The organism is Adhaeretor mobilis, assembly GCF_007741515.1.
GTDB classification, from domain to species: Bacteria; Planctomycetota; Planctomycetia; order Pirellulales; family Lacipirellulaceae; genus Adhaeretor; species Adhaeretor mobilis.
Map to the genome: position 1 here is coordinate 2,047,501 of NZ_CP036263.1, position 57,671 is coordinate 2,105,171.

The window sequence follows — 57,671 nt, forward strand, 5'->3', positions numbered from 1 at the left end:
AGATGTCATCGAGAAATCTTGCAGGAATTTCCCGTGTGACGGTTCACCTCTACGGGTCACTTGCCAAAACGGGTAAAGGCCACGCCACGGATGTTGCCGTGCAGCTAGGCCTTGCAGGCGTCGACCCAGAAGCGATCGACCCGGATGATATCCCAGCAAGAATCCAGGAGATTGCCTTCCAGGGATACATCAAGCTATTAGGACAGCAAGTAGTACCGTTCGAGCCCTCTAGGGACGTTATTTTTCACAAAGGGGAGTCGCTACCGATACACCCTAACGGAATGCGTTTTGTGGCTGCCCTGCCCAAAGAGGAAATCATCCAGGCAGAGTTCTACTCAGTGGGGGGTGGTTTTGTCATTTCCGAAAAGGACGAAATAGGCCAGCAGAACGGAGTGGAACTGCCGTATGAGATCGATTCGGCAGGCGATCTTCTAGCAAGCTGTCTGGCAATTGACGGAAAAATTTCCGAAGTGGTCCGACGCAATGAACAGACATGGCGCACGGATGAAGAGATAGATGATCGCTTGCAGCAGATTTACGACACCATGTTGCACTGCGTCTTCCGTGGCTGCCATACCGAGGGAGTCCTGCCCGGCGGACTGGGGGTAAAACGACGTGCGGCTGCGTATGCTCGTACTCTGCATTCGCAAACCCAGGCAGAGCATACATTCGGTTGGTTTCAAGAAATCGAGAAAACGGCGCAGCAGAGTAGTGGCTTCTCCGAAGTGATCGACTGGGTTACCTGCTTTGCCTTGGCAGTTAATGAAGAAAATGCAGCCCTAGGACGTGTGGTCACCGCGCCGACCAACGGATCGGCCGGCGTGATTCCAGCGGTGCTGCTTTACTTCAGAATTTTTTGCGGGGCTGACAAGCAAGCCATCTACAATTTTCTACTTAGCGCTGGCGAGATCGGCTGCTTGTTCAAGAAAGGAGCAACAATCTCGGCCGCGATGGGCGGATGCCAGGCCGAGATCGGTGTTTCGTCAGCGATGGCTGCCGCAGCACTGGCTGAAGGGCTGGGCGCGACACCATCTCAAGCAGCGATCGCGGCAGAAATAGCCATGGAGCATCACCTCGGCATGACCTGCGACCCCATCGGTGGATTGGTACAAGTGCCGTGCATCGAACGTAACGCCTTCGGAGCGATGAAAGCAATCACGGCCGCCCGCATGGCATTGAAACGAGATCCTGTTGACGCTTGCGTCTCCCTGGATGGCGTCATTCAAACGATGTGGGAGACGGCCCAGGGTATGCATGAAAACTACAAAGAGACTTCCGATGGCGGACTCGCCGTGCTCATCCCAGTGAGCATGAGTGAATGCTGAGCCAGTCCGCCATCCCAACGTGACTGGCAAGTTTGCCCGTCGTGGGGTTCTAAGAGTGGTATGAATCTGGGCGCCGGTCCAAGGGCTAGCCACCTTAGGTTGTTTTTATGCGCTGAGGGATTACAGCAATCGTCCCACGCAGAGGCGCTCAGTACCCAGTTTATTGCTGGAATGTGCTCTGGGAGCTCCACGCTCGTGTGTCGGGCCAAGGGTCGTAGTCCAATGAACAATGCTACCGGACGAATTTTTCAATGAAATCACGATCCACGGGTGTCAACTTTCAATTCCTCGCGCGATTGCTTGTTCGATGTCGCACAACTCTTACCACATTGGGCAAATCGTGCAGACCGCCCGGATCCTTGCATGTGAAGATCGGCAGACGCTCTCAATTCCTCGTGGTAAATCGGAGTAGTACAATCGCGAGCGGTGGGGGAGGGGGTGAAGGAATCCAGGGCAAATGGAATCAGAATAGAGACTGATCTGAGGGTTAGCCTCCTCAGTTCGGTTTTCTTATCCGCTGAGATTGAAAGGCCCCAGAGAGATAGACGCTGAAATCGTGGAAATTCGCTGGCGTGAGTAGTAGCCGGCGAGCCACGCCTCGCCCGGTAGCCACCAGTGAAGGGCAAGGTGTTACAAAACACCTCCGCGCCCTCAGAAGCTCGCGTGTTATTATGGGAACAGCGATTTCTGTAAGCACTGCCGAATTGTTAGGGAAGTCTGATGGCGAAAATAGCGGAAAAGAGTCCGAGGTATCGCAGCAAGAAGGTGATTTGTAAGGATGTAGCAGAAATCATGGCGTCGCAATCGCTTCACTACGGGACAAAGCATGTTGTTCTTGCGCAAACAGTTTGGGCTTGGTCCGAATTTCACGGGAAGTATGAGGGCTGCCCATTTTGGTCTGAGAAGGCTCTTGCTAGCGATCGAATAGCGACAGAATTCATACACGAGCATGCTGTTCCCAAATCCGTAATAATCAAAATGCTTTTTGATCTTAAGAATCCAACGCCCGAGAAGGTTGAAGATATCTTGAGCAGTTTCTGCGTGGGCGTAGTAGTTACACGTGAAGAGGACCGGACCCTAAACCAGAATGGACTTCGTTTAAAGATGCCAGAGGACTGGGACGGTGATGATCGTTGGGCCAGGTACCAAAAAGTAGGGATTGTTCCCAAAAAAATGTAGCCCCATCTAGTGAGTGCACTTGATCTGCCATCTTGGCACAAGTTCAACGAGGCGATCCTAAAATCCCCTCATCAATTGTGTGAGCCCGGACCTCGAAGCTTGGAAACCGATCTCGGCGCGGGCCATCCGCTCGGAGCTTGTAATCTAGCAAGCCTAATGTCCACGCGCTCCGCTAGCGAGAAATTCGAGCTCAACTTGTTGCCCACCTCGCGCCGAAGTATACTGGACAAGCGTTTAGTATTTACTGGGTCCGTTTCAGCAGCACGATGCCTCAACTCCGCTCACTCTTCCTCGACATGAATTCCTACTTCGCCTCAGCGGAGCAGCAGCTTAATCCTGCGCTGCGGGGGAAGCCGGTGGCGGTAGTGCCTTCGCTGACCGATGCCACCTGCTGCATCGCGGTGAGCTACGAGGCTCGCCCCTTTGGCGTTCGCACAGGCACGAATGTGGGCCAAGCTCGACGCATGTGCCCAGGTTTGCAGCTCGTAGAGGGGCGGCATGAAAATTACATCACGCTGCATCACCAGATCATCAAAGCCGTGGAAACCGTGCTGCCAGTGGACGAGGTTTGCTCGATCGACGAAATGCACTGCCGCCTCTCACCACAACATCGCGAAGTGGAAGCTGCTCGCGGCTTAGCGGCGGAGGTGAAACGAGTCATTGCCGAGCAGGTCGGCCCCTACCTTCGCTGTTCAATCGGCCTCGCTCCGAATCATTTTCTGGGAAAAGTGGCTAGCAACATGCAGAAGCCAAACGGCTTGGTGGTCATCACACGCGACGATTTGCCGAACCGGCTCTACCAACTCGAACTTGATGATCTACCTGGCATTGGTCGCAACATGCTGCGCAGACTACAAAAGTGCGGTATTCGCACGATGCAGCAACTTTGTTCACTCTCGCGAAAAGAAATGCGTGAAGCCTGGAAGAGCGTGGTGGGCGAGCAGTACTGGCTCATGCTGCGCGGGGATCAGTACTCGAGTCGAGAAACCACCCGGCGAACCGTGGGACACTCACATGTGCTGCCACCGAAGCTTCGCACCGATGGAGGGGCTTACGCCGTACTCGTGCGTTTGCTGCATAAGGCCGCTGCACGGCTCAGGACCATGGGTTTTCTAACCAGCCGCATGGCAATCACTATTAAATACGTGGGCGAAATGCCGAATTGGACCGTCAAGCCGTATGTCGGGCAGGTCCAGGACACTCCGACATTGCTGAATCATCTGAATCGCCAGTGGAGCCAGCGTCCTCCCGGGGGTCGGCCTCTCCAGGCGGCTATTACGCTGTTGGATCTAAAACCGGCCGGTCAGATCTCGTTGCCATTATTCGAGGAAGACCGCCGCCCTTGTCGCGCTACCGAGGCGATGGACTTGGTCAATGAGAAGCTGGGCCTCAATGCGCTCTATTTCGCTTCCATGCACGATACCCGCGAGGCAGCCCCCATGCGGATCGCTTTTACGAACATCCCCGATGTGCAGGCGGAGATGTCTCGACCCGTCGACAGCTAAGGCACTTTTGAGTTTGCGATTGCATTGATCTACGAAGACCTTTAGCCCGTGAGCTACGCCTCGCGCGGCATTCAAAGCTGGTCTATCTGGCTTTTCCGAGGCTTATGGTCTACTTTTATGGCCTGAGCCCGAGCAAGGAGTCACTCGATCCAATGGTGCAGCCATGGCGATTTTGAAGCGAGATCCGAACAAGAAAAAACGCCGCTGGCGATTACGGCATCGTGTGAAGCCGAATACTCGGCCCGGTACGATTATTGTTCCAGAGAAGGCCGCTCCGACGCGTCTTCATGCCACTGCCTACGGCCCCGATGAGATTGTCGAAAAGCTCGATTGCACGGTCGCACAAATCAAGAAACTCATCGGCAAGTACCCGGTGTTGTGGATCGATGCGGTCGGCCTGAAGGAGGAAAGCGTTATTCGGGAGTTGGGCGAGCTACTTAAGTTACATCCGCTGTCCTTGGAGGACATGAGCAACATACCTCAGCGGCCCAAAATCGAGGGCTACCCAAACCACCTGTTTGCTGTCGCACATACGACCACATACAAAAAATCACTGGCAATTTCGCAGGTCAGCTTTTTCGCGGGCGAGGGGTTCGTCGTTAGTTGGCGGGAACGCACGAATGATTGTTTTGACTTTCTGCGCAAACGCTTGGAGGTCAAGGGTGGCACGACTCGTTCTTCAGGCGAGGACTATCTGCTCTATGCCCTCATGGACGCGGTGATCGACACCTACTTCCCCGCACTCGAATCGTTTGGCGACAAACTCGATGACTTGGATGATCGTGTCGAAGCGGGGCACAGTGGCGACATTGTTAAGGACATCCACGCCACGCGGCACGAAATCCGCCTGCTGAGACGCATCGTATGGCCGCTGCGTGATGCGGTCGACGGGCTTATGCGAAAGCACGATTGGTTGATTGGCGAAGAAGCGATCATTCACTTCCGCGACTGCCACGACCACGTTGTGCAAGTCTTAGATGCACTAGAAAGCTATCGGGATGCCTGCAGTGATGTGCGAGATCACTATGCGACTGCGGTAAGCAATCGCATGAACGAAACGATGCGGTTTCTCACGATCATCTCGACCATTTTCATTCCCTTGGGATTTCTCGCAGGACTGTACGGCATGAACTTCAACCCCGAGGCGTCGAAGCTCAACATGCCGGAGTTGAATTGGCCCTGGGGGTACCCGATTGCCTTGGGGCTCATGGGAACAATTGCCCTAGGGCAAGTATATTACTTCTGGCGGCGAGGCTGGCTTGGTGGAAACGGAGAGAAACCGAAGAACGCTTCTCCCCAACAGATGAAGCCCCCTAACAAATAACCGATTAGCCATGAAAACACTTATACGCGGTGCCCAAGTCGTACTGCCCAGCGGCATCGAGCAAGTGGATGTATTGCTCACTGCCTGTAAGATCGCCTCGATTGATGCTGCCGTTCACACCGATGCGGACGAGACGGTCGATGCTCAAGGTTTGCACCTCCTGCCCGGTGTGATAGACGATCAAGTCCATTTTCGCGATCCGGGTCTGACGCACAAAGAGGACCTGCGCACCGCCACTCGCGCTTGCGCGAAGGGCGGAGTCACGACGTTCCTGGAGATGCCCAACACGATCCCCAATGCGACCACGCAGGAACTACTCGACAAAAAGCGCAAGCTCGCGTCGACCAAGTCGCTTGTGAACTACGGCTTCTACATTGGTGCAACTCCCGACAATGTGGCGGATCTGGCCAAGGCTACGAATACGCCGGGCATCAAAATTTTCATTGGTTCCAGCACGGGGGATCTGCTCGTTGACGGGCAGGAGGCGCTCGAGCGCATCTTTGCCGAAACGACTCTGCCTCTCACAGCCCATTGCGAGGACGAATCGACCGTGCGTGCCAATGCCGAACGCTATGCCGGGACGACGGACGTTGCCGATCATTCGCGAATTCGCGATGTGCCTGCTGCGGTTATCGCCACCAAGCGGGCCATCGATCTTGCAAAACGTCACAAACATCGATTTCATGTGCTGCACGTTTCGACTGGCGACGAAACGGACCTGCTTGCCGATCATGAGAACCTGATAACGGCTGAAGCTTGCCCGCATCATCTCTTACTTAATACGGGAGATTACGAGCGTCTCGGTACGCTTGCCCAGATGAATCCTTCGCTCAAGAGTGCCAAGGATAATCAGCGAATTTGGCAGGCACTTCTCGATGGTCGAATTCAAGTGATTGCGACCGATCACGCGCCGCATACCTGGGAAGAAAAGCAGCAGCCCTATCCGCAGTCGCCCTCGGGGATGCCGATCGTCGAGAATAGCTTAGCGTTGATGCTCAACCAAGTGAATGCAGGACGCTGCTCCCTCGAGCAGGTCGTCCACTGGATGTGCGACGCACCGGCCCGGGTCTGGGATATTGTTGACAAAGGAAGGATCGTCGAGGGCTACGATGCGGACTTGGTGTTAGTCGATCTCAACAAGAAGCATGAGATTCGCAACGAGCAGCAGATCACCAAGTGCGGCTGGAGTGCTTGGCATGGCCAAAAATTGATCGGTTGCCCCGTAAGGACTTGGGTCGGGGGGCGTCAAGTATTCGATCGAGGGCAAGTCCTCGCTGAGGAAAGGGTCGACGAGTCGACGCCTGGCCAAGAGGCTCTCTTCGACCATGCTCGGGGCGGATATTGGGCCACCGAGGGTTAGACAGCTAACACTTGAGTAGCCGAGAGTATGGAGCTCACCAGCTTTGTCATTCACTCGGAAAGTTATCAAGGATAAGATAAGGCATTACCAAGTAGCCTCGCGTGCGAGGATCAACACCACAGCAGCAAAGCAAGCATGTCTGAACGACTTTGGTTCTTGAAACGTTGCGACCTCTTCCAGCGATTGCGACCCGAGCAGCTTCACGAGGTCGAGTTGCGTAGCCGCTCACGCGAATTTCCCAGAAATACTCCTGTCTACTTGCCGGCTGATCAAGCCGACGGAGTCATGCTATTGGTGCGTGGACGGGTGAAAATTGGGAGCTTCACCGAAGAGGGCAAGCAAACGATTCTCGCTTTCATCGAGCCGGGTGAACTCTTCGGCGAGCTCTCGCTGATAGGTGCCGTGGAACGTGAGGAGTATGCGGAAACGGTCGAGAAGTCGACCATCGTCATGATTCCCCGCGAAATAATACAGGAGCTCATCCGCCAGAACCCTGAAGTTTCCCTCGGCGTTACCAAGCTCTTTGGCTTGCGAAGGCAACGCGTCGAACGACGACTCAAATACCTGCTCTTCCATTCCAATCGTGAACGACTCGTGCATTTGATGCTGGAACTTGCAGAAACCTACGGACGGCGCACGCCAGATGGCGTCGAGCTGAAGATCAAACTCTCGCATCAGGACTTGGCGAGCGTCATTGGCAGCACGCGCGAAACCGTGACCGTGGTGCTGGGCGAACTCCAAAGCGAAGGAAAACTCAAATTAGGGCGCAGGAAGATCATTCTTACCGAGCTTGCAAAAATGGCCGAGAGTGTTCATCAGCCCGCCCCGGCCATCGCGTCAGCCTAGATAGACAGCAAACAAATACGGATGAATCACGACAATATTGGTTCCGTAAGCATCGCTTTTGCTGGCATTGTGCGTTGTTTTACAGAATTTATCCTCAGAGAAGACGATAATACGACTGTTGGGGTGAAGTTTGGCAGACTTTTCTTGCAGACTTTTCTCTCAGACGAAAGAGACCAACCATGAGTAGCCATTCGAAAAACAATTCGCAGCGAGATGAGACGGTGTGGGACAATTGCCCTGCAGGCGTGCTCGTTTCGATGGCTGACCGATTGAATGCCGCCAAGCGTCGCAAACAAACGCTGCGCGGCATTGCTGCCACAAGTGCCGTCCTGCTCGTAGGCGCCGCAATGTTTGCGGGAACTCGATCTGGTGACAACATGCACGGCGGCATCTCTTGCTCGCAGTGTCGTCCGCACTTGGCCGCTTATCAAGCTCAGCTTAAGGGTGTGGCAGTACCAGAGGGCGAGGTTCTTTCCCCCGATTTGTTGGAGAAAGTTCGTCTCCACCTAACGAAATGCGCCAAGTGCGGAGAGAAGTTCGAAGGGATGTATCCCGGGCTGCTCACCTTGCAGAGTTCTCCGGGAGAGCTGCGTTTTTCGGCACAATGGCTTGCCAAAGTGAATCAGAGCGATTCCGTAATGCGTTTGCGTTTGCAGTTGTAGTGCTGGGAAGTTTCGATTCGTTTTGGACGCCGACGGATAATTTGTCAGCTTTCTTGTCCCGCTTTGTATTCCGGACATATCGTTCTGGCGAGGCGAGGAACTTTTCCTTCTCATCTGCTCCAGCCATTAGATAAAGCTGGCCTTGGGATTCTGCCGCGTGATACACACTTCCTAAGACTCGCCGGCCCATTTCGTGTTGTGTGACCAAGCAGTTGCCCTGCGCTGCCGGGGCAAATCGCTCGGGATTTTCCTCGAAGGTTCGTTTCGCTTCGGAACTTGCAAAGTGGAAGTTGTGGCCTTGGAAGGATGCCTTCTGAGAAGGCAAGCCTCGCTTCCAAGCCCCTTCGGACAGCAGGCTCACAGGGCAGAAGCCATTCATTGACACCGGGCTCTGCGTAGAGAGTCGAGTGGGCGAGTCTGGTTGATCGGTGGATTCGGGTTTGGATCCGAACTCTTCAGTCGCTGGCTCAATTCCCAAAGCTCGTTGAAACGGCATGGGATCCGCGAGAAACCTGGCGCGAAGTTGCAGATCGGCGAAGCGATAACGTAGGCCGTTGTGTGATACTTCTGAAGCAGGCAAACCGGCGATTTCTCGCTGCTCGGTAAGGAGTGTTAGCGGGCACTTTCCAGTGAGAACGAGATCTGCGTCGAGATAGCTCTCCGGCGATTTCTTGAATTGTTCCAAACGCTGCACATCAGCGAAGAACAAGAGTCGTTCGCCATGTACAATGCCGTAGCGCAACTCCCCTGGGGTGCGCTTCCCCCCCTCGGCATAGGTGACTACGCAATCGCCGCTGAGGGCTGGGGCGTATCGACCAGGATCGGCAGCAAAGATGGCCTGCTTGCGAGCGTCGGCGAACTTGTAGAGGTGCCCATCGTACACGGCATGGAGTTTCGCCTCGCCAGGTAGCCAGTTGCCTTCGTTGACGAGCGAGACAGCGCAGTAGCCCGCGCAAGCCAAGTTCTTTGGCTGGGCTTTTGAAGTCTGAGGCAAGAAGGGATTGGGCCGCGAGACATCAGCCGCCCCTGGCCTGGGCATGCCTCGGCTACTACTCTGCGCGTATGCGTACGGGCCTGTGGCTAGGCTTAACAAGAAAGGCAAGAGTAGGAGTCTGCGAACCATTGCTCGACGGTTTGGTTGCGGAGGCTTATCAAGGAGAACTGCAGAGAATACCACCTGACGCCTCACTAGACGACGTCATTGAGAGGAGTGCTAGCTACCTTGAAGAAAGCATCTAATCCGCTATCAAGTTTGCTGTAACAAACCTGCAACTGCGATCCGGTAGCAACTCTAGGCAGGAAATCGCTCCGTCGAAGAGCCCTAGATGCTGAAGGAAAACGGTGCGTGGCCGGCGATTCAATCGATGGGGCTATGCGGTCCCTCATCAACAGGTTGGGGTTGGGAATCACCGCCGGCCACAGCACCTCAGGGGGCAGGAGGGCAGCTTGCCCCCCTCTATGATAAGAGTAGCCGCTGGCGTGGTAGCTTTCTGTACGCAGCTTCACACTGATTTGAGCGTTGCCAACTTTGACCTTTTATTCGCTGACTGGGCGAAGAACCAACTGACCGCCAGTACCGAGAGTAGGATGCCGAATTCGATCCAGGGAATGATGAAGTAAAAAAAGTATTTGCCATCGTAGGCGGTGCCGGCGACTCCCGGATTGGGGAAGTGCGTTTCTAGCCAAAACCTTAAGTAGTACAGCAATAGAAGGGCTGCCATGGCGTGCCAAGCTCGATAGCGCACAAAGGGCAGGAAAGGGAGCGTCCAGCACCAGTACCAAGGGTTCTGAGCAGGAAACAAAAGCCAGAACCATGTCAGCGTGAGAAACGCGGCTCGGACGACCTCGTCCGCCGATCGCTCCGGATGAGTCGCCCGCCAAGCCAGCGTGCAGGCAATCACCAGCGTCGCCAGTCCCATGATGACGCGAGTCAGTTCGAACGAGATGTGAGAATATCTAGGCTTCCCATTTTCTAGTAGCGGAATCTCCGACTTGAGGAGCTTGGACTTTGCTGCTGAGTAGCTGTCGAGCACTGAGCGCGACCAGCTACTTGGGATCACGTCAAACCAAGGTTTCTTTCTGGCAGGAGTATTGTCCTGCGGCAGCAGGTTCTCGCGCACGCACATGAACAGCAGATCGTTCATTTCCCAGCGCGCGAGGAACGATTCGATGCCGCCATCCTCCTGAACCTCTTGCTTGTGTGGTCCAAACCATGGTGCAATTTGTGGGCCCAGCGAAGCCAAAGCGATCGTACCGCAAATCATGCTGCCCAGCGCGACCTTCAAAGTGCTGCCGCGCCGTAGCCAATAGGTAGCAAAGAGCGGAAAGAGAACAATGGGATAGATCTTTGCTCCGATCGCAAGACCTAATAGCAGGCCTGCAATGAGCGGACGACCTCGTGAGTACGCTGTGAGTTCTTCTGTGCGATAACTCATTCGAGAAACCAAAGCCCACACCGCAGCAGTTGAAAAACAGATCGCAATCGAATCAAGATGCCCGCCGTTGGCGATTTCCTTGAGCAATAGGGGGCACCAACCGTAGCATAGGCTCCAGCCGAGGTGCTGCCCGCAGCTTCGTAGCAGACCTATGACCAATAGGAGCGTTACCAGGTCGAAGCAAGTGAGCACCGCCTTCATGGTTGTGACACGCTGGTAGCTACTCGCCTCATCGGGCGTGATCTTCGCGGCCAAGGCAAAGACAAGCTGGCTGATCATCGGGTACGGCGAAGTCAGCTCGTTGTAGTGAATCGTCTCCAAGCTTTCCTTGAGTGATTCGCTCCGTCCGCTAAGTTCGACGAGTTCAGCAAGCCATATTTCCTCAGGCGGCATTCCAGCATCGGCTTGCTCTATGGCCTCCAGTACCTCACCGGGAGCGTAGCTATGGGGGCTAATTCCTTCGGCCAGCACGGCACCGTCCCAGATGTAACGCTGGTAGTCGATCTCTAAGATGGGTGTGGACGGTACCACGACGAAACGAAACATCGCTGAGGTGCAAACAATCGCTACAGCAAGCATTCGCGTTGAACGCATTTGCAGCACGAGCCACAGTGCATGCCAATAAACGACAAACAACCCGAGCAAAAGCACCAGGAGTCTGATGGTCGGTTGTTCAATGCCGTTTGATTCATCAACGTAGAGTGCGCTCAATGAGAGCAGATGCCAGTATCCGACAAGGCTGAGCAAGGTCGCTAGGCCCAGCAGGTGCCAGCCCCAACTGCCAATGAAGCCCTTCGAAGGGGTAGGCCGTTCAGGCATCTGAGTTTTGTCTCGCGACATCACAACGCCCGATCCGCTACATCCATTGCAGGTGAGACGACTTCTCGCGGCACTTCAGCAGAGCGACCAGACGCAGGAGAGTCGCGACGCACAGCGTACTTGGCAATGGTGTAAAGGATTTTCGCCCCTGCAGATACGCAGCCCCGCAAGGTTCCTGTGATCTTGCTCTGTCCGATGCGGCAACGATAAGAAACGGGTACCTCCAAGTATGCCAGCGTTGCTTGAGCGGCTTTGATTTGCATTTCGATCGTCCAGCCGAAGCCGACGTCGCACATGTTCAAATCTCTTAGGGCTTGGTACTGAATCGCGCGGAACGGGCCGAGGTCTGTGTAGCGAATGCCGAAGAGTACGCGCATGAGAAAACAGGCAAGCGTATTGCCGTAGCGACTTTGCGGCGGCAGAGCGCCCTGCTCGCGTTTGCCTAGGATGCGTGAACCGATGACGATTTCCGCCTCACCGTCGAGAATGGGCTCGACCAGCCGTGGCATTTCTTCCGGGTGATCGCTGTAGTCGGCATCAATGAACGCCACGACTTTGGGTGTCGGCAGCTGGCCTGAAACAATCAACTCTTCGAGCTTCGCCAAGCCGGCCAAGCAAGCGGAGCCGTAGCCGCGGCGAGGCTCGCGGACGACGATCGCACCTGCAGCCCGTGCCTTGCTGGCGGTTGCGTCCGTCGATCCGTTGTCCGCCACGATGACGCAACCAACCGGCGGCAAATCAGCGAGCACCTTCGGGAGCGATTGATCCTCGTTGAGCGCTGGGATCACCACGATTGTGTCGCTGTAGTCGGGCGTAGCCATCCGGAATCGTGGAGTTTGGGGAAAGTTCGTTTCATCATGTTGCACACTGCGGCACACCCCTGGCAGCCTAACTCTTCGTTGAGGTTATGGCAAACGACTTGACCGAACGAATTTTCCTGTGCAAATCTGCCTCTTAGCGAGTACCGCTTCCCGATTGCATCCCCCCGCCAGCAGGTGCGGGCGCACTCGGCTGGTAAGAGTGTCCTGAGTAGGGGGCCACGGATTCACCCGGGTAATTCGAGGTGTCAGAATAGCTTTGCGGGCTCCCAGTATAAGCTGCTTGAGGCGAAATTCCACAAGATCCGCCGCTGCAGGTGCCGCAGGAACCGCTAGCGCAAGATCCGCTACTGCATCGTCCACCTGGGCAGCCGCGCGGCGACTGGCAGCCGTAGAGTAAGAAGCTCGCGAGAATCAATGCCAGTGAACAGGTTTTCGTAGAGGCCATAGGAATCCTTCCAATGGAGAGTGAAGATAGTTGCCGATTTCCTATCACTAGTTTCGGCAGGCGGTTACGTTTGGCAGTGTGAAACAGTTCACTCACGACTGGGGAGACTCATTTTCTGTTCGTTCAGATCCCAGCTGTAGGGAAGATAGTTGACCGTTATCTCATCTAGATTAGCCAGGCTTTTCTGGGTTGTTCCTGGGAAATAGGGTTCAATCAATCTAATGCGTTGCTGCTGGGACTCTCCAAAATCCTCCGAAAACCATTTAATTATTGGGGAGAGCGAGAGGCGGTTTTCCTTCGCGTCGTACTTCAACTTGGATGGGTCCGCGAAAAATCGACGGGTGTTGGCTGAGAGCTTTTCATCGAGGCTCTCCGGCTGGTAAGCCTCATTCAAGAGGGGAGGGCAGCCAATCGATGCGCAGACGATAGCAAAGTGAATGCGTGGCTCGCCCATTTTACGAAGCACTTTATGCTCCATTTCATTGAGCGAGTAGGCCTTATTGCCGACCAGCAATAGTAGATCATCCCAAATATTGTAGCCAAGGAGTTTTGCTGTGTGATCGCGGATCGATTTGGTGGGGTACTCGCGCAGAATGCCCTTGATGGTGGCTGCGTTGTACGCGTTGATCCAAAAGGCGAGTTGCGCAGGTCGTGTGGATTTCGCTTCTGGGTTGTAACGCGACAAGTTGCTAAGGTATTTGTCGAGCCTCGCGGTGTCCTCCGAGTTGGCCTTCCAGCCACGGTAGTCGACCATGCCGTTATTGTCGACGTACTTCTTGAGCAAGCGATCCCAATCGTCGTGGTCAATCTTCTCAGCAGAAACAAGGGAATTCTGCGCGTGCTGGACGCCCACTGTCCAACGGTCGCCAGCAATTGCTTCGTAGGCGAGGAAACCAGCTAGTAGGAAGGCCGCTCCAGCGAACAAGAGCAGAGATCTTTGGGTGGACTTCATGTCGTAGCCATCATGCTGAGGATTTCGCAGTGTGCTCGATGCCGTCTGTCTGGCATTGTTCAGTGGATTGAACCGAAGCAAGAGACAAGCTACGGATAACACCGTGGTGAGTCTGTGAGATCTCTCACCCCCCAGCCGGAACCAGAAAAAAAGATTGCTTGCAAACTATTTGCGAACCATCAGAATCAGGTCTTCGGAAGTCGCGACTGCAAGAGATAGCTAGTTCAGTAACTTCTGCACTTCAGCCTGATCAAGTTGCTCAATCGCCTCGGGGAGTTTCGGATCGATAGCTTCAAAAGCGCCGCGACCTTCTTCCAGGCGTGCCTCGACAGCAGCTTTCAGTTCTTCGGCATCGATTTCCCAAGCTCTCTTTTGCAGCTCTTTGGTGAGCGGCTCAAGTGGGCGGATCACGCGGAAGCCGACGCCGCCGGCAGGATAGATCTCCGTGTACCACCAAGGGCTCAGGGGCAAGTTCGGATCGCTTACTTTCCATTCTAAATCGTCAGTCTGGAAACGGGCTGCCGAGCGCAACGCTGGGGCTTCGTCCAACCAGCTGCCACCTCGCACGACGCGTGGAAATTGTTTCTCCGGCCAACGGATCGCCTTCTCGGCGCTGGCTTCGGGTAGCTCTTTTAGGGCAGCGTAAGCGTCTTGAGCGTACTCGTCGAGGACGATCTCCGCCACGTTACCGTGCATGTCGTACAAGCCCCACGGGTTAGGCTTCTTTTTGGCAACCGCATGGCTGCGATCATCGCTATTAGAATCTAGCCAGGCGTAATCCTCAAGGTTGTCCGTCTTATCGCCGTGCGAGTAGGCGGTGCTCGAACCTGCGCGGGCAGCATATTCCCATTCGACTTCCGACGGGAGCCGATAGCTTTGCTCGGTGATCACGCTGAGCCACTTCGTATATTGTCGAGCCGCGTAGGGGGTCATCGTCACCGCGGGCTGATCGGGTTCATTGCCCGACTCGTAGGTGACATCTGGAGAGTAGAGCGGAGTCGGGCTGGTTACGGCATCCACTTCGCTAGGGGTCGAGGCAACTTGATCTCGCAATGCGGGCAAGCGCTCCAGCACGTTCATGGTAGCATTCTTCTCGCCAGGATCGATTTGAGTCTGCGAGCGGAGTGTTTCAATTTGTTTGAACTGATTGTAGAGCCTTAGGAACTCACCATACTCCGCCCAGGTGGTTTCCGTTTTTGCCATCCAGTAGGGTGGTACTTCCACTTCGACTTGCGGTCCCTCATCGGCGTTCCGATTCGCTTCCGTTTCAGGACTGCCGAGTGTGAACTTGCCGCCTGGAATTGGGATCATCTCGAACTCGACTTCCGTGCCGGGCAGCATTTGCGAGTAAGGCACCATGTAGCCGTGATCAGTCTCGACATACACACCCTCGGGCGGTTTCTTTTTTTGCAAGCCTGGGGGAAGCACGTGCTCTTCGGATTCGGTCTGCGATTTGACTTTGGCGGGGCTAGCTTCTGGCGTAGGCTCTTCGTCAGCTTGCTTACCTTGCTCTACCGCAGGCTGAGAATCTTCTTGTGCAGCTTCCGTCTCTTCCGTCGTGGCTGATTCACCCGTCTCAGTTTTGGTCGCGACTTCCGCGCCTACCGTTGCGGTCGGCGCAAGCGGAAACCCGGCGACAACGAGTATAGTGATGCCGATCAACATCCAGCCAATCGGGACCAAGCCAAAATCGCTAAGCAAGCGTAGATTCATACGTGAACAATCACCAGAGAACAAGGTTGAGCCTTCAGGAGCGAGCCACTTGCTACACAACTGCAGTCTTGCCAGGGACTGGCAAGGGATAGCGGCCATTGCTGTCAGGCACGACCGGCGGCGTATCGTCGAAGGAATGGAATTCATCGACCGGCGAAACAACCAGTTCTGAGGCGAGCGCGTCCTTCATTTGGATCATCTTGCCAGAGTACGTGGCCATTCTTCCGAGTATGGAGGTCATGGTGCTCATAGCGCCGTATTCTGCCTCGTTAGGGATTTTGCCTGCCCGTAGAGAGGCGAACAAGTCGTGATGTTCCTGCTGATGTCCGCCGCGACCTCCTCGACCATACTTCCACGCACTCTTGCCTGAAGCGTCGTAAATCTCTCCTGCACCCACATCGGCACGGCCATTGGTGCCTTGCACGGTTTCGCCAACTTTTGACCAGCAGTTGGGAATGTGGCGGCATTGGCTAAAGAGCTTCGAGTCGTCCGCATAGGTGAACTCCACAAAGTGATGATCAAAAATCTGACCGTGATCAATGCCCGTACGAACCTCGCGACCGCCCATGCCTTGGGCACTCACTGGGTAGCTGTCTTTAATCCAATTGATCACGTCGAGATTGTGGATATGCTGCTCAGTGATGTGATCGCCGCATAGCCAGTTGAAGTAGTACCAATTCTCCATCTGGTAGGCCATTTCAGACTGCTCCGGCTTGCGTGGCCGCACCCACACACCGCCGCCATTCCAATAGGCTCGTGCGGAGACGATGTCGCCAATCTGGTTGTCTTCTCGAATTCTCTTCACGGTATCGATGTAAGCTTGCTCGTGCCGACGCTGCAGCCCGACAGCTACGGCCAAGTTCTTCTCTACGGCGCTCTTGTTGGCTTCCAGCACACGACGGACGCCAGTGGCATCGACGGCAACCGGCTTTTCCATGAAGATGTGCTTGCCCGCCGCGACCGCAGCTTCGAAGTGCAGCGGACGAAAGCCGGGAGGCGTTGCCAAAATCACTAAATCGCAATCTGATTCCAACACCTTCTTGTAGGCATCAAAACCAACATGTTGACGTTCCTTGGGAACATCGACTTTATCGCCATAACTGCTCAGCTGCTTCATGCAAGCTTTCAGCCGATGTTCAAACGCATCGCACACAGCGACAAGCTTCGTGGGGCCTTCGGTGTTCATGGCTTGAGCAGCTGCGCTGGTGCCACGTCCGCCGGCTCCGACAAGGCCAATCTTTATTTCATCGCTTCCTCCTGGGTGCGCTGCCCGCGCGATTCCCATCGCTCCGGTTAATGCACCGCTTGCCGCTAAAGCGGAAGTCGTATGGAGGAAGTTACGCCGCGAAGTGCTTTGTGACGGAGAAGGTGAATCTTGATTGTTGCTGCCCATGAATCTCTCCTGGTAATATTGTGCTTCGGTCAGTGTCGCCTGAAGATTTTCCTGCTAGCGATCAGCGGTCTGGCATCCCAAAACGGTAGTGCTTGCTCGCAGTTGAATTGTGACCGTCCATTATAGTCACATGAGACGTCCCGGTCACGCGGTCCCAGGGAGGGTTGGCCTGAGCGGGAGGAATGGCGGAAATTGCCAGGTTTTCATGCGGTCACGGGAAGTATGGGCTTTGCGTTGACAATTACCAGGGGCGGCACAGAGGATTCCCCGCGTAATCCCTCCAAATCAATTGTCTTGCCAACGACCTCTCTGGCAGGAAACGTCGAGATCGCCCTTATCTTCGGTAGCCCACTCTGCGCTAGCTCACGACTTCCCCGCTTCCCAGCAGCGGGAACTATCGCAGATCGCATTTCTGGCATGGTCTTCGGCACCTTTTGTCGATAATGCTCATCGTTTCGCGCGGCGATGCGTTCGACTTGCGTCTCCGGCTTGAAGCTCGAGCCCTCTGCGGGAAGGGCACCAATAACTGAACTACCACCGACTTCAGCCGGCGGTAGTTCAGTTCCGAGTTGAGATGCTTGCAAGAAACCGCTATTTTTGGCGACATTTATTAGCGAAGTAGTAGTTCAAGCTGGCAAATCCAGTCGCATGATTCAAGAAGTTCTTCCGCGACAAAGTATTTGAGACTCCAGGGCAAAGCCCCCGCTTCCAGAGGATCTAGAACCCGTTGTTGCCGATGACTTCGGCATACCACCTAGCGGAGTCTTTCGGAGTACGTTGCTGGGTCTCGAAGTCGACGTGAATTAGTCCGAAGCGTTTGTCATAGCCGAAGGCCCACTCGAAATTGTCCAATAGCGACCAATGGAAGTAGCCCCGCACGTCGAATCCTTCGTCGATCGCTTTGGCTAAAAACTTTAGATGTCGTCGCGTGTAGTCGATTCGCTGTGGATCGTGGACGTGGCCGTCGGTGTGAACCCAATCGACATTGGCCATGCCGTTTTCGGTAATCACGATGGGCACTTGATAACGTTGGGCATGGAAGCGCACGCCCCAGTAGAGCGAGTCTTCTACAACCGGCCAATCAAACGCGGTGCGCGGCGTACCGGGGGGAGTTGGCTGATCGCCAGGATCGCCCGCCTTCACGTGTTGTGCGGTATAGATATTGAGCCCAAGGAAATCCACAGGCTGTGCGATGATTTCCATGTCGGCGGCAGTAAACTCTGGGACATCTTTGCCGAAACGCCGCAAGCCGGGTTTGGGATAGTGGCCGAGGAAGACCGGATCGTTGAACCACGTGTTGTTCCATAACGATTTAGTGGGCACATCCATCGTTGCTTTCTGAGCTGCTTCGATATCTGGCTGCGCTGGCGACGCTGGCGCTTTGACGACTCCCACAGGTGCCCAGCCAATCGTTGGTGGAGTCTTTGCCCGCTCGCGAATGACCTGCACCGCGCGGCCATGTGCAAGAAGCGCATGATGGGCCGCGGTCAACTGCTCTGCCAGAGGTAGCTTCAAGCCGGGCGCATTTGTGCCGTCGCCGTGACCATAACTCAAGAAGCATTGCGGCTCGTTGAGTGTGATCCAGTGGGACACGCGATCCGAAAGCCGCTCGATGATCACACGCGTGTAAACTGCGAACCAGTCGACCGTTTTTGGATTAAGCCAACCTCCCTTTTCGCCACTTTGTTCAAATAGCGCCTGCGGGTAATCCCAATGAAACAGGGTCACCCAAGGCGTGATGCCTGCGAGGAGTAGTTCATCGACAAGTTGTTCGTAGAACGCCAACCCCGGCTCGTTGACTAGGCCTTCACCGGTTGGCATAACACGCGACCAAGAGATCGAGAAGCGATAGGCACCGACGCCGATCTGTTTCAGCAGTGCTACATCTTCGCGAAAGCGATTGACGTGATCGCAGGCCGTGCCCCCGTGGTCACCATTGGACACCGTGCCTTCCTGTTGGCAAAAGGTATCCCACACACTCGGCCCGCGGCCCCCAGTGCTTGCGCTACCTTCAATTTGATACGCGCTGGTGCCTACTCCCCAGTTAAAATCATCTGGGAACCTTGTTGTTGGAGACATGATTGCTGAGCTGGGGTATGCCTGTTTCGAGTCGGTCATTGGCTAGATTGGTTCAGTCTAGGAGCGGCAGGAGGGTTGCCGTCACAGGGAAGTGATCCGAGGGATAACGGTCTCCCACGTGAGTTCGGACAATGCCTACGTGCTGAGTTTGAAACTTGCCGTTGTGCAGGATGTAATCTATCCGGTGGCCGTTACTCCGTCCTTTGAAGCCGTTGAAGCCGTTGAAGGTTCCTTCCTCGACGCGATGCCCAACCTTACTGCTTGGCGTACGATCCGAAGTTTTGGGTTGTGGGCAGATTTCGCGAAAACTATCGATGAGTTGCCAGTAGGGCGATTCAAAGTTTCATGATACCCAGCTTGGCGAATAGCTTATCGACTCGGTAAGCGTTTTCTCTGATAGCACCGATGAGGCTGGGGACTTTGGCTAAACGGAGCAGATTGATAGCCGCATTGCGGAAGCAGGCTAAGTTTTGGCTTCCACGGTGATGACGGACCCCACAACGGTCTTCTTGCCAGAGGACATCACGAACCCAGTGCAAACGGTTTTCAATGCCCCAATGGCTACGCCAGATCTCAAGCAGCTTCTCCGCATCGGCACGCTGCGGAGAGAGACTGGTGATGGCATACTGGAACTCGGTGATCGTCTCGTTGTTGCGACGACTCGTACGCTCTAAGCGAATCACCTGCCGAAGTCCGGGCCAGCGAGAGAGGTGCGGAACGATCCGCGTGCTGGCCTGAAGATGCCGCGTGATAACGCGACCATGCTCTTTGGTGTGCGTCCGGACCTCGGTTTGGAACGCCTCTTTTTTACGCTGACTGGCGGGGGGAAAAGGCCGGTAAGAAATCACCGGCGATGTCTTCTTCTAAGTTTCCCTGATTGCCTTTTACGACAATCAGGAAGTCACCGCCCGAATCGGTAATGGTCCTACAAATCTCGGTCTGTGCGAACATCGCGTCTCCGGTCACCACACGTCCTTCCAAGACAAGCGTCTGGAGAATTTCGGGGTGCGGTCTTAATCTCGTTCGTCTTTCCCGGGACAGGCATTTGGCTGAGTACGCAGCCGGTCTGCTGATCAAACAGGCTCAAGAGATGGACCGACTTGCCGTACCGATCCAGGGTCTTACAAAGCGTCTTTCCATCAATGGCTAGGCAGGCCATTGCTTGGGGGTCGACTTCTGCGTGAGGAGTGATCCAAGCACGCAAGGCTTGTTCGAGTTGCTCCGGGTCCATCATGTTCAGTAAGTAACGAAACGCGCCTTCTTTGGGCAGCGTGCGAAAGTACCCCAGCAGATACCAAACGCTCTTCTCTTGAGCGTGAATCCACTGGGCAATGGCTTCATAGCCTCGCGCACCGCACAATACGGCACAGGCAACGGTGGCCAGCATGGCCTGCAATGAGTGGCGCCTTCCTTTAGCCCCACGCGGGTCGGGAATCTGCTGCAAGTGAGCTAGCAGACTCTCCGCGTGAGCGGCATTCACAGTAAAACCTCCTGAAATTAAGGACGAAACGTTAGTTGCTCTAAAACACGTGCGCAACCTGATCTACACAGGTTCATTCTTTGCGTAGTCCTGTTCGCACAAAAGTCACTTCATAACTCCCCACCCGCTCTTGGCCACCCAAACGGCTACAATGGTATCCACTGAACCAATTGCCGCAGTCGGCACGCCCTGAGTAACGCAAACACTCGCCAGCCTCAACTCGGGGTAAGAGCAAAGCGCTACCGCGTTTTCCACTACTCAGGCCGATTTTTTCTCTTCAAGTGAGTGGCCGGCTCAACAACCAGCCTGAGTAGGTCGTTACGCGGCATACGTTGTTAAAACGCAATCAAGAAATCTGGCTGGGGTTTTTGCTCCAAGAAACACGTTTGGAGCAGAAAAGGCAGACGAGCAACAGGGAACGCCACTTGAGGCGTAGCGCGACGGCTAGAGGAGAAGATTGATCGACGCCAAGCAAGTGCATCCATCAAACAAGCTGAGAGCTGACAGCCCATGGCTGAAAGCTAAATAAGTGGGCGATGAGGGACTCGAACTACCCCCACGAAACCCGGGAAAAACGACACTTCCCGATTCAAGCGGCGCAGAATGCGGCGCGCCTGGCGCACAATCGGGTGTGGTGGATGCCGAGCTGGCCGAGCTGATTCGACGCTGGGCAGACCTCCCCAAGGCCGTGAAAGCGGGCATCCTGGCGATGGTGCGGGCGGGGGAGTGAGGCCCCCCCTGCTTAGGTTCTCCGCTGGGGTGCACCGCGGGGGCTACGCCAGTAGCGATCGAGCGGATTTCCTTCCCGCGACACTTTTCAGCGATCCTAGTAAGAAAGATACGATCGCCTCCATCACGGGTCCTCCGCTAGCCGAGCATTTCCTACGACGCTTCGAGTTTCCCTCCGAGGTCACGAACCAAAATGCCGAAAGTGCATCGGCCATTTTGACCGACGCGACTTAAGGAAGTCACGCTAAGTGGCCAAGTGACAGATTTTGCGCCCATCTTAGAAGTTGAGATGTCATCGGATTGAGGCATTTTCTGGACCAGCCAAAGCGATCTTGGCGTCCTGTCAAAACTGCGTGCGGTGGGCGTCACCGACGCGCTATAGCAAATCGTTGGGTCGACACGGGTGAAAACCACCTCGCGCAGTTCGTGTGGATTTCAAGACGCGGCGTCTTGTCCAACGAATGGCACTGCACTAACTGCAGTAAGTCGATTTTCCCAATTGTGAAGAGCGTTCGAAAATCGCTGCATTTCGACCGCCAAGCGCCGCACTTTTTAAACGCTATTCACAGGTGATCACCTCATTCGCTTAGCTGCACCAGTCTCGATTCAACGATTTGGTGGATGGACTGGCATGTAGAGCGACAGAGTCACCGAATTGACACAAGCATAGAGCAGGCTGGCAATTCAAGAGTGTCAGAATATCAAGGTCGTCGATTCAACGTATCTACTTGCTTCACTCACCGATTGCTGCCAGAAACTCTTGTCGATCCTTGCCTTTCCCCCGCGCGAAACGGTGATAGAGTTTTGCGTCACTCGGGGCTGGTGTCGCATAGCCTAAGTTGCCGAGTTGATTCTCGGCCAACAACTCGAATTTTGCAGGTGTCGCCCTGAATACAAATGTGGTCCCTGCCTGATTGGTCACATAAATGCGATCACCGACCAAAAGTGGTGAGGAACTGTATTTTCCTCCGAGTCGGCGCTTCCACATTCTCTTTCCATCAGAGCCACGCCAGCAGAAGCCGACCCCACTATCAGCCACCGCATAGACGAATCCATCGACGACTAGCATCGACTGTTCGTAGCATTTGGTACTGTTTTTCCAAACGATTTCAGGATCGCCATCGAGTCGCACTGCAACTGTCTGTGAGGTGGGATAGCCGCCACTGGCGAATGCTAATCCTAATGTTTCGTCCCAAACTACCGTGCCGCACGTTAGCGCTGTCGTAGCGGGCGTGACCCAAAGTTCGTCGCCACTTGATGGCTCGTACCTCGCTACATGACCAGCTCCGCTCAGCAACAGAGTATTTCCGGCTTTAAGCCTCGCAATGGCCGGGGTCGAAAATGAGATGTTTTGTTGGCGGGGGGTTCTCCATTTTTCTTCTCCGGTCTGGGTATCAAAAGCAGCAAGACAGCTTCCCTCGCCGTCATATTCATTGGCAATAATGACCAGTCCATCCACCACGATTGGTGAACTACCGTGTCCGAAAGAAAACTTAACAGGAGCAAAACTTGCGACACGCTCTTGCCAAAGTTGCTCACCTTCGAGATCAAAACAAGTTAGCCAAACAGCTTGGTCGTTGTTAAAGAGCGTAAATAGCCGACTGCCATCGCAAGCAACGGTCGAGTTGGCATGGGTATTCGCGTGATAGATCTTCTCAGCCAAATTGCCTTGATGCACAACTTTCTGCTTCATCAAGTTGCCATCGCGTTTGTCAAAGATCAGCAACGACTGCGTTTGCTCTGTCGCATCCGCCGTAGTGAGGTAAATTCGATTGCCCACGATAGTTGGAGATGAGTGGCCTCGGCCTGGCACCGGGGCGACCCAAGCCAAGCCTTAGTCGTCACTCCACGTCAATGGTGCGATTTCATCGCTCGGAGCGTGATTGTCGCCAAACGGACCACGCCATTGCAACCAGTCCTCGGCACGAAGATCTGCAGTTGAGGATATGAATAGCGTGAGACCAAGTAGCCATTGAATAGAATTAGGCATGTAAGAGGGTGATTCCTGTTGCACTCAATAAAAGAGAAGAGATGAGTACCTGTGGCACTCACCTCTTCTCGGTTAGGTGCGATCTGTGTCGAAAAGCCGTCGATCTAACGACGCCTGAACCCACAAATCGCAGCTGCCCACATAGCAAGTAATAGACTGCTTGGCTCCGGCACAGCATTAATTGACGCAATGCCAGAGACGCCGTTGCCGTAGTTATTTTGCCAATCGGTCAGACTACCGACGTTGTTGTCGCGTTGCCACTCCAGAAAATCGGCACCATCGACCTTCGTGTCATTATTAAAGTCACCAGGAAGACCTCCGGTGGATTCGATATCGATGATTGCTTGCAGTGCGGTTGCGTCGCCACCGAAGTTGCCGTTATTGTTTACCGTAAAGTCAATCGTGTCGCCTAGTGCAAGCGTAATCCCAGTCAGATTGAACGTACCTGTAGCTTGCAACAAATGGCCAGTGGTTCCCGCCGCTGTTGCCCCACCGGTGGCATTGAAAAGCGAGCTTCCGTTATGCAGTACTTCGACCATTACCGATTCTGAAGAACCATGGGATGGAGCTGCATTCGCCCTTCCAGCGAGATCGCGAAAACTACCGGCAATGGTAGCGGAAGTGCCGGCCGATAAGTCACCTGCCTGAATCGTGTATCGGGCGATGACCACGGGGTCGATGGGGACTGGGGGCTCGTCTTCGGTTTCGGCGCGGCCAGGATGAAGTAGCAGGTCGGTGCCAACGACGGCTTCGTTGCCTTCATTAACATTCGCATTCGTCGGGTTGCCATCAAACCCGTCGCTAAAAATTTCAAACTGATAATCTAAATTGTCCACAGGGTCTTCGGTAAGCGTACCGAGGACAGCCGCTGTGCCAAACTGGGTATCAATGCCTGCAAAGCCCGTGTTACCTGCATTGCCGAGCGCCGTCTCAGCCGTCAGGGCAACTTCGGTTCCGCCGCTGGCAGCAGTGGAATATAAGTAGCTCCATCCAGAGGGGAACGCAGTGGGGGCAGTGGTAGCACTGGCAGCAGCAACGTAATCACCAGCCGCGTCAGCAATCACGATGGCAGATGCCGTTGGCAGCATGCTAGCCGTAAAGAAGCATGCTATAAATGACGACAGTAATACATTTTTTCTCATGATAAGCTCCTCTGGGTTTCAAATTACAGTGTCTCTAAACAAGTAGAACACACGATCAAAAAGTTCAATTCCATAAAAATACCGAGAGATCCTTTTCGTCTCTGAGTGGTAACTAACCAAGGGTCCTAGCGTTGTTTCGATTCATAAATAGACCTCTTTCTTTTCACGGGTTAAAACGCAATTGGTTGCATGCAAATTACCGGGCAGGACGGGATTGACGCCTAAAAAATCCTTGCCCGGCGAGTAAGCTGAATATCACCAACACGATGGAAGCAGGCTCTGGTACGGCGACAGCAAGCGATGGTGAGGTTCCGCCTGCTCCGTAATGGTCTTGCCAGTCTTCGAGATCGCTAGCGTCGAACATCGTCCCGAAGCCACGTTGCCAGGCTAGAAAATCTACTCCATCGATGTCGAGATCCGCGTCAAAATCACCAGATGTCACGTACTCAACTAGGCCCGGCACGACGGAACCATCAGCTAGTCGATACTGGAAAGTCAGATCTCCATCGTTGCCCGCTCCAAATTCTGTTGGGTCGAATGCACTGCCTATTGAAATGCTTGAGTCAGCAGCGATGACGGAACTTCCTGTTAAATAAGCTTCCGTCAGCACCGTGTCACCACTGCCCCCGGATTGCTCCCAGCCATTACCAGTGCCTGGAGCACCGTTGCCCTCAAAGTCTTGGTCTTCAAGGCTGTTCCAGCCATCGAAGTTCAGCGCCACCCCTAGACTCGCAATTGAGTAAAAGTCGATGTCCTGTGGTTGTGAGCCATTGATGAGACTCACATCCCCCGAAAGCGTATGGACCTGTAGTGTCAGCAATTCTGTTGGCTGAGTTTGCTCAACTTCAATAATTGCCTGCAGCGCGGTCTCGTCTGCGCCAAAATGGCCGTTGATGCCTACCACAAAGTCAATCGTATCGTTTTCCGCAAACGTCAAGCCCGTCAGGTTGAACGTTCCTTCAGCTTGGGTCAATGCGTTCGCGGTCGACTGGTTGCCAGTGACAGAGAATAGGTTGTTCGTGTTGTGGTAGATGTCGGCGGAGATAGAGTCGACCGCTGCACCACCACCGATAATCAACTCCCTAAAACTGCCTGAGATGGAGCCAGTGCCGGCAGCAGCATTTGCGGCATCGGCAGTCGAAATCGTATAGCGAGCGATAACGAACTCATCAGCATTACCACCCTGCCCAGGGTGGAGAAGCAAGTCCGTACCAACCACAGCGCCGTTGTCCTCCCCATTGGAGAAGATTTCGAACTCCAGCGAGCTAGCGGTGTTAGTCCCATAGACGGCTGCCGTTCCGGCGGTAGAACCACCCACGAAACCTTGATAGGACGCACCCTGGTTACCCACATCACCAGCGGTAAGTGATATCTCAGTACCACCGTTGGGCATATCAGCACCGAGATAACTCCAGCCAGTCGGTGGTGACAACGGTGCAGTCGAAGTGCTTCCTGCGGCAGCAAGGTAGTCGCCAGCAGCGTCGGCAATGGTAATCGCACTCGCGCTACATGCCATGTCGGCCAAAACAGCTGCGGCCACGCACGCCCTCAAAGGGACTTTCGCAACTACAAAACGTAGCGATCCCTTAAAACTGTTAAAAAGGGTTTGAAAAATATAGAAACAATTCAACGGAACCTCCCACTTCTCTACACCACTAGAGCCTGCAAACTACTTGACGTATCCAATTGCACTATTCATCGACCAGCTTCAACACGAAGTGATTGTCCTCTTCTTTGACTTCGCCTGTGAATCCTGAAGTGTCATAGGAGGTGTATTTCTTGGGGATTTCGACGTACATGTCACGAGCACCGTAATACATGGAATCGGTTTCAATGGATATGACAACCGCTCCCATAGGGACGTTGGTGATAATGAAAGTGCCATCAGGCTTGATTAGCCCCCGCGACTTGCGACGTCGGTTGTCCGCAACCGCAAAACTAGCACTTCCACCGGTCAGTGGCTTCCCGTTGTACTGCACCTCTCCAGTAACGAGGACCCGGCCGTTAGGGTTTCGAACTTCCTCGGCGCATCCGCCGAATACTGCCAAGAGTAAGGCTAAAGCAGCAAACTGCCCGCACCCCAAATAAGATCCTTTAGCTATCATGCCGTTAATGTACCCCAATTCCGTCTACTGCTAGTAGTTCGTTCAATTGCCTAACGCATTCTGTCCAGCGATGCGATTTCTTTCCACTGCAACCATCGCCGAATCTCTTAGCTCGTCCCGCTCAATCGGAGATATTCAAAAACTCCAGCGATCCTCCATCGTCCGGGAAAATAAGGAATGCCCACACATCTTCGTCGACATCTCCCCCAACGGATTGGACACTGCCATCCATGTGAACTGTATTCATTACGTTGTGAGCCGCTTGTGCTGTGAACGGGTTGCAAGCCTCAGCCGGCGGTGCAATCTGCGGGGTCGAGATTACGGTTTCCGTCGGGCCACTTGAGCCGCTCTGGTAGACATCCCAAGCAATCAGAGGATCGTTTTGCGAGGGAAGCGTGCCTAACCAAGCAGTCCGGCCCGAACTCGTTGCGAATGGTGCCGGGCACGCGGAATACCGTTCGCAAAAAATCATGGTATTGCTAGTACCGTCTGTAAAAATCCTCAAACTTGCTTTCGAGTCTCCTCGCGGCTGTGGGGCGCGTTTGTTGTTACCAGGCCAATAGTGTCCGAAGGCTTGCACATTCGCAACGTAGTTGGTGGTTCCAAATATTTTCCCAGCCAAGCCTCCGGATGGCCAAGTGACTTGGCCCGGCACGTCCGTGCTGGTTTCTGAGGGACATAGAAAATCGTCAGGTGGAAAAGCATACTGGTTATCTGGAAAAAAAAGCGTATTGGTTGCTTGTGTTGTCCCTTGCATGGTCATGTATTGAGCCTGCTTTTCCATGTAGGGGAGCAAAAAGTAGTGGATGGAACTGAGGTTTGCTGGCGGAGCAGTTGATAAGGTTGGTCCGTCGCCAGGGAAGTAACCTCCCGCGTGTGGCAAAGTATTGTGAGCGTCATGGCAATTGATGGTCGCGAGACCAATCTGCTTCAGCTTATTTACGCACGTTGCCCGACGCGCCGCTTCGCGGGCAGCCTGCACTGCCGGCAGCAACAGACCGACAAGGACACCGATGATGGCGATCACAACGAGGAGTTCCACCAAGGTAAAACCATCTCGTCTTCGGTTACTAGCTTTCTGAATCGGCTTGGTGGACATAGTATTAATTCCTTGGGGAAAAGTCACGCTTCTCTTCTGGCATGAACGTCGACTGCTATTTACCCACTCAGGCATGCATACCTGAGTGACGATTGGTGTCGTAGCCGAGCTGCTCAATTCAATTAGCCCACGTAGCGAGAGCCGATAAGCGAAGCTTACGCACCCCAGCACCATCGGAAATATATCCGATCATGCCGTTGGTAGAGGGGTCGCCAAGCTGCCCCTATTGGCGATCCGATTTGAATTCAGCAATTCATTCACAACTCCTCTTTATTCGGTACATCAAAAGTTAGTCCTCCTACGGAGACAAATTTATCTGCTAGTCGGGCGTGGATTTTGACGACATCTCCCTTCTGAGCGCGATTGATGTCAAAGAAGTAGACGTCTCCATCTAAATCTTTGCTTTCCATTTTCACCTCGGCTTCTACATCGTTAATACTGACACGAATCGATTGAGGCACAGTTTCAGGTAACTCACCATTGTCTGTGAAAACACCGAGTCGAAAGCCTGTTGCAGGTGTTTCCACACCCAATGCAAGGCTGCACATTTCAACTTCTGATCCTCTTCGAGCCCTTTGGGGATTTAAAGGTCGGCCTTGCAACTGGGTCAGCGGGTAGGATAGCACCCCTGATTTGATGACGCTGGTTCCTTGACCTGGTGAGAGACGTGGATCACTGATATTCAAATAGCCCGGAAGTCCTCCCACAGAATAGACTCCCTCCCCGGCGGCGACACCTTCATTGAATCCAGGGCGATCTTCAACAAAACTTGGTTTTTTAACCAGCATGCCTTGGAGAGGAACCGCATAGGTTGGTCTCGCTTCGGAATGCCCGGCGTTGAAAAAATAGTAGCCGGCTGAACCAAGAACATGATTGCCGTCTGCATCCAATGGCTTTTGGGTTGCCGCTGTACGCAGCTCCGCCCCCACTCCTTCGTGAATTCCCACATAGTCAATCGTGGTGGGCATAAAGCGGACGAAGCGATCGACTTCGGTTTCTTTGAGGAAGGCTTTATTCTGGTTGTCCACCAAGGCTGCCTGTCCAGCGATCAAGCCGAGAGACTTACCAGTGCCGTTTTCGCCTTGCTTAAAGCCATAATTCATGGATACTTCCCCGCCAAATACATGAACTTCCATGGCTTGCTGTGCGGGAGAAAATTCAACCCCAAACTCAGTGCCGAGGTCAACGATCGTTGATGTGGGTGTCTCAACCGTGAATCCGATCGCCTGCGGTGGCACTTTGCCGACCAACTTGCCATTGATGAGAAGGGCTTTGTTGGAACCAAGTAACTCAAACTCACTCGGCGCAGCAAGTATCGCCTGAGCACCGCTATCGAAAACCAGCTGCAATAGACCATTGGTGAGCACATAATGACCGGCAGCGAGTCGCGTTCCGGTTGTTATTGTCGCAGATTCCGTCTTGCTGGGAGCATCTTCACTGGCAATCACTACGGACAGATCAGCGCCGATGGCATCACTGACTGTGACTACCTCGGGCTGAAGGCTGCTTTCAGCCGGCGAAACAGTTTCGCTTTGATTCGGTGGAGCCAGAGATCCAGTGAACATGAGCAAAAACAAGACGGAAGCAGCTGCCATTAAACCTATCGCAGTGTAAGGCAGGCGATTAGTTTCAATGTGCTGAACACTGCGACGCCGCAATTCTGCTTGCTCCAATTCCAAGGCAGCCTGCTCTGCAGCTTGCTGTCTTGCTTCTTCGATGGCATGCTGCTGCTCTATTCGTTCTGACTCTTCGATAAGCTCAAGAACCGTTGCTGGGTCCGGTTCAAGGCCTATGAGTGCATTGCCATGAAGTTGACTACTGCCCCAATTTCGCAGCGCTGACGTCTCGGCAATGTACATCAAGTAGATTTGCTGTGCCCGAGGGTTGCCTGCCAACAAGCCTTGCAATCTTGCCATGCCCTCAGGAGACACATCTCCCGGTAAGGTCGTAGAGAGAGACTCATGAATCTCACGAAATATCGCCTGGTCTTCCGATGACAAATCTTTCATCTCTATATCCTATCCTCGGATTGGAGACGCCGATGTATGCAACTGTGTAGTGCCTTACGGCTGCGGTACAAAGCCTTGCGTGTACCTTCAGCGCTCATTTCTAATGACTTGGCAACTTGCGCAACGGACATGCTGCTGCTATAAAGCTTGCCGAGGAGCGTTTGATATTTCTCGGAGAGGAGTTTAAGGCATTCTTGTAAAGCCTCGAAACGGACTTCCATTTCTTTCTCATGGTTAGCATAACTTGCCTCCAGAGAGTTGATAAGCTCCGTGGAGAATACCACTTTCTCGCGACCCTTCTTCTTGCGGTAAGTTAGTACCTGAAAGTATGCGATGCTTTTTGCCCAAGCATCAAAGGACTTGCTCGGGTCATAATCTTCAAATTGCTCCCAGAGGCGGATCTTTGTTTCTTGCAATAGCTCGTCTGCATCGGCAAAATTTGGCACGATTGCAAGCACAAATCCAGCGAGTCGGCGCTCGCTTGCTGCCAACAAGGCAACAAATTGAGCCGTTCGATCTGAAGAGTTCGAGGGTGAGGACATGTTGGTATACGTACTTACGGCACTCATTACTGGAGCGCAAGAAAAGTGATATTATTGCAGGGGCAGGGAGGACCTCCTGTACAACCTATGGGCGCAAGAAAGGCGTTGTGGGACAAGAATCTTGTGCTTTTTTCCATGCACGTAGTCGCGCGGCACTCAAAGCAAAAGTTTTTCTTGGATAATTTGTCCCGCTCGGACAAATGCAAGCCTATTACCTGTGGACTGAAATGTACCACAGTAGCGATTGAAGCCTTGTGATGCCATCCGCGCACTCAGGGGCGTGTATAGTCCTTGGTGCCGATTCCAACTTGGCTGTTATTGCCCTTTTTTGCAAGGAAGTGCTTCTGAGAAACAGGATTGCTGTGCTCAGCCTGGGGGTGGTATGGGAAGTTCCGAGTCTTTTATTCGTCTTTTTCGGGTCTTTAAAAGGGGAGTTGTTCTAATGAAGAAAATGTTCAAACAAAAGTTCTTGTCGGCGATGCTCACGTCGGGCATTCTGATTGTGGCGTCTCATGCGACGGCTGCTGTTATTGCCTGGGGGCCTGTGACTGCAGTCACAGGAGATGAGGCTGCTGAGGTGAGCACTGCCGGGGTATTCGAGCAGGGTTACAATCTGTCCGGCGACGGCGACACGAGTGTCGTAGTAATCAACGGGGATGCTTACGTTAACAGGGACGATTTTCTACCCAGCAACGCTGGTACATTCGATGCGTACCCAGCCAATAACGCAACGACGACCTCTTACGAGGACTTGTTGTCAGACGTTGATTTCAGAGGCGGTAGAGATAACATCGGCGACGTGATTACACTCACTGACCTTAATCCTGGTGACGAATACCTCCTACAGCTGTGGTACTCTGATGACCCAGCTCAGACCCGCGAAATCCGAGTTGCTGGTGATGAAGGATTGAGTACGACTCCGTCGTTGACGAATCCTTCGTACGTTATCGGGACTTTCGTTGCTGATCCTGGTGGAGCGCAAGATCTGAATCTGCTAGCCAATGATCGGGGCGCACGTCTCAACGGCATTCAGCTACGTAACACTACGATTCCTGAACCGTCGACGCTTGCCTTGCTTGGCTTGGCATTCGCTGGCTTGGCCGGAAGTCGTCGTCGGTCTGCTTAGGACTGCTGCCAGAATGTATCTCAGTTCATGGCGCCCCCTGCATTCAGGGGGCGCTTTTGAACTTTTTGTCCAGCGTCGTAAGCAGTAAGCCTAGGCGAAGTACCAGAATAGTTTTCAATTCGATACCGCAGTCTGCCATGCAGGCTGCGGTATCGCTTGATATGACTCTGAACATGGCGTGTTCTGAGTTGCTCCCCGTATGCCAGCGGAGTTCTTTTGTGAGGTTTTCCAGTCGCTTCGACGACCAAACGTGCCTGGATATTTAGTGGCTGCGGCAGGGTTCACCATACAGCAGGACTTCTTGGCTCACATGCATTACCTCGTTCAACTTAACCTACTTTGATTCGACAACTGGAGAGTGGATGGCAACCTTCCGTACGTTTTTGGTGCTGTTTAGTGCCCTGTGTTTGGCTCGCATTTCCATGGCGGTGGATCTATCTGAAGTTCCTGGGACAGATAGTTTTTCTAGCGACTTTCAAAACCCAACCGTCCTAGCACTCGAGCTGGGCAGCAATCTGGTTACGGGTGAAGTGGGCCAAGAGCCTGGCTCGGGAACCATCCTGGGCGACGGCACAGACGCTGGTACCGACGGCGACTACTTTACGATCATCGTCCCTGCTGGGCATCGCTTGGACCAAGTGTTTGTGAATCGCTACAACGATTTCGGACGTGGTTTTGCTGCGTACGCCGTAGGGGAACAGTTTGCCCCGGTCCAGGACCTGGGCGGCGGCAACTTTTTCTACCCGTTTGCCGACGCAGCTTTGTTTTCAGGAGCAACCGACTTCGAGCCATCGCCGCCGGAACCTTTGTTTATTGGTGGCAGTGTGCCCGTTGACCCTGGCGATGGTGGCCTCAATGTCGATTTCCTCGCTGCTGGGTCTTACTCATTCTTAATCCAAGAGAATCAGAATCAGGCAGTCGACTACGTTTTCGATTTTGTCGTGACCGAAATTCCTGAGCCGACAGCCATCATGTCCGTATGCATTCTGCTTTTGACGTCGGCAAGTTTACGGCGGCGATCTGCCTTCGTTGCCAATGACTGAAAGAAGCCGGGCCGTTACGAATTGAGACCGCCTCGTATCATGGATGATGCGATCTCGCGTTTATTTCCACCGAGGCGCGCACAAAGATAACAAGAGGAACTCCTAAATGATTGCCGTGAACTCGATGAATTCAGCCGTATTTTGCCTTTTACGCACCAGCGGCCTTCTCGCTTTGATTAGCTTGGCCAGTGTTTGCGTGGCCGAGCGTTCGCTTGCGCAAACGCTTGTCAACGATCTCAATGGCACACTTACGCTCGGCGGATCGGTCACTAACGGCTTAACTGGTATCGTCGGTCAAGTTGCCTTTGCCCCAGGAGACTCCCAGCATGCTTATGTCGGTACCTTCGGAGGCGGGGTTACCCGTTTCGACTACGATCCGACTTCCGCCAATTTCCTCTCCAATCCTGTCACCGCTGTGCCGACTTCGATTACAGAACTTGGCGGTGTTATTGGTACGGGCGGTACCGACGGAGACGGCGGTTTTAATGGCACGCTAGGACTTGCTTTTCACCAAGACCCGACTTTGGGGACTGTCATGTACCTAGCTCCCGCTGTTCGTTTTCGAGCACGCGACATGGAGCCTTTGCTGCAGCCTATCGTGCGCGTCAATGACGCGAATGGGGATGGAATTTTTGGCAACGGTGGAGATCTCAACCAATCGATTGTTTCTGGTATCGCGGTGACAAGCGTCCATCAGGTCAATCAATTCCAGATACGTGACGACTCTCTCTACGTGGGTGTCGGTTCTCGCACTCAAAATGGTGGCCAAACGGCCGCTCAGCATCAAGCGATTGGGGGCACGGGTGTCGACCAAAGCGACCCGGGAGAAACTGCGTACACGGGTTCGCTCAATTTCATTGAGGATTTGACAACCCTGACAGATACAAGCACCTCGAACGTCGCGGGCTTTACGGTTTCTGATCTGACCGGGGATAGCACGGTCGATGACGACGATGTCCGCGCGGATGCCCAGCCATTCACCAGTACTTCGCCAAGCAAACTCCGAGTCTTCTCGACTGGCTTTCGAAACAACTACGGCTTGGGAATCGATGACGCAGGAGAAATCTGGGTAAGTTTCAACGAAAACGAGAATCCGAATATGCCCGACGAGCTACATCGGAATGTTACCTTTCAGTCGGACCATGGCTTCTTCAAAGGCAACGACATTGTTGGCGATTGGAAAGTTTCGGGCGACGAAGATGGATCATTGCAAGTCAACTCTTCGCAACTGGCGATCGATGCGGGCTATTTTGTTCCAGCCAACAGCGTTGCCCCATTTGTGACGGTTGGTAACAATGTCGCCGCAGGGGGGCTCGACTTCTTTCAGCCCGATGTTGCAGACCCGTCGCTTGCTGGCGACGTTCTCTTAGCTCGCAACTCTGGTAGCGGAAGGGATGTGCTCTACATTGACCGTGAAACGGGCAATACTTCCGTCGTTCTTGAAGGCCTTACTTCAGCACTCGATGTCACCCGCGACCCTTTTGGTAATTTCCTGGCAGGCGGAAATGGAGCGATCTCTCTGCTGCGTGTCAGCAACAATAGTGTCTTGGGTGACCTCAGCGGCAACGGCGAAGTAGGTGTGGAAGACTGGGTGATATTTCGGACGAATCTTGACTCCGATGTATTCAATGACGCCTTCTACGAAGCGTTTATGAAAGGCGATCTCGACCGCGACGCCGACATCGACATCGACGACTTCGGTTTGTTCAAAGAGGCTTACGAGAATGAGAACGGGCCCGGCAGTTTCGCAGCGCTCGTTGCTGTTCCTGAACCGACCAGTCTTGGTTTGGCGCTCCTGGCATGGTCTGTGTTGAGATTGCGGAGACGCAGCCGCCGGGGGCTAGCCGTTTGAATTATCAAAGAGTGTGTGGGAATGAATTTAGGAAAGCACTCATGAACACTTTACGAGGTTACGTTTGCACGGCGCTGTTGGTGCTGGTGTATGCGCCGATTGCATCGGCCGAGGAACAGCTCGATGAAGTCGTATCGTTTGATTCGATGCTGCGAGAAATGACGAACCGCGACGAGGTTGCACGTTTCCCCCAACACAACTTCCGGCTGAAACAGGACAGCAGCTATAACCGCGCTTCCACAGTGCTAGAGCCGCCGAGAGACAAACCTAAAGGCTGGTTTACCAACCACGACTACAATTCGAGCGACAAAGATAAAAACTTCATCCGAATCGAAGAAAACGGGGGGAGAAAAGAATGGGTGCTGATGGAGGATGACGGACCCGGTGCGATCGTGCGGTCCTGGATGCCGTGGAGAGGACAGAATAAGTCCACCAGCTCATCGATTATCCGCATCTACCTCGACGGCGAAGTAGAGCCGGTCATTGAGGGGAACGAGTTTGAGCTGTTCCAAGGCGAAGGGATAGTGCCGTTTCCGCTCGCCCACAAGTCGCTGCGGTCGGCGGTTTCGTTTTTGCCAATCCCCTACGCGAAGGGCTGCAGAGTAACCGTATCTGAGCGGCCCTTCTTCTACCAATTCACCTATCGGGAGTACGATGAGGGAACCTCGGTCCAGACCTTCCGGATGGAATACTTGCAAACAAACTCTTCGCTGGTGCAAGAAACGTGCTCAGCGCTGCTCGCACCGAAAGACGCTTCCTCCTCGAATGAACAGAAGCTTGCGGGCACGCTCGACTGTGGGCAAGAGATGTCTGTTGATCTGCCGGAAGGCGCTGCGGCGATTCGCGGACTATCGGTTCGGCTTGGCAGCTATGAAGATCCTAGCGTGACCCGGACTGTCGTGCTGAAGATGGAATTCGATGGCAAGCCAACGGTGTGGTGCCCGCTGGGGGACTTCTTCGGCTCAGGGATCGGTCTGAATCCATTTCAAGGTTGGTACCGCACAGTTGCCGAGGACGGCACGATGTCCAGCCGCTGGGTTATGCCTTACCGTGAGTCGGGCGCTATCTCGATCGTCAACTTAGGAGCGGAACCGGTTGACTTCGAACTCAATGCCGCGGTCGGTGCCTGGGATTGGGACGACCGGTCCATGTACTTCCATGCTGCATGGCGCGGTCAGTACCCGGTCCCGACTCGACCGTTCTCGGACTGGAACTACGTAACACTAAAGGGGCGTGGTGTGTACGTCGGCGACACGCTGACAATTATGAACCCGGTTGAGAAGTGGTGGGGAGAAGGTGACGAGAAGATCTTTGTGGATGGCGAGAGCTTCCCTTCTATTTTTGGAACTGGGACTGAAGACTACTACGCGTATTCCTGGGGTGGTCGCAGCACAGACTTTTACGAACATCCCTTCCATGCGCAGACGAGATGCACTGTTTACAACAAGCTAAATCGCAAGACCACAGATGAACGCAATACCCAAGGCTTCAGCACCGAGACTCGCACCCGCGCCTTAGATACCATGCCATTCGAGAAATCACTGCAGCTCGACATGGAAGTCTGGTCTGGAACAGATTGTAATATGGGGTACGCCGTGGGGGCGTATTGGTACGGCGATTCTAAAACCGAGTCCAACCGAGAACCCGATCCTGACGGAGCGCTGTCAATACCACCGCTTCCAGAGGAAATGAAGTGACAACAGCAATTAGCTTTTGGGACCTAGAGAAGGCACAGAATGGCGTTTATCAATTGCAAGACCATCACAGATACACTTAGCCGATTCGCTTGGCTGGTGCTCGTCATAATTGTTGCGGCAGCACATACCAGCACAACGAATGGTCAAGCAGTCACGATCGATTCGCTCCTCGACGACATCCTGGATCGCGATGCCATCGCTGTTCATCCGAACGCGGACAAGAGCTTCACGCTAAAGCAGCGTAGTAGCTACGACCGTGGGTCTGTGGCACCAGGCCAGTCAGGCTGGTTCGCGAATAGCGATTGGTCAAACTATATCCGCTCGGAAGTCAACCAGGGGCGAACCGAGTGGGTGTTGTTCGATGAAACAGGCCCCGGTGCGGTCACGCGAATCTGGGCCGGCGGAGTCCCTCAGCAGCCCGCCACGCTCCGTTTTTATATGGATGGCAGCAGCACTCCCTTCTGGTCTGGCACAGCTGAGGACTTGATAGGGAAGAACTCACAATTTGGCGATTACTTGTCTTGGCGATCGGTTGATGCGGACCTCACGGCAGCAGGCAGATCGCCGGGGCAGAACCTTTATGCCCCGATTCCCTATTCCAACGGCTTGAAAATCACCTTCGACCACACGCCTGGCGGCACCGGGGATGGGTTGTGGTACGGCATCAACTACCGCACGTATGAGCCCGGCACAACTGTCACCAGCTTTACTGCCAGCACCCCTACGGTACCCGCTACCGCGGCCAAGCTGGCAGCGGTGAACGCGCAGCTGATGAGTCCCGATACAGCGCCGCGCGGCACAGGGAATCAGCAGCACAACACGTCGGGAACTCTGGGCAATGGCCAGATCTTAAGCCAGACTCTTTCGGGAACTAGCGCCGTCAAGCGACTGAAGCTCAACCTGCAAGCCACGGATATGGCGGCGGCGATCAAGGACACAGAGTTGCATATCTCGTTCGACGGCAAGACGACCGTTCGCGTGCCTGCAGGGTCATTTTTTGGCTCAGGCACCAACCAAATGAATGAGGTTGAAGACTGGTACCGAACCGTAGACCCAAATACGGGCGACATGACCTCTTATTGGACAATGCCATTTCAGAATGCGGCAGAAGTCCGAGTCGTCAACAACGGAAGTCAGAACGTTACGGTTGGATTGGAGGTCGAGACCGGCGATTGGACTTGGACGGACGATTCCATGTACTTCCACTCGAACTATCGACCGGGGGAAGAGTTTGAGAATATCAACGAAGGGCGAGACTACAACTATGTATCGATTCTTGGTGAAGGTGTCTACGTGGGAGATACTTTACAAGTACATACGACAGACGGCTCAGCAAAATGGTGGGGCGAAGGCGACGAGAAAATCTATGTGGATGGGGAAGAGTTTCCCTCGCAATTCGGGTCAGGGACCGAAGACTACTACGGATATGCTTGGGGAGGCAGGCACCCTGAAACCTTCAATCACGCCTTTGTTACCCAACCCGAAGCCGGAGCGAACAGAGCGACTGGCACAACGGTCAACGGGCGTGTGCGCGCACTAGACACCATACCGTTCAACGAGAGTCTCCATTTGGATATGGAAATCTTAAATATCACTGGCGGAGACTATGAATTTTCGGCGGCGACCATGTGGTACGGCAAGCCCGGTGCGTTTGCTGTTAGCCACGAGACGATCGGTGATCTTGATTTCAATGGGACGCTTAATGCACAAGACTGGAACCTATTCCGTGCTGGCCTGGATAGTGATGTTTCAGGACTGTCTGAAGCGGAAGCTTATGGGCAGGGAGACCTCGATATTGATGGTGACGTCGATATCTACGACTTCGATTTGTTCAAGCTTGCATACGAAGAAGCCAACGGCTCGGGATCGTTCGCTGCATTGCACCTACCAGAACCGGGAACGCTTATGATGGCTGCGGTGGCGTGCCTGTCTGTGTTGGTGAACGTCCGATTCCAAAATGATTGACGCTTGAAAACATCTTCTGTTGTGACTTAAAGAACGACGTTACTATCGCAGATGCAGCGGATTGAATGTCTCTTTCAAGCCCTAATCACGGCCAACTCCTCCGCTCCAGCAGGGCGGAGAGATTCCCCAGTCCCTACTCTCATAAGCTGTGGTACAGGTTTTGGGGGCAGGTCAATTCCAGCCGCTACTCTAGCGGGCATGGACTACCAACAAATGATTGAGCAACAGGGCTTCTCTGTCATCCTTCAACGCGGGCGCATTGGCTGGTGCTGCACGCTGGAGCGTGATGGCAGATCTGTGAGAAACGGGCCGAGAGTGAATACGAAGCCCTACGGCAGGCGTATGAGTTTGCAGAAGCGAACGCGGAGGAACCGTTCGACTGGGGAGCTAGTTAGCCATGATCGGCGGTGGAGGGATGGTACGTTATCACTCGCTATCGCGACAAGAACACCAACCTGCGACCCCAGTTGCAACGCATCATTAAGCGAGCGGGGCTTGAAGCATGGCCGAAGCTGTTCGCCAATCTGCGAGCTAGCCGGGCGACTGAGCTAGCCGCAGAGCATCCTGCCCACGTTGCGGCGGCTTGGCTTGGGCACAGTGTCGTCGTGGCCAATAAGCATTATCTGCAAGTAACCGAAGCCGACTTCAAGCGGGCAACACTAGCGACAGCGAGACAGAGCGATGAGACCCCAGAAGGCAGCGCGGCGCAGAATGCGGCGCAGTCAGTGCACGAACCGGGTAGAATCGGCTTGCATGAAGAAAATGCCAGTTTCGAGAAACACCTAGAATTACAGGGAGCCGCGAGTGAACGCGACTCCCTGCAATTGCAACGTGTGGGCGATGAGGGACTCGAACCCCCGACATCTTCGGTGTAAACGAAGCGCTCTAGCCAACTGAGCTAATCGCCCTTGAACTCTCTGCTCAAGAGATAAAATAGTAACCCCTGACCGCGGGCATTGTCAATCGGTCCTCAATCGTCCACTTTCCTTTCCCTTGAGTCCGATTTGTTCACCGTTCTGCTCCTGGCCTCTCATTTGATCGCGGTGAACTTGGCCTGCGGGCTGCCTGTACTAGGTTTGCTGCCTGTTTGGCAGGGGAGACGCCGCGGAAGTGACGATTCTACCGAAGCTACTGTTGGCGATGCTTGCACGGCGATTGCGGTTGCTAGACGGCTTATTTGGTCTTCGCTCTTGGCACTCTTGATAGGGATAGCCCTGGGCGGGGTGATGTTCGCGCTGGGCGACGAAGCTATGAAAGCCGCTTGGCGGCGGCTTCCGGAGCGGGCCCTGTGGTTCGCGTTGAGCGAGCTGGTTTTTTCGGCCGCGTGTATCGTGGGGCAAGGGCTGCTCTTGAGAACGGGGGACTCTCGAGGATTCACCCGTGGAAAGTCGTGGGCAGCTCTCGCCCTTGGTTTGCTTGCGTCAACCAATCTGCTGTACCACTTTCCGCCCCTGATGAGTGCCCTGGGGAAACTTACGGCAGATCCTACTTGGTCGCGCGCTAAAGAATTACCCCGGAGCGAACTGCTTAAGCTGATGACCTCTGGCGAGATACTCGCACTGAGTGCGCACTTTGCGTTTGCTTCGCTGGCGGTGTCCGCAATTTTTGCTATGTGGATTGTGGCTGCGCAGAGTAGCGAAGGGCAATTCGGAAAATCGATTCGACGGCTGGCACAGGTTGCTCTTGGTGTAACGTTTGTGCAAATCGGCGTTGGCGTTTGGGTGCTTGCCGCCTTGGAAAGCGGTTCAAGGGATTTAATCTTGGGGGGCGATTGGATAGCCGCAAGTTTCTTAGGCTTAGCCGTTTTGGCAACGTTGAAGCTCTGCGAAAGGTTGGCAACACTATCTTTTGGGAAGTTCGACGGAGGTGCTCCAACGCGGGCCGGGTGGCTGTTGCTTGCGATTGTGCTACTCATGACTGCGGCACTACAACGCATGCGAACTGGAGAGCACGCCAACGGCAATGCAAAGAGACCGCAACAACAGGGTGTTGCGGTCTCGATGACTCTTGACAGGATATAGTCGCGACTAAGTTGCCTCGCCCTCTTACTTTTCGTCGTCCTTTGCTTCCTTGAAAGGTTGCTTTTCAGCTTCGGCGCGTTCCTCAGCTTCTTTTTCAGTGGGTTCCTTCTGCAAAGCTGCCAGATCGCCACCGGGTAGTTTGCTTTTCTCGATCAGTTGAGCGTACGTTGGGCTCTTACTGTCCTTTGGATCGGAGTGGAGCTTACCGACGCTTTGGATTGCCTTCTCGATACGTTTGACGGTTGCCGGATCCTTGAAGTCTTTGTCCTTCTTCTTGTCGAGGATTCTCGCGAGTTGTACGCCGTACAGGTTGCGTGTTACTTTCTTTTTTCCTTGATGGCAAACGAGGCATTTCACCTTCTTCTTCACCGTTTCAGTAAACTCTTGGTCCTTGTGTTCATCGATGTAGGTCGTCAGAAACACCTTTTGAAAGTTGGGGATCGCTTGGGCCGAGCGAACTCCAGTAGAAACAAGAATTGCGATAATGAGTGGACAAATCAACCGAGGCATATGGGTAGCTCCTGGAAATGAGAATGCAGAGGGGGCGTGATCATCGAATTCGTGGGTATCAGGTAGGGTCGCTGGGGGAATGTCAGAACAAGCTGATTTCAGCACAGCGAGGCAGGCGGGAGTTCGAGCCACTTTTGGCCCGAACGGTGTATTTAGTAGAACGGCCGAGCTAGCTGGTGTCAACAATTCTCCGCCAAGCCACCCCACTGACAGGAAGCTGTCGCTAGTTAGCTTCTGGCGGAGTTTCTTCCCAGGACCACTGAAAACCATTCGCGTTTTCTACCGGATCTCCCAAGGCTTGGGATTGATTTCCGGGACGGATAGCCGAGGTGGGAGTTTCCTCAGTCGGGTCTGCCACGATGCGAAATGTCACCGAAGATAGGTTGACCTCTGGTGCCGTAGCCGTATCTGCAATTTCACTAGAAGTCGTAGCTGAATCCTCGGTAGAGCTAGGCAAGGGATCTGCTGAGCTTGGGTTGGGCACGGGTTGGGCACTTTGTGCTGTTGATACAGCTTCGTCTGTTTTCTTGATTGACGGGTTCGTGGGGCTAGGTGACGCGGTAGTTTCCACGATGGGCAGGAAAGTCACTGGCGGCGCAGCAGGGGAAAGCAAGCCATTGAGCAGTGGCACGGCCGTCAGGAGAACCGCCACGGGAAGAATCCATGGCAAATGCGTTCGCCAGGCTGGGGGTTGCACGAACTGAGCGTGCCACTCGACTGGACTCAGCTGATCGCTGACTGCCGAGCCGAGGTCAGACAGGATTGCGCGGATTCGCTGAGCTAGTTGGGCCGGATGCTGCGGTCGATTGGCGGGTGACTTAGCAAGCATGCTTCTGAGCAGAGCATTTACGGAATCCGGAATGTCACTACGGAAGCGTCGCAGTTCGGGCGGTAGCTCGGATTGATGGAACATGATCTTCTCGACCATCGTTCCTTTGCTGAACGGCGCTTGTCCTGCGAGCATATAAAATAGCGTGCAACCGAGTGAGTAGATGTCGCTGCGTGCGTCGGCAGTACGCGGATCGCGTGCTTGCTCGGGAGAGATATAGTCGAACGTGCCAAGGGTCATGCCGGTGGCGGTGAGTTCGTGATCGGCCGGCTCGACTTGTTTAAGGCGAGCGAGCCCCATGTCCACAATTTTCGTTTGGCCCTCTGGCGTGACGAGAATGTTCGAAGGTTTTATGTCGCGATGCACGACGTCGCGATCAGTGGCGTGCGACAGGGCATGGGCAATTTGATAGGTTAAAAGTAGCGCATCATTGAGCGGAAGCATACCACGCTGGAGGACATAGTCACGCAGGTTGGAGCCTTCGATATGTTCGAATACGATGTAAGAGAGCCCGCGAGCCTTGTTGACTTCGTACACTCTCGCAATATTGGGATGGTCGAGTCGTGCAGCAGATTGAGCTTCGATGATAAAGCGGCGCTCGAGGTCCTTCGTACTGATTCGTTGCGAGGCGACCACCTTGACGGCAACTGTGCGATCGAGGCGCGTATCATACGCCTTGAACACCACCCCCATGCCACCGCCACCGATAAACTCTTGCAGCACGAAGTGCCCGAGTGTTTCGCCCTGCAACGCATGAGCCAACTCGCGCGAGGTGATGCCTGCAGGATACTGTTCAGGCGTAATTGACGACGCAGGTGTCACAACGGTGATTTCGGAGCCGTCCGGCGAATGGGGGGCGTTGGATTTCAGCGCCGAAGGCGACTCGGACGGTGCATTCATGTCGTTGTCGCTAAGCAAGGTAGGACTGCGGGAAGAGAACTCGATTGACCTTCCATTTTAAGTAGCGGAGGGGAAAGGGTCAATTTTGGGCTGTATTTTGTGTGTTTGAGGCCTTTTCGCTCACTCGCGCACACTATTACTCCGCTCGCACACGATATTCCGTTAGCCGCCGCCGTCCCGGCACCGCATTGAGTTCGCCAGTACGGCGACGGCTAACGGTCGCCACTTGAGATTTGTCAACAAGCACTTAACCCATATGCTTGATGATCGCCTCACCGAATTCGCTGCATTTCACTAGCGTGGCGCCATCCATCTGGCGTTCGAAGTCGTAGGTGACAGTCTTCGCACCGATGGCACCGTTGAGGCCGGTGATGATCAGATCTGCCGCTTCGGTCCAGCCGAGGTGGCGGAGCATCATTTCGCCGGAGAGAATTACCGAACCGGGGTTCACCTTGTCTTGGCCAGCGTACTTTGGCGCAGTGCCGTGGGTGGCTTCGAAGATGGCGTGCCCTGTGTCGTAGTTGATATTTCCGCCTGGTGCGATGCCAATGCCGCCGACGCAAGCCGCCAGTGCGTCAGAGATATAGTCGCCATTTAGATTGAGCGTAGCAATCACATCGTATTCAGCCGGGCGAGTCAGGATTTGTTGAAGCATCGCGTCGGCAATGACATCCTTCACGGTAATCTGCTTGCCCGTCTTTGGCGACTTGATCGAACACCAGGGGCCGCCGTCGATTTCTGTGGCACCGAAGTGGTCTTTCGCACACTGGTAACCCCAGTCGCGGAAGGCACCTTCGGTGAACTTCATGATGTTGCCCTTGTGAACCAGCGTTACTGATTCGTGATCGTTGTCGATTGCATACTGGATTGCGGCTTTAACGAGTCGCTCGGTGCCTTCTTGGCTCACTGGCTTGATGCCAATGCCGACGGTGTCTGGGAAACGCACCTTTTTCCAGCGTTCAGGGAACGTCTGGCTGAAGCCTTGCTTAAATTTCTCCAGGTCTTCGCTGCCGGCTTCAAACTCAATGCCCGCGTAGATGTCTTCCGAGTTCTCGCGGAAGATGACCATGTCGGTCAATTCAGGCTGCTTGACGGGTGAAGGTACGCCCTTGAAGTATTGCACCGGACGCAAGCAGGTGTAGAGGTCGAGGATTTGTCGCAGCGCGACGTTTAATGAACGGATGCCGCCACCGACTGGCGTGGTGAGCGGGCCCTTGATGCCAACCAAGTATTCGCGGAATGCGTCGAGTGTGGCATCGGGCAGCCACTCCCCCGTAGCGTCGAATGCCTTCTGACCGGCGAGCACTTCTTGCCAATGGAGCTGACGATCGTCGCCGTAGGCCAGCTTGACCGCCGCGTCGAGTACTTTCACGCTGGCCGCCCAGATGTCGGGCCCGATGCCGTCGCCCTCAATAAAAGGAATGATCGGGTGGCTGGGAACTTGCATCGTGCCACCCTGCATGGTGATCGGTTCGGCGGTAGCGTTGGACATCGGAAGCCTTCCTAGATTGTTTCAGTGGCCCGTCAGGCGCAAGCCGTCGGGCAGTGTTGGTGTTTGGTTTGCCAAGTGAGTAAGGAGCCATTGTCTGATTCTGGCAAACAGGGGTCAATGGGCTGCAAGCGTCTGCGAATTTGCCAATCGAGCCCGCTGGCGGTACATTCGTTTCTACCGGGCCTCAAAACCCAACATCTCCCGCCAGGACCCATCAGACGGATACGAAATGCCAAACGACACTGATCGATCTTCAAATCGACGAGATTTCCTAGCCGCAACTGCCGCGGCGACCGCCACTGGACTTGCCCTCCCATCGCTTGCCCAGGAATCCACTGAGGAAGAGCCGCTCTTCAAGATTTCTCTCGCCCAGTGGTCATTGCACAGGACCCTGAGCATGGATCCATCTAACGAGGGCAAAGACAATCTTCGCTTCCCTGAAATAGCAAAGAAGCAGTGCGGGATTGATGCGGTGGAGTACGTAAACGCATTCTTCAAGGAAAAAGCAAAAGATAAGGCGTATCTGAAGGAGCTAAAAGCTCGCACTGACGATCTGGGTGTGAAGAACGTACTGATCATGGTCGATGGCGAAGGAGCCCTGGGCGACGCTGACCAACAGAAACGCCAGCAGGCAATCGACAACCATAAGCAGTGGGTCGAGGCGGCAAAGTACCTGGGGTGCCACTCCATCAGAGTGAACGCCCAGTCGAGTGGCACACCTGAAGAGCAGTCTCGGCAGGCCGCCGATGGGTTGCGACGGCTCTCTGAGTGGGCCAAGCAGCACGACATCAACGTGATCGTGGAAAATCATGGTGGACTTTCCAGTAACGGCAGCTGGCTGGCTGGGGTGATCAAGAGCGTCGATCTGCCAAATTGCGGTACTTTGCCAGACTTCGGCAATTTCAAGCTGGGACAGACTGTGACTGAGGCAGACGGCGTGAAAACCGTGTGCGAGAGGACCTACGACCGCTACCGAGGCGTTAACGAGCTGATGCCTTCCGCCAAGGCAGTAAGTGCGAAGAGCCACCAGTTCAATCAGGATGGCAATGAGACTGGTACAGACTATTTCAAAATGATGAAAATCGTACTCGATCACGGATATCACGGTTATGTGGGCATCGAGTGGGAAGGTGAGCACCCTGGCGAGATGGAGGGAATCCGGCTCACCAAGGAGCTCTTGGAGCGAGTCCGCAGCGAGCTTGCTTAGTTGAGCCGCCACCGCGTAGTTGACTCGCCCATGGCAGGGGCCCTGCCGCTTGCGGCTTAGCTGCCAGTTCTTTGACTGCTCCGGTTCTTTTGGTTGCCGGCGGCGCTACTCAGCCGCGAGCGGCGGGGGGGCTGCGCCCGGTTGTTTACCATTTCTTCTTTAACTTATTTCGGCCAGGACACCTGGTTTTCTGGGAATCGAGCCGTGCCTAAAAAGTGTGCAGTGCTCGAAATGCCGGGTGATGCAGTCCCTGCCCGAAAATAGGCACGCCCCGGAAAACGCCGTAAGTGCAGTCACTGCAAGTACCTAAGTGATGCAGTTTGCCTGCTAGCGGATGATGGAGGAAATGCTTGAGGACCGGTGCCAGCTTGACGCAGGTTTGCGTCTGTAGCAGCGGTGCCCTCAGTTCCAACCACTATCAGCTGATTATGAAGGAGACTTCAGCCATGCTCACTCAGGACAAGGAAAAGTACAGGGAAGTCCTACAGGTCGCCGAGAAGCTCAATCGCCAAAACCCAGACTGGGTTACATTCTTCCGAGAAGTCCTAGGAATCGAAGGTGTCGTACGTACCGCGTTCCCGACACACGACGCACTCGCCGAGTTCGAGCAAAGTGAGGAGTTCGACGCGATCCAGCAGATCCTAGTCAAGCTTCGCGAGAAGCGGGCTTCCGCAGATGCGGACAACGAACCCACCCGCGTGATCACGGTTCGGCTCCCCAAGAGCATGCATGAGTACCTGCGCACGGAAGCTCACGATTTGCGGACCAGCATGAATAAGCTCTGCATTTCGAAGCTATTGCAAGTGATTTGTGAGGACAAAATTCCTAACGAGCGTTCGAGCGGCACTCCAAGCCGTGCGGCTTCTCCCCCATCCTCAAACGGATCGCTCTCAGGCGAATCGGTCTCGAACGGTCTTGCTGGTGGTCAAACGACTACCGACATGAGCCCGTTCACTCAGCCGATTCCCCAGCAGAAGCAAACCCCGCCACCCTATAAGCCAGCGAACCCTAGATTCTAGACTAGCAGCCTGCTGATTTAGAAAGTTCACAAACACTGAAGGCCGGGGTGCTTAGCACCCCGGCCCTGTGTTTTGGTTCTGGTCTAGAAATTCGCAGTTCTTCTACGGCTTGAAGTACTCAGGGTTGTCTTTGCTGAAGTCGATATCGGTGAACCCGTTGTTGATCTTCAGGTTAACATAGGTATAGGCTTCTTCCAGAGGGGCTTCTCCGCCCTCCTCCGTAGGCCAAAGCTTGGCCACATAGCGGATGGGTACACGTAGCTCGTTGTCGATATAAACCTGCGCCTTGTGGAAGCGGAACGTATTTGGGCGAGGCACGGGGTGCGTGACTTCGATGAGCGTTACTGGGCGTTTGTTATTGCGTGGTCCGATGGCGGTCTGAGCGGTGCGGACGTCGCATTCACCGTACTTTACATCGTTTGAAGCCACAGTAATCAGTTCCTTCGTCAGCTCCCGGACTCCTAGCTTCGTGATCGGGTACTTCTGGCCGCCCATGGCAAGCCTGCCGTTGGGATCGAGCGAAAACACACCTAGACGCTTCTTAAAACCGCAGTCACGGGCATTCAGCTTGCCGATCGAACCGTCTGGCATGTCGCTGTAAACAACCTCGCGACCCTTGTTCTGCTTGGAAAGGAAGAACATATACACGCCAAACGGCTGGTGGCGGACCTTGATAAACGCCACTTCCTGGTCCAGCAGTTCTCCACCGATGCGTTCCTGCTTGTAGAGAATCGCCGAGTAGTCTTTGATGTTCTTGTCCAAATCGATCAAGCTTTGCTGGGCGAAGCGGAGCGAAGGGTTCAGCGGATGCTCGCCTGGTCGCTGCGTAAGGTTAATCCCTGCGGGCAAGGGAGCGGAAACCGTCCGCGATGCAATTTGGGTAGCGGGCGTTTCACCTGCGGGCTCTTCGTGAGCAACCCGGTAGATCGGCTCCGTGAGTCCCGTCGATTGCTGTGCAATCACGCTCTGGACCGAGAGCGTCGAGCAGGCAAGAATTACAGGTGCTGCGAGCAGCATGGCCAGCCTAGTATGTCTTGCTACAGGGTATAAACAGTTCATAAATCAACTCTCCCGGTTAGCCGGCGGTGCGGGGGCCGGCGGGGTGCTCTAGCGCGTTCTCGGTTTTGGCAGCCTGGGGGTCTCGATAAAGACCGTCTTCGTCCCATTGTGAGTCTTGGTACAAGAGGGCGGCTATCAGTGAACTATCGCCCTACTTAGGCGAAACAATTACAATGACTCTTTCGATACTAAAATTCTCGCTAATGCGGAAAAACTGACTAACCCGATTAACTTACCCAAAGTCAGCTTGTTATGGGCTCAAATTATCGCGGTGGCACACGGGAATACGCAATGGGTTCCGGGGAAGTTCGCCCTACCAGTTGTCAGTCTCGACTGGCGGCAAATAGTAGTAACTGGCCACAGAATTGAAAAGACGGAATCGCATGTCAAACCAACAGAATCCTGCAGGCGTTGCTAGCACCGCGAGCGTTGAGCTGAAGTTCCTTACCGTGACCTCGCAGCTGTTTGAAGAGAATTGCTACGTCGTGTATCGCGAAGGCAGCAGTGCTTGCGTGGTAGTCGATCCTGGGCTGGAGCCCGATCGCATCATTGCCGCGATTGAAGAGGCGAAACTCGTGCCGGAAGCGATCTTGCTCACCCATGGTCACGCCGATCACATTGCTGGCAATGCCGTCATGAAGGAGCACTGGCCCGAGTTGCCTCTGATCATTGGCGAAGGCGACGCACCAAAGCTGCTCGACCCGGTGGCGAACCTTTCCGAAGGATTTGGCGTGGGCTTCACGAGCCCACCAGCAGATCGCACTGTTGTAGAATCCGAAACGCTCGAGTTCGACGGCGTCGTGTGGACCGTGCTGGAGACGCCTGGACACAGCAGCGGACACGTCGTTTTCGTTGCCAAGGGAGCGAGTCCCATGCTCCTACTTGGTGGCGACGTGCTGTTTGCGGGCAGTGTGGGAAGAACGGACTTCCCCGATAGCAACCCGGCAGCGCTGTTTAGTTCGATTCGTGAAAAGCTCTACCCGCTGCCCGACGAATCGCTCGTGTTGCCAGGGCATGGTCCGCCGACGACGATCGGGCGCGAGAAAAGGACGAATCCGTTTGTGGGGGTGGCAGAGTAAGAGCCCGAGCCGATGGCTTGCGTAGTAAACCTACCCCGAAGGGGTTTCGCAACATAGCCTAGGGTTGGTCAACAGCGAGCTTCAGCGGCTTTGACCTACCCTCGGAGCGTGGTCCACAGTCTTCATCGACCGAGCAACACGCATTGGGTATCGACAGGCTAAAGTCGAGGTCGAAAGGGCATCGGTAACACCGCCTCGTTGCGACCTCGGCCATGTGTCGCCGGTCATCAATGCGATTTGCTCGGTCGCATTTCCTATCTTCAGTTTACCCAGGGTGGCGATCCTCCTCGCTTAGGCTCGGATGGACCTTATCCTGGGCTATGGGATGAAACCCCTTCGGGGTACTCCTACACGCAGAGCGAAGAAATGATCCACCGTCAGGCCTTTGCGTTCTTCGCGTTCTTTGCGGTTCAAAATTTTGCCCGCTCAATGCAACGAAGAGTCGTTCACCAAGTCTTCCGGCTCGGTTGACTCAGTAACGCGCGGTTGAATTGGAAGATCTTCCTGTGGGGGCTCGGCCTGCACTGTGCTCGCAGGGAACTGCAGCGTGAAGGTGCTGCCTTGACCCGGTTGGCTCTCCACCAAAATATCGCCACCATGTTCTTTGAGGATTTTCTGGCTCACTGGCAAACCTAACCCCGTGCCGCGGCCGCCCTTGTGAGAAACGAACACCGTGAAAATGTTCTCTAGCTCCTCGGGGTCGATTCCGGCACCGTTGTCGCTGACAACGACCTCAGCGGTAGAGTCCTCAGCAGAATATTTCGTTTGGATCGTGACCTTGCCCTCCTCAGCTTCCTCACAAGCGTCAATGGCGTTGGTCAAGATGTTGAGTACCGCTCGATGAATACCATCGGGGTCGAACATCAGTGTCGGCATATTGGCTGCGGGTTGCCAATCGAGTTTCGTATTCTGATCCTGGGCATGGGTGGTCATCAGTTCCACGACCTCATCTACCACTTCGTTGAGGCTGCTCGGTTGTGGTTCGGGCTTACGTTCTTTGCTGAAGGTGAGCATGTCTAGCACCAAGGCAGATATGCGATCTTGATTGCGTTCAACAATCGCCCAGCCTTTGCGAATGGTATCCACCGCTTTGGTAGCGGACTCTTCTTCGCCGGGCTGCCCGTTTACCTTGTCGTGATCCTGCAGCCCTAGTTCAATCAAGTAACTGCCGCCGCGCACGCCTTGCAGAATGTTTTTGATGTGATGCGAGAGTGACGCGATTGTTTGACCAACCGCTGCTAGGCGTTCTGCCTGCACGAGTGCTTTGTAGTAGGACGTATCCTCTACGGCGAGTGCTGCTTGGTGCGCAATGGCGATCATCAGTCGCAGATGCTCTTCGGTAAATTGGGGAGACTTACCTTGGTTGAGCAGCATGCGTTGTGGGGAAATGGATGTATCAATATAAATGACGCCCATCGTGTGGTATCGCCCCTGCATGGGCACGCAAATCGCTTCTCGCACGCCCTGGCTCACGATGCTCTGTGCTGGGTCCCAGCGCTCGTCTTCGCGAGCGTTACTGGTGAGCACACCCTCATTGTGCTCGGTAACGTAGTCGAGAATCGTCTTACTAATCGTGAGCTTGTCGGTGTCTCGCACGCCGCGCCGCTGACGGCGCACTTTAGGAGAGAGCTTGCCTGTTTCGAAATCTTTCAGCATGACACAACCGCGGTCGGCATCGACCCAATCGAAAATCATCTCCATGATGCGATTGAGTAGCTGCTCGATATCCATCGTATGGCTCACGGCAAGAGCCGTGCGATACATAATCTGCAGATTGCTTCGCGCGTTGGCCAACCAAGGGTCGGAAGATTCACTCGCGCCCGGCATCAGCCATTCGCTTCCGCCCGATTGGCTCAGCGAGGCAACAATGCGAGAGCCGTCGTCGTCAACCCGGGGCAAGATGTCGATCTGATCGGAAAGATCTTCCGCACTACCCTCCATCAGGCCGGTAAACAGCAGCAACGAACGTCCGACTTGCACCTGATCGCCGCTTACGAGCCGATGCTCGGTAATCAGCCGGCCATTTACGAATGTGCCGTTGGAGCTACCCAGATCGCGCAACAAATAGGTGTTGCCGCTCGTGGAAAGCTCGGCGTGTTCGCGGGAAACCTCCGTATCGTGCAGACGCACAGCGTTACTGTGCGTTCGTCCAATGATATAGACGGGGTCTTCCAGAGGGAATCGCGTACCTTGATCGCGTCCCTGAATGACAAACAAAGAAGCCACAACTGAAGAGCCTTTAGAGCAGACAAGATTGGCGGGAATAGGCGATCTGTCGACAATGCCCTCTGGCAGCGCTGGGACATAGTGCCACTGATAATTCCCTCAATTACCTAATCTTACGGCTCCCATGGAAGATAGGGTACCCCTGGACGAGGGCCATTCGTACCGGGGGCCCCTAATTAATGCGATTCACGCTCCGATTGCTCCGATTGGGCCAACCCGACCGCTCACGGCTTAGCCGCCGCCGCATCTTGACTGGCTATTACTAGGAAAACCCACCATTTCCCACCAACTTTCGAACTGCTCTTTACGCACGAGTGTCGACTCGGCACAATACGCCCCGAATTCGACCCAACGCCCCCGCCCGTAGTTTTTTTGGGGTGTGCTGTCCTCTGTTGGACGGGTCCCCATCACACCGGTCATGGATGGCCATTTTCAGCAAGGAGTGCTGACGTGAGAACGCTATTGCTCTCTACCCTCGTATGCGGCCTCGTCGCATCTCAAGTTTCCAGTGTATTTGCCCAGAACCCAGCTGGTGCCAAGGCAAAGCAGTTCGGCGTTGCCGTGGTTGACGTCAGCTACGTCTTCAAGGAATACCCTCGCTTCACGCAGCAGATGGAAGGCATGAAGAAAGAAATGGAAACCGCGGAAGGCCTGCTCAAGTCTGATCGCGAACGCATTCAACAGCAGCAGGAACAACGTGATGCCAGCAAGCCTGGTACCGACACCTTCAAACGCCTCGATGAAGAACTAGCACGCTCCAAGGCGGACTTCAACATCAAGGCGGGCGGCATCCGTCGTGACTTCCTCGAAAGAGAAGCCAAGGTCTACTACCAGACCTACCTGGAAGTGAACAACGCGGTGAAGTCCTATGCTGAGGCTAACAACATCGGCTTAGTGTTCCGCTGGAACGGCAATCAGATCGATCCCACTAAACGCGATGACGTGCTGCGTGCGATCAGTCAACCGATTGTGCACCAGAACTATATCGACATCACGCCAGATATCCTTGCCGGCTTGCAAGCCGGTGGTGGAGCGATTGCTCCCACGGCTCGCCGTACCACGAGTGCGCGTTAGTCGATGCGTTGACGAATTCGCCCGACGTGCCTCGACGGTCTTCAACGACCGTCGAGGTATCGTCATGCGAGTTGTCTGAAAGAGTGATCTAGCCGAGTTATCAAGACACTGGAAAAAGTAGTTGGACCCTTCTTAGATGATTGCAGCTCGCTGTCAAAATACGATTGCCAGACCTTCGGCCGTTCACGGCTTTGGTTACTGGAGCGGTGAAGACATCACCGTCGAGTTTCGGCCTGCACCGCCGAACTCAGGAATCACGTTCGTCCGGCAAGATCTCGGAGCGGACGCTCGCATCCCCGCGCGTACGGACTTGCGAGCGGAAGTTCCGCGTCGCACGAATCTAAAGTGGAATCATGCCCAAGTAGAAATGGTCGAGCACGTGCTCGCCGCTCTGGCTGGGCTGCATATCGACAACTGCGAAGTTTGGGTTGATCGGCCTGAGATGCCCGGTTGCGATGGCTCCGCGTTACCTTTTGTCGAAGCATTACAAGAGTCTGGGGTCGTGGCGCAAGCCGCACCTGCCCGTCAGCTGGTGGTTACCGAATCGATCAGAATCTCTGATGGCGAATGCTGGATCGAAGCGCACCCCAGTGAGGATGAGGAGCTGAGCATCGAGTTTCAGCTCGACTACCCGCACAATCCTCGCATTGGGCGCCAATCGGTGTTCTGCGTGGTCACACCGGAACGCTTTCAATACGAACTGGCCCCCTGCCGCACGTTTATTCTCGCCAGTGAAGCCGAACAACTCACCCGCCAAGGCCTGGGCACGCGCGTCACGCCGCAAGACTTATTGGTGTATGACGAGCAAGGTCCAATCGATAATCCGTTGCGTTTTGCCAACGAGTGCGCCCGGCACAAAGCGTTGGACGTCCTCGGAGACCTAGCACTCACGGGTTGCGACATTACCGGGCACATTGTTGCCTACCGCAGTAGCCACCGCTTGAACTCCGCGTTGGCGAGTCTTTTAGTCGAACGTTTCGCACTCGAAAAAACTCCGTTGAAGATTTCCGCCTAACGACGCACCCCAGGTACCGACTCTTACCACAAGAGCGACCCCTGCTGTCAGAAAAGAAGCTTAATCATGGCAACCAGCATCGCAGCCAACGCGTGGGTCGACCCCCGTGCCGAGCTCGACGACGAGGTAGAAATCGGACCGTTCTGCACGATTGGTGCCGGAGCGAAGATTGGTCGCGGCACGCGTCTGCTGAACAACGTTACGCTCATGGGCGACGTCACGCTCGGCGAGAACAATGTTCTCTATCCGAATGTCGTTGTCGGCGCGGAACCCCAAGACATTAGTTACCAAGGTGCCGAGACTTCGGTCATTATTGGCGATGGCAACTTGTTGCGTGAAGGTGTCACCATCAATCGCGGTAGCGAAAAAGAAGACGGGATCACTCGCCTAGGGAATCATAACTTCCTGATGGGCAACAGTCATGTGGCCCACGATTGCAAGCTGGGTAGTCATATCATCATCGCCAATGGCTCGCTACTTGCCGGTCATGTGCATGTCGACGACTACGCTTCAATCTCTGGAGCCTGTGCCGTGCATCACTTCGTGAGCATCGGCAGCTACAGCTTCATCGGTGGCTTGAGCCGTGCCCTGCACGACGTGCCACCCTACATGCTGTGCGAGGGCATCCCTGCCCGACCGCGTTGTATTAACATCGTGGCACTCAAACGAAACAATTTCTCGAAGCAGGCCATCGACAGCCTCTCAGCCGCTCATCGATTGCTGTACCGTTCGAAAGTAGGACTGGATCACGCCACGGAAATCCTCCGTGGCAAGAACCAGAGCACGCCCGAAGTAGAAAAGTTGCTCGGCTTCATATCCGGTCAGCAAGAAGGCAAACACGGCCGCGGTCGGGAATCAAGGAGAGCCGCATGACTAGCAAACTCACTAACAAATTACGCCTAGCCGTCGTCGGCGTTGGCCATTTGGGACGCATCCACGCGCGACTTGCTGCGGACCTCGAAGAAGTCGAGCTCGTAGCGGTGGTTGACCCGTTTGAAGAAAACCGCGAAACGAGTTCCAAAGAAACTGGTGCGAAGCCGCTGGCCGACTATCGAGACTTGTTCGGCGAAGTTGATGCCGCTGTCGTGGCTACACCCACATTCACGCACCGCGAAGTCGCCGGCGATCTACTGCGCGGCGGAATCCATACGTTAGTCGAGAAGCCTCTGGCCCCGACTGCTAGCGAATCTGAAGAACTCGTTCAACTCGCCAAGGCCAATCAGCTTATACTGCAGGTCGGTCATGTAGAACGCTTCAACCCTGCTTACGAAGCTGCACAGCAACGCCTGAGCGACCCTAAGTTCATCCAAGCCAGTCGTCAGAGCAGCTACACGTTCCGCTCCACAGACGTAGGCGTGGTGCTAGACCTGATGATTCACGACATTGATGCCGCCTTGGCGTTGGTGCGCTCGCCCGTCGTGAAGACGGAAGCCCTGGGCATCTCCGTGATGGGCGATCACGAAGACATGGTCAACGCCCGCTTGCAATTTGCTTGTGGTGCCGTTGCCAACTTGACTGCCTCTCGTGTGAGCTACCAACCGCAACGCACGATGCAGGTATTCACCTCGCGTGGTTTCGCGTCGATCGACTTCGCCACCAGAAGTGCTACGATCGTTGATCCGACCGAAGGTATCCTGCGGCGTGAATTCAACGGCGCAGATTATTCGCCGCAAGAAAAACAGCAGCTTCATCAAAACCTCTTTGAGGAATTGCTCGTGAAAGAGCCGGTTGAAGCTCCCGAGTGCAACGCGATTGTCGAAGAGCTACGAGACTTCGCCGGAGCCATCACTTCTGGGGAAGCACCAAGAGTGACCGGAGCCGACGGCCGCGACGCGGTCGCCGTGGCGTCGATGATTCTCGACCAAGTTGCCGAGCACGCCTGGGACGGCACCGAAGGAGGCCGCATCGGCCCGCTCGCCATGCCAGCCTTGCCATTGCCGATTGCCGGCTCGTTTGAAGCGGCGACCGAAGATGTTGAGGATACGGTGATCTATCGCCAAGCTGGGTAAAGCGGCGAAGTACGGCACCTCAGGCCCGAAGGGCCGACAGTCAATAGCCAGGGACGTGAGTCCCTGGTTGCCTATACGACGCGCCCAAAAGCCCCGGAGGGGCGGCAGAGTTTTCAATATTAGATTGTCTCAAACGGATTGCCTAGATTACGAAGGCGGGTGTCAGGATTCAGAGGATGATCATACTCCGCCCACCAAATGACGTCCCGGTAGTCGCTGCAAGCTGCGATAAGCAAGTTATCGAGTTTCTCGAAGTCACCATTGGCAAGTTGTAGAATGCAGCGGGCGATTCGAGGTCGGTCGCGCAAGTTCGGTGGGATCTTATCGAGCTTAGTTACAACAATATCCGACTTTTCTGGAAAGCATTGCGCAATCCGATTACGAATATCGATTGGCCAGCTGTTCATCTACATTTAGTTCCTCGATATCCAAATGGTGCTCCGAAAGCCGGGCTACCATCTCCCATTGCGACCTCGGTCACGTTTCCTCATAGGCAACAGGACTTGCTCGGCCGCCTTTTGATGTGACTATGTAACCCAGGCTGCGTCCCAACTCGCTGTCGCTCGCTGGGCCTTGCCTGGGGCTATGGTAGTGTCGCCCCCTCCGGGGCTATCGAGTTGGGGCTCTCACAACCAGGGACTCACGTCCCTGGCTATTTACTTTCGCCGCTTCGCGGCTGTTTTATCGGGTCCTTCCCCCTATTCCCTAACCCCTATTCCCTCGTCCTACGCCAAGTCGCGATCTTCAAACAAAATCAGCGCCAGCAGCATCGCCACTACGCAGTACAGCAAACTGTACCCCGCGGCGTAGAGTAGATAGATCCCGGGCGCAGTCGATGAGCCCGCGATGGCACCTTCGATTTCGAAGTGGTCGAGCACCGGTAGGATCACCGCCAGCAACTGGCCGATGAATCTCACGTACACAATGTCGCCCACGCTGGAATTGACGATCAGAGCGGCCAAGTGGCCCAGCACATAGATCGAGCCGCAGATCACCAGGTTGGGGATCATCGGCAGCCGCGTGGACACCGCCACGCTAATGGCGGCCATAATGACCGCTTCGTAAAATGCCAGCAGCAGTCCCGGCAGGATTTGAATGACTTCGCGATAGCAATCTTGCCAGATTGGCACCGCCTTGGAGGATTCTCGCGCGTCGTACACCACTTTGAAGGAAACTAACCCCACGAAGAAAATGCCCAGGATGAGGAACATTAGGGCGATCGGCCACGCGATGCCCAGGAACTTGCCGATGACAAACTGCCGGCGACCGACGGGCTTGGAGAGTACCGTTAGCGCGGTGCGCCCTTCGATTTCATCGGCGATCGTCACGCTAGCAGTCCACAGTGCCATCAGGATGGCAAACACCTTGATGGTCGTCATGCCGGTGGTTTTCACCATCTTCACATCTTCGCCGAATGTGTTGTAAGGAATCCACACGTACACAAACAGCAGCGTTGCCGCCCCGACCAAGAGCAGCAAAAAGATCGGCTGGTTGATCGTTTCCTTGCTGGTCGCTGAGGCGATGACCGATACCTGCGGCGCAAGCCAGCGGATGAGAAAGTAGACCGTCACCAGCCCCATGATCGCGAGGGCGGAATAGAGGATGACTCGCACCTCGGGCATTTCGACATCGCGCTCGAACTGCATCGTCACCTGAGTTGGCTGATCGCTTTCGTTGACGAGAAAAATCTTCTCGATGTCCCCCTCGAACTCGCGTGAGCGCATCCCGCCGGGCGACCATTTATAGGGAGTTTGGGCTTCGACAGTGAGCAGTGGATCTGCGTACCCTTTGCCGGCCTCAAGGTTCACTACGATCTCTTGCTCGCTATCAAACGAGTAGGATTGCAACTCGCTCGACTTGAACACAAGTGGAAGCTCCTGCTCTGAGCCTTCCTCGACGGTGATGGTTTTCTCGACGGTGGAAACAGAAGGCAACCGTTTCAGCGACTCGATAGCCTCTTTCCAAGGCATGGTCGGCGTCGCGAGTACTGCTAGCAACGCGAGGCCTGCGACGAAGTAGGAGAGCGGTAGCAGCACGCCTTCCCCGAGGGCTTGCGAAACGGCCCGTCCCGCGGGACGGTTCACCGCACGGAGTACCAGCCATACGAGCAATAGAATCAGTGCGCCAACGGTAACGCCGGTTGCGATGAGCCAGATGGGCGTTAACCAAATCGGAAGGTTCGACATGTCTTATCTTATTGAGGTCTTGTTGGGTTTTTGGTCTGTGGTTTCGATCTGCTGTTTCGAAGCAGAAGTAGGCAATCTGCTAGCGCCGGATTGTGAAATCGGCAAATCGCTCTGCCGCACTGGGAGCCACCTTCTGGATGCTTGATTCCGTCTTTTCTATATTACCAGCCATTCTCTCCGCGATGGCGGAAATCAGCTGGTCGAGTACTTCTGGGTTGCCGTCCGCGATCAGGTGAACGCGGCCATCGGGCAGATTCTCGACGTAGCCGGTCACGGGCAGCCCACCGGCGAGCAAGCTCACGGTGTACCTGAAACCAACTCCTTGGACTCGTCCCGAGTAGAACAGCTCTCTCCGCTGGAGTCTCTGTCGCTGAGGGCTGTCTGTTTTTGGGGCATCCGGCGACATGCCAGCAGTATATCTGGCCGAAGGCACCGCTTCTAGGCTTGCCCCGGCCCGACTTGCCCCGACTAGGCTTGTACACCCGGTAGGGCATTCCTACACTCCCTAGCCATGTTGCCCTCAAAATCCGAATGCTCTGCCCGCTTGCCCTGCTTGCTACTCCTACTGGCGGTAGGGCTGACAGCCTGCCCGTTGATGGGTGCCACGGAACCAACTCTGTTTGCGGACAAGCCGGCGGTGGCAGCAGGAATTGAGGGGCTGCTGGTGCTCAACAATGGCAGCGTTCTAAGTGGCAAGGTGCAGCGATCGGGCCAGTGGTATCGGATATCGCAAGCCGACCACTCGCTCATGGAAGTAAGGGCTGAGCGGGTTGATAGCTTCTATCGGACGCTCGCTGAGGCCTACCAAGCCCGCTGTCCGCAGGAGCTACAAACGACTCCGCGGAAACACCTGGCCGGGGCCGATTGGTGCCTCCGCCAAGGCTTGCTGGCGGAAGCTGCCGAGCAACTCCAAGCGGCGCGTCGTCTTGACTCGCAGCATCGGGAACTCCGACGCTTGGAAGGCTTGTTGGAGCTGAAGAAATCTAGCGAGACAAAACCAGTGAAGCGGGTAGCTAAGGAACCTAGGTCTGCTCCGATTGCGCTCGCGACACACCAAGAGGTCGCCAAGGTTACTGCAACGGAGGAGTTCTCTCTAGAATCGCGCCGCGAATTCGTGCGCAGCATTCAACCCATGCTAGTGCAAGGCTGCTCAACAAGCGGTTGCCACTCTTCGACCGGGACGCCTAGCCAGGGGTTTCAGCTAGATCGCTCTGCATTGAACGGCACAGGCGATGCGCGACTCATTCAGCAAAACTTCGCATCAGTCGTGGCACAGCTCGACCGACAAGATTTAGAGAAGAGCCCGCTGTTGCAACTTGCCAGCAACGCCCACGGGGCAAGCAAACACGCTCAGCCTGGACTTGAAAAGCCCTCAAAGCCGATGACGAGACACCAGCTTGAACTACTG

Annotated in this window: 50 protein-coding genes and 1 tRNA gene (2 of these 51 only partly in view); 24 read left to right on the forward strand and 27 right to left on the reverse strand. The window is 54.7% G+C overall.

What is annotated here, in order from left to right; translation table 11 throughout:
• The 8 genes from HG15A2_RS07990 to HG15A2_RS08025 form a co-directional block, all read left to right on the forward strand.
• Nucleotides 1–1,325, forward strand: partial view of an L-serine ammonia-lyase gene (locus HG15A2_RS07990; protein ID WP_145059512.1) — the 3' portion only. It extends 163 nt beyond the left edge of the window; only the last 1,325 of its 1,488 coding nucleotides appear in the window; its start codon lies off the left edge, out of view; its stop codon occupies nt 1,323–1,325.
• A 229-nt stretch (nt 1,326–1,554) separates the two neighbouring features.
• Entirely contained in the window at nt 1,555–1,737 is a 183-nt protein-coding gene (locus tag HG15A2_RS25080; protein ID WP_145059514.1) for a DUF1572 family protein, read from the forward strand.
• Nucleotides 1,738–2,045: 308 nt separating this feature from the next.
• On the forward strand, nt 2,046–2,504 hold the full coding sequence (locus HG15A2_RS08000; RefSeq protein ID WP_145059516.1) for a hypothetical protein: 459 nt from the start codon (nt 2,046–2,048) through the stop codon (nt 2,502–2,504).
• 266 nt (nt 2,505–2,770) lie between these two features.
• Complete coding sequence (locus HG15A2_RS08005) at nt 2,771–4,009, forward strand: Y-family DNA polymerase (RefSeq protein ID WP_145059518.1); 1,239 nt, start codon at nt 2,771–2,773, stop codon at nt 4,007–4,009.
• A gap of 163 nt (nt 4,010–4,172) precedes the next feature.
• Nucleotides 4,173–5,333 carry a magnesium/cobalt transporter CorA gene (gene corA, locus HG15A2_RS08010; RefSeq protein WP_145059520.1) on the forward strand — a complete coding sequence of 387 codons (1,161 nt, stop codon included), beginning with the start codon at nt 4,173–4,175 and terminating at the stop codon, nt 5,331–5,333.
• Nucleotides 5,334–5,343: 10 nt separating this feature from the next.
• Entirely contained in the window at nt 5,344–6,693 is a 1,350-nt protein-coding gene (locus HG15A2_RS08015; RefSeq protein WP_145059522.1) for a dihydroorotase, read from the forward strand.
• Between the two features lie 135 nt (nt 6,694–6,828).
• Nucleotides 6,829–7,539, forward strand: a complete 711-nt coding sequence (locus tag HG15A2_RS08020) for a Crp/Fnr family transcriptional regulator (protein WP_145059524.1) — start codon at nt 6,829–6,831, stop codon at nt 7,537–7,539.
• A 179-nt stretch (nt 7,540–7,718) separates the two neighbouring features.
• Nucleotides 7,719–8,201: a hypothetical protein gene (locus HG15A2_RS08025; RefSeq protein WP_145059526.1), complete on the forward strand. Its 483-nt coding sequence runs from the start codon at nt 7,719–7,721 to the stop codon at nt 8,199–8,201.
• On the opposite strand, the gene HG15A2_RS08030 is transcribed toward HG15A2_RS08025, so the two are convergent.
• The 8 genes from HG15A2_RS08030 to HG15A2_RS08065 form a co-directional block, all read right to left on the reverse strand.
• Nucleotides 8,101–9,324: a hypothetical protein gene (locus HG15A2_RS08030; protein WP_145059528.1), complete on the reverse strand. Its 1,224-nt coding sequence runs from the start codon at nt 9,322–9,324 to the stop codon at nt 8,101–8,103. The genes HG15A2_RS08025 and HG15A2_RS08030 overlap by 101 nt on opposite strands.
• Nucleotides 9,325–9,703: 379 nt before the next feature.
• Nucleotides 9,704–11,455, reverse strand: a complete 1,752-nt coding sequence (locus tag HG15A2_RS08035; protein WP_218932402.1) for a glycosyltransferase 87 family protein — start codon at nt 11,453–11,455, stop codon at nt 9,704–9,706.
• A 20-nt stretch (nt 11,456–11,475) separates the two neighbouring features.
• The gene (locus HG15A2_RS08040; RefSeq protein WP_145059532.1) at nt 11,476–12,276 is read right to left on the reverse strand and encodes a glycosyltransferase family 2 protein; all 801 of its coding nucleotides are present in this window, start codon (nt 12,274–12,276) and stop codon (nt 11,476–11,478) included.
• A gap of 533 nt (nt 12,277–12,809) precedes the next feature.
• Entirely contained in the window at nt 12,810–13,673 is an 864-nt protein-coding gene (locus HG15A2_RS08045) for a DUF547 domain-containing protein (protein WP_145059534.1), read from the reverse strand.
• 219 nt (nt 13,674–13,892) lie between these two features.
• Nucleotides 13,893–15,386, reverse strand: a complete 1,494-nt coding sequence (locus tag HG15A2_RS08050) for an SUMF1/EgtB/PvdO family nonheme iron enzyme (protein ID WP_218932403.1) — start codon at nt 15,384–15,386, stop codon at nt 13,893–13,895.
• Between the two features lie 52 nt (nt 15,387–15,438).
• Entirely contained in the window at nt 15,439–16,779 is a 1,341-nt protein-coding gene (locus HG15A2_RS08055) for a Gfo/Idh/MocA family protein (RefSeq protein WP_145059538.1), read from the reverse strand.
• Between the two features lie 203 nt (nt 16,780–16,982).
• Nucleotides 16,983–17,363: a hypothetical protein gene (locus tag HG15A2_RS08060; protein WP_145059540.1), complete on the reverse strand. Its 381-nt coding sequence runs from the start codon at nt 17,361–17,363 to the stop codon at nt 16,983–16,985.
• 133 nt (nt 17,364–17,496) lie between these two features.
• Nucleotides 17,497–18,858, reverse strand: a complete 1,362-nt coding sequence (locus tag HG15A2_RS08065; protein ID WP_218932404.1) for a GH1 family beta-glucosidase — start codon at nt 18,856–18,858, stop codon at nt 17,497–17,499.
• A gap of 118 nt (nt 18,859–18,976) precedes the next feature.
• Here HG15A2_RS08065 and HG15A2_RS08070 point away from each other — a divergent pair, with 118 nt between their 5' ends.
• Nucleotides 18,977–19,207 (forward strand): hypothetical protein, encoded by a 231-nt coding sequence (locus HG15A2_RS08070; protein ID WP_145059544.1) that lies wholly within the window; start codon nt 18,977–18,979, stop codon nt 19,205–19,207.
• On the opposite strand, the gene HG15A2_RS08075 is transcribed toward HG15A2_RS08070, so the two are convergent.
• Both HG15A2_RS08075 and HG15A2_RS08080 read right to left on the reverse strand, forming a co-directional pair.
• Nucleotides 19,194–19,706, reverse strand: a complete 513-nt coding sequence (locus tag HG15A2_RS08075; RefSeq protein WP_145059546.1) for an ISAs1 family transposase — start codon at nt 19,704–19,706, stop codon at nt 19,194–19,196. The two genes, HG15A2_RS08070 and HG15A2_RS08075, sit on opposite strands and share 14 nt — an antisense overlap.
• 77 nt (nt 19,707–19,783) lie before the next feature.
• Nucleotides 19,784–20,338 (reverse strand): ISAs1 family transposase, encoded by a 555-nt coding sequence (locus HG15A2_RS08080; protein ID WP_218932405.1) that lies wholly within the window; start codon nt 20,336–20,338, stop codon nt 19,784–19,786.
• 529 nt (nt 20,339–20,867) lie between these two features.
• Between HG15A2_RS08080 and HG15A2_RS08085 the strand changes: the two genes are divergently transcribed.
• On the forward strand, nt 20,868–21,068 hold the full coding sequence (locus tag HG15A2_RS08085; protein ID WP_145059550.1) for a hypothetical protein: 201 nt from the start codon (nt 20,868–20,870) through the stop codon (nt 21,066–21,068).
• Between the two features lie 732 nt (nt 21,069–21,800).
• On the opposite strand, the gene HG15A2_RS08090 is transcribed toward HG15A2_RS08085, so the two are convergent.
• The 8 genes from HG15A2_RS08090 to HG15A2_RS08120 all read right to left on the reverse strand — a co-directional run bounded on the left by HG15A2_RS08090 (nt 21,801) and on the right by HG15A2_RS08120 (nt 29,906).
• Nucleotides 21,801–22,847 (reverse strand): outer membrane protein assembly factor BamB family protein, encoded by a 1,047-nt coding sequence (locus tag HG15A2_RS08090; protein WP_218932406.1) that lies wholly within the window; start codon nt 22,845–22,847, stop codon nt 21,801–21,803.
• Nucleotides 22,848–22,901: 54 nt separating this feature from the next.
• Nucleotides 22,902–23,057: a hypothetical protein gene (locus HG15A2_RS23870; protein ID WP_218932407.1), complete on the reverse strand. Its 156-nt coding sequence runs from the start codon at nt 23,055–23,057 to the stop codon at nt 22,902–22,904.
• A gap of 104 nt (nt 23,058–23,161) precedes the next feature.
• Nucleotides 23,162–24,199 (reverse strand): hypothetical protein, encoded by a 1,038-nt coding sequence (locus HG15A2_RS08095; protein ID WP_145059553.1) that lies wholly within the window; start codon nt 24,197–24,199, stop codon nt 23,162–23,164.
• A 196-nt stretch (nt 24,200–24,395) separates the two neighbouring features.
• Nucleotides 24,396–25,739, reverse strand: a complete 1,344-nt coding sequence (locus HG15A2_RS08100) for a hypothetical protein (protein WP_145059555.1) — start codon at nt 25,737–25,739, stop codon at nt 24,396–24,398.
• 151 nt (nt 25,740–25,890) lie between these two features.
• Nucleotides 25,891–26,304, reverse strand: a complete 414-nt coding sequence (locus HG15A2_RS08105) for a hypothetical protein (protein WP_145059557.1) — start codon at nt 26,302–26,304, stop codon at nt 25,891–25,893.
• Between the two features lie 121 nt (nt 26,305–26,425).
• Nucleotides 26,426–27,403, reverse strand: a complete 978-nt coding sequence (locus HG15A2_RS08110; protein ID WP_218932408.1) for a DUF1559 family PulG-like putative transporter — start codon at nt 27,401–27,403, stop codon at nt 26,426–26,428.
• A gap of 257 nt (nt 27,404–27,660) precedes the next feature.
• Complete coding sequence (locus HG15A2_RS08115) at nt 27,661–29,412, reverse strand: FecR family protein (protein ID WP_145059561.1); 1,752 nt, start codon at nt 29,410–29,412, stop codon at nt 27,661–27,663.
• A gap of 2 nt (nt 29,413–29,414) precedes the next feature.
• The gene (locus tag HG15A2_RS08120; RefSeq protein ID WP_218932409.1) at nt 29,415–29,906 is read right to left on the reverse strand and encodes a sigma-70 family RNA polymerase sigma factor; all 492 of its coding nucleotides are present in this window, start codon (nt 29,904–29,906) and stop codon (nt 29,415–29,417) included.
• 490 nt (nt 29,907–30,396) lie between these two features.
• Between HG15A2_RS08120 and HG15A2_RS08125 the strand changes: the two genes are divergently transcribed.
• The 5 genes from HG15A2_RS08125 (at nt 30,397) to HG15A2_RS08145 (ending at nt 37,637) form a co-directional block, all read left to right on the forward strand.
• The gene (locus tag HG15A2_RS08125) at nt 30,397–31,080 is read left to right on the forward strand and encodes a PEP-CTERM sorting domain-containing protein (protein WP_218932410.1); all 684 of its coding nucleotides are present in this window, start codon (nt 30,397–30,399) and stop codon (nt 31,078–31,080) included.
• Between the two features lie 362 nt (nt 31,081–31,442).
• A complete protein-coding gene (locus tag HG15A2_RS08130) occupies nt 31,443–32,123 on the forward strand; it encodes a hypothetical protein (RefSeq protein WP_145059567.1) in 681 nt (226 codons plus the stop codon).
• Between the two features lie 106 nt (nt 32,124–32,229).
• Nucleotides 32,230–33,975 (forward strand): hypothetical protein, encoded by a 1,746-nt coding sequence (locus tag HG15A2_RS08135; RefSeq protein WP_145059569.1) that lies wholly within the window; start codon nt 32,230–32,232, stop codon nt 33,973–33,975.
• 41 nt (nt 33,976–34,016) lie between these two features.
• Nucleotides 34,017–35,672, forward strand: a complete 1,656-nt coding sequence (locus tag HG15A2_RS08140) for a glycoside hydrolase family 172 protein (protein WP_246117908.1) — start codon at nt 34,017–34,019, stop codon at nt 35,670–35,672.
• Between the two features lie 39 nt (nt 35,673–35,711).
• Complete coding sequence (locus HG15A2_RS08145) at nt 35,712–37,637, forward strand: glycoside hydrolase family 172 protein (RefSeq protein WP_145059571.1); 1,926 nt, start codon at nt 35,712–35,714, stop codon at nt 37,635–37,637.
• Between the two features lie 834 nt (nt 37,638–38,471).
• Here the strand turns inward: HG15A2_RS08145 and HG15A2_RS08150 are convergent.
• Nucleotides 38,472–38,545, reverse strand: a tRNA-Val gene (locus HG15A2_RS08150).
• A gap of 96 nt (nt 38,546–38,641) precedes the next feature.
• Here HG15A2_RS08150 and HG15A2_RS08155 point away from each other — a divergent pair.
• Entirely contained in the window at nt 38,642–39,658 is a 1,017-nt protein-coding gene (locus tag HG15A2_RS08155; RefSeq protein WP_145059573.1) for a hypothetical protein, read from the forward strand.
• Nucleotides 39,659–39,682: 24 nt separating this feature from the next.
• On the opposite strand, the gene HG15A2_RS08160 is transcribed toward HG15A2_RS08155, so the two are convergent.
• From HG15A2_RS08160 to icd, 3 genes are all read right to left on the reverse strand, one after another.
• Nucleotides 39,683–40,168: a hypothetical protein gene (locus tag HG15A2_RS08160; RefSeq protein ID WP_145059575.1), complete on the reverse strand. Its 486-nt coding sequence runs from the start codon at nt 40,166–40,168 to the stop codon at nt 39,683–39,685.
• 223 nt (nt 40,169–40,391) lie between these two features.
• Nucleotides 40,392–41,897 carry a serine/threonine-protein kinase gene (locus HG15A2_RS08165; protein ID WP_145059577.1) on the reverse strand — a complete coding sequence of 502 codons (1,506 nt, stop codon included), beginning with the start codon at nt 41,895–41,897 and terminating at the stop codon, nt 40,392–40,394.
• 247 nt (nt 41,898–42,144) lie between these two features.
• Nucleotides 42,145–43,389 (reverse strand): NADP-dependent isocitrate dehydrogenase, encoded by a 1,245-nt coding sequence (gene icd / locus HG15A2_RS08170; RefSeq protein WP_145059579.1) that lies wholly within the window; start codon nt 43,387–43,389, stop codon nt 42,145–42,147.
• A gap of 229 nt (nt 43,390–43,618) precedes the next feature.
• Here icd and HG15A2_RS08175 point away from each other — a divergent pair, with 229 nt between their 5' ends.
• Nucleotides 43,619–44,596: a sugar phosphate isomerase/epimerase family protein gene (locus HG15A2_RS08175; RefSeq protein ID WP_145059581.1), complete on the forward strand. Its 978-nt coding sequence runs from the start codon at nt 43,619–43,621 to the stop codon at nt 44,594–44,596.
• 428 nt (nt 44,597–45,024) lie between these two features.
• Nucleotides 45,025–45,615, forward strand: coding sequence for a hypothetical protein (locus HG15A2_RS08180; protein ID WP_145059583.1), 591 nt, complete (start codon nt 45,025–45,027; stop codon nt 45,613–45,615).
• Between the two features lie 102 nt (nt 45,616–45,717).
• Here the strand turns inward: HG15A2_RS08180 and HG15A2_RS08185 are convergent, their stop codons facing one another.
• A complete protein-coding gene (locus tag HG15A2_RS08185; protein WP_218932411.1) occupies nt 45,718–46,632 on the reverse strand; it encodes a DUF1571 domain-containing protein in 915 nt (304 codons plus the stop codon).
• 425 nt (nt 46,633–47,057) lie between these two features.
• Here HG15A2_RS08185 and HG15A2_RS08190 point away from each other — a divergent pair, with 425 nt between their 5' ends.
• On the forward strand, nt 47,058–47,753 hold the full coding sequence (locus tag HG15A2_RS08190) for an MBL fold metallo-hydrolase (RefSeq protein ID WP_145059587.1): 696 nt from the start codon (nt 47,058–47,060) through the stop codon (nt 47,751–47,753).
• Between the two features lie 426 nt (nt 47,754–48,179).
• Here the strand turns inward: HG15A2_RS08190 and HG15A2_RS08195 are convergent, their stop codons facing one another.
• Nucleotides 48,180–49,979 (reverse strand): ATP-binding protein, encoded by a 1,800-nt coding sequence (locus HG15A2_RS08195; protein ID WP_145059589.1) that lies wholly within the window; start codon nt 49,977–49,979, stop codon nt 48,180–48,182.
• Nucleotides 49,980–50,429: 450 nt separating this feature from the next.
• Here HG15A2_RS08195 and HG15A2_RS08200 point away from each other — a divergent pair, with 450 nt between their 5' ends.
• The 4 genes from HG15A2_RS08200 to HG15A2_RS08215 all read left to right on the forward strand — a co-directional run bounded on the left by HG15A2_RS08200 (nt 50,430) and on the right by HG15A2_RS08215 (nt 54,077).
• On the forward strand, nt 50,430–51,053 hold the full coding sequence (locus HG15A2_RS08200; protein ID WP_218932412.1) for an OmpH family outer membrane protein: 624 nt from the start codon (nt 50,430–50,432) through the stop codon (nt 51,051–51,053).
• A gap of 136 nt (nt 51,054–51,189) precedes the next feature.
• A complete protein-coding gene (gene lpxC, locus HG15A2_RS08205) occupies nt 51,190–52,068 on the forward strand; it encodes a UDP-3-O-acyl-N-acetylglucosamine deacetylase (RefSeq protein ID WP_145059593.1) in 879 nt (292 codons plus the stop codon).
• Between the two features lie 66 nt (nt 52,069–52,134).
• The gene (lpxA, locus tag HG15A2_RS08210; protein WP_145059595.1) at nt 52,135–52,941 is read left to right on the forward strand and encodes an acyl-ACP--UDP-N-acetylglucosamine O-acyltransferase; all 807 of its coding nucleotides are present in this window, start codon (nt 52,135–52,137) and stop codon (nt 52,939–52,941) included.
• Nucleotides 52,938–54,077 carry a Gfo/Idh/MocA family protein gene (locus HG15A2_RS08215; RefSeq protein ID WP_145059597.1) on the forward strand — a complete coding sequence of 380 codons (1,140 nt, stop codon included), beginning with the start codon at nt 52,938–52,940 and terminating at the stop codon, nt 54,075–54,077. The genes lpxA and HG15A2_RS08215 overlap by 4 nt, the downstream gene beginning before the upstream one ends.
• A 119-nt stretch (nt 54,078–54,196) precedes the next feature.
• Here the strand turns inward: HG15A2_RS08215 and HG15A2_RS08220 are convergent, their stop codons facing one another.
• The 3 genes from HG15A2_RS08220 to HG15A2_RS08230 form a co-directional block, all read right to left on the reverse strand.
• On the reverse strand, nt 54,197–54,484 hold the full coding sequence (locus tag HG15A2_RS08220; RefSeq protein WP_145059599.1) for a hypothetical protein: 288 nt from the start codon (nt 54,482–54,484) through the stop codon (nt 54,197–54,199).
• A 318-nt stretch (nt 54,485–54,802) separates the two neighbouring features.
• The gene (locus HG15A2_RS08225; protein ID WP_145059601.1) at nt 54,803–56,263 is read right to left on the reverse strand and encodes an ABC transporter permease subunit; all 1,461 of its coding nucleotides are present in this window, start codon (nt 56,261–56,263) and stop codon (nt 54,803–54,805) included.
• Nucleotides 56,264–56,342: 79 nt separating this feature from the next.
• Nucleotides 56,343–56,669 (reverse strand): acylphosphatase, encoded by a 327-nt coding sequence (locus tag HG15A2_RS08230; protein WP_145059603.1) that lies wholly within the window; start codon nt 56,667–56,669, stop codon nt 56,343–56,345.
• A gap of 105 nt (nt 56,670–56,774) precedes the next feature.
• Here HG15A2_RS08230 and HG15A2_RS08235 point away from each other — a divergent pair, with 105 nt between their 5' ends.
• A protein-coding gene (locus HG15A2_RS08235) for a hypothetical protein (protein WP_145059605.1) crosses the window boundary here: on the forward strand, nt 56,775–57,671 show its 5' portion. Its footprint extends 180 nt past the window's final position; 897 of the gene's 1,077 nt are visible here — the first part of the coding sequence; it begins with the start codon at nt 56,775–56,777; the stop codon falls past the right edge of the window.

Excerpts from the sequence above, each read along its gene's own strand:
- HG15A2_RS25080 (WP_145059514.1), top strand. The coding sequence starts at position 1,555 with ATGCTACCGGACGAATTTTTCAATGAAATCACGATCCACGGGTGTCAA.
- HG15A2_RS08000 (WP_145059516.1), top strand. The coding sequence starts at position 2,046 with ATGGCGAAAATAGCGGAAAAGAGTCCGAGGTATCGCAGCAAGAAGGTG.
- HG15A2_RS08005 (WP_145059518.1), top strand. The coding sequence starts at position 2,771 with ATGCCTCAACTCCGCTCACTCTTCCTCGACATGAATTCCTACTTCGCC.
- corA (WP_145059520.1), top strand. The coding sequence starts at position 4,173 with ATGGCGATTTTGAAGCGAGATCCGAACAAGAAAAAACGCCGCTGGCGA.
- HG15A2_RS08015 (WP_145059522.1), top strand. The coding sequence starts at position 5,344 with ATGAAAACACTTATACGCGGTGCCCAAGTCGTACTGCCCAGCGGCATC.
- HG15A2_RS08020 (WP_145059524.1), top strand. The coding sequence starts at position 6,829 with ATGTCTGAACGACTTTGGTTCTTGAAACGTTGCGACCTCTTCCAGCGA.
- HG15A2_RS08025 (WP_145059526.1), top strand. The coding sequence starts at position 7,719 with ATGAGTAGCCATTCGAAAAACAATTCGCAGCGAGATGAGACGGTGTGG.
- HG15A2_RS08030 (WP_145059528.1), bottom strand. The coding sequence starts at position 9,324 with ATGGTTCGCAGACTCCTACTCTTGCCTTTCTTGTTAAGCCTAGCCACA.
- HG15A2_RS08035 (WP_218932402.1), bottom strand. The coding sequence starts at position 11,455 with ATGCCTGAACGGCCTACCCCTTCGAAGGGCTTCATTGGCAGTTGGGGC.
- HG15A2_RS08040 (WP_145059532.1), bottom strand. The coding sequence starts at position 12,276 with ATGGCTACGCCCGACTACAGCGACACAATCGTGGTGATCCCAGCGCTC.
- HG15A2_RS08045 (WP_145059534.1), bottom strand. The coding sequence starts at position 13,673 with ATGAAGTCCACCCAAAGATCTCTGCTCTTGTTCGCTGGAGCGGCCTTC.
- HG15A2_RS08050 (WP_218932403.1), bottom strand. The coding sequence starts at position 15,386 with ATGAATCTACGCTTGCTTAGCGATTTTGGCTTGGTCCCGATTGGCTGG.
- HG15A2_RS08055 (WP_145059538.1), bottom strand. The coding sequence starts at position 16,779 with ATGGGCAGCAACAATCAAGATTCACCTTCTCCGTCACAAAGCACTTCG.
- HG15A2_RS08065 (WP_218932404.1), bottom strand. The coding sequence starts at position 18,858 with ATGTCTCCAACAACAAGGTTCCCAGATGATTTTAACTGGGGAGTAGGC.
- HG15A2_RS23870 (WP_218932407.1), bottom strand. The coding sequence starts at position 23,057 with ATGCCTAATTCTATTCAATGGCTACTTGGTCTCACGCTATTCATATCC.
- HG15A2_RS08095 (WP_145059553.1), bottom strand. The coding sequence starts at position 24,199 with ATGAGAAAAAATGTATTACTGTCGTCATTTATAGCATGCTTCTTTACG.
- HG15A2_RS08105 (WP_145059557.1), bottom strand. The coding sequence starts at position 26,304 with ATGATAGCTAAAGGATCTTATTTGGGGTGCGGGCAGTTTGCTGCTTTA.
- HG15A2_RS08110 (WP_218932408.1), bottom strand. The coding sequence starts at position 27,403 with ATGTCCACCAAGCCGATTCAGAAAGCTAGTAACCGAAGACGAGATGGT.
- HG15A2_RS08115 (WP_145059561.1), bottom strand. The coding sequence starts at position 29,412 with ATGAAAGATTTGTCATCGGAAGACCAGGCGATATTTCGTGAGATTCAT.
- HG15A2_RS08125 (WP_218932410.1), top strand. The coding sequence starts at position 30,397 with ATGAAGAAAATGTTCAAACAAAAGTTCTTGTCGGCGATGCTCACGTCG.
- HG15A2_RS08130 (WP_145059567.1), top strand. The coding sequence starts at position 31,443 with ATGGCAACCTTCCGTACGTTTTTGGTGCTGTTTAGTGCCCTGTGTTTG.
- HG15A2_RS08135 (WP_145059569.1), top strand. The coding sequence starts at position 32,230 with ATGATTGCCGTGAACTCGATGAATTCAGCCGTATTTTGCCTTTTACGC.
- HG15A2_RS08140 (WP_246117908.1), top strand. The coding sequence starts at position 34,017 with ATGAACACTTTACGAGGTTACGTTTGCACGGCGCTGTTGGTGCTGGTG.
- HG15A2_RS08145 (WP_145059571.1), top strand. The coding sequence starts at position 35,712 with ATGGCGTTTATCAATTGCAAGACCATCACAGATACACTTAGCCGATTC.
- HG15A2_RS08160 (WP_145059575.1), bottom strand. The coding sequence starts at position 40,168 with ATGCCTCGGTTGATTTGTCCACTCATTATCGCAATTCTTGTTTCTACT.
- HG15A2_RS08165 (WP_145059577.1), bottom strand. The coding sequence starts at position 41,897 with ATGAATGCACCGTCCGAGTCGCCTTCGGCGCTGAAATCCAACGCCCCC.
- icd (WP_145059579.1), bottom strand. The coding sequence starts at position 43,389 with ATGTCCAACGCTACCGCCGAACCGATCACCATGCAGGGTGGCACGATG.
- HG15A2_RS08175 (WP_145059581.1), top strand. The coding sequence starts at position 43,619 with ATGCCAAACGACACTGATCGATCTTCAAATCGACGAGATTTCCTAGCC.
- HG15A2_RS08180 (WP_145059583.1), top strand. The coding sequence starts at position 45,025 with ATGAAGGAGACTTCAGCCATGCTCACTCAGGACAAGGAAAAGTACAGG.
- HG15A2_RS08185 (WP_218932411.1), bottom strand. The coding sequence starts at position 46,632 with ATGCTGCTCGCAGCACCTGTAATTCTTGCCTGCTCGACGCTCTCGGTC.
- HG15A2_RS08190 (WP_145059587.1), top strand. The coding sequence starts at position 47,058 with ATGTCAAACCAACAGAATCCTGCAGGCGTTGCTAGCACCGCGAGCGTT.
- lpxC (WP_145059593.1), top strand. The coding sequence starts at position 51,190 with ATGATTGCAGCTCGCTGTCAAAATACGATTGCCAGACCTTCGGCCGTT.
- lpxA (WP_145059595.1), top strand. The coding sequence starts at position 52,135 with ATGGCAACCAGCATCGCAGCCAACGCGTGGGTCGACCCCCGTGCCGAG.
- HG15A2_RS08215 (WP_145059597.1), top strand. The coding sequence starts at position 52,938 with ATGACTAGCAAACTCACTAACAAATTACGCCTAGCCGTCGTCGGCGTT.
- HG15A2_RS08220 (WP_145059599.1), bottom strand. The coding sequence starts at position 54,484 with ATGAACAGCTGGCCAATCGATATTCGTAATCGGATTGCGCAATGCTTT.
- HG15A2_RS08225 (WP_145059601.1), bottom strand. The coding sequence starts at position 56,263 with ATGTCGAACCTTCCGATTTGGTTAACGCCCATCTGGCTCATCGCAACC.
- HG15A2_RS08230 (WP_145059603.1), bottom strand. The coding sequence starts at position 56,669 with ATGTCGCCGGATGCCCCAAAAACAGACAGCCCTCAGCGACAGAGACTC.